The sequence below is a fragment of the Burkholderia sp. MSMB1588 genome (assembly GCF_001546925.1).
Classification (GTDB): domain Bacteria; phylum Pseudomonadota; class Gammaproteobacteria; order Burkholderiales; family Burkholderiaceae; genus Burkholderia; species Burkholderia humptydooensis.
Window position 1 is genome coordinate 1833795 of record NZ_CM003770.1, and the last position, 56313, is coordinate 1890107.

Below are 56313 nucleotides of genomic sequence, written 5' to 3' on the forward strand. Positions count from 1 at the left end.
GTCCGCGCTGCACGCGGAGTTTCCGCAGGTGCGCTTCGCCGACGAGCTGTTCGTCGTCGATCGCGACCGGCTTACCTGCACGGGCGGCACCGCACCGCTCGACCTGATGCTGAACCTCGTCGGCGCGCGGCTCGGGCAGCCGCTCGCCGCGCAAGTCTCCGAGCAGTTCATTCTCGAGCGCATCCGCAGCGCGACCGATCCGCAGCCGATTCCGGTCGACGCACGCGTCGGCTTCTCGCGCGCGGAGCTGATCGAGGTCGTGCGGCTGATGGAGGCGAACATCGAGGAGCCGCTGTCGCTCGAAGAGCTCGCGCGGCTCGTGCGGCTCTCGCAGCGGCATCTGCAGCGGATGTTCAGGATCTATCTGAACGTGTCGCCGACGCACTATTACCTGACGCTGCGCCTGAAGCGCGCGCGCGACCTGCTGCGCACGACCGACGCATCGATCGCGCGCGTGACGACGATCTGCGGCTTTCACTCGCCATGCCATTTCAGCAAGGCGTACCGCGCGCAGTTCGGTCATGCGCCGAGCCACGAGCGGCGCGTGTCGGCGCGCTGAGCGCATCGGGGCCGCATCGAAACCGTATCGAAACAAGCGCGTGGCCGCCGGGGTCGCGGCGCGCGTGAGCCACGAACCGATCCCATGTTGACGACATCTTTGTGATGAGGAGAAGCACGATGAAGCGAAATCTGATCGCGGCGGCCTGTGGGCTCGCCATCGCGGCCGCGCCGTTCGCGAGCGCCCGGGCGGGTGATCCGCCGACCTGCAAGGCGGTGCGCTTTGCGGACGTCGGCTGGACCGACATCGCCGCGACGACGGGGCTCGCGTCGACGATGCTCGCCGGGCTCGGCTACGCGCCGACGAAGACGATCGCTTCGGTGCCGATCACGTTTGCGGGGATCAAGAGCAAGCAGATCGACGTGTTTCTCGGCTACTGGTCGCCGACGATGGACCCGATGATCGCGCCGTTCACGAAGGCGGGCACGATCAAGGTGCTCGCCACGCCGAACCTGACGGGCGCGAAGTACACGCTCGCCGTGCCCGATTACGTGTATCAGGGCGGCCTGAAGTCGTTCGCCGACATCCAGAAGTACGCGGACAAGCTGAACGGCAGGATCTACGGGATCGAGCCCGGCAACGACGGCAACGCGCTCATCAAGAAGATGATCGATGGCAACCAGTTCGGCCTCGGCAAGTTCAAGCTCGTCGAATCGAGCGAGGCGGGGATGCTCGTCGAGGTGAACCGCGCGATCCGCGACAAGCAGTGGATCGTGTTCCTCGGCTGGGAGCCGCATCCGATGAACGTGCAGATGAAGATCGACTATCTGAGCGGCGGCGACGACGTGTTCGGCCCGAACTACGGCGAGGCGAAGGTGCTGACCGCGACGCCGCCCGATTACGCGGCGCGCTGCCCGAACGTCGCGAAGTTCGTGTCGAACCTGCAGTTCTCGACGTCGATCGAGAACCATGTGATGCTGCCGATCATGAACAAGGAAGATCCGAACAAGGCGGCGGCCGCGTGGCTGAAGGCGAATCCGCAGTCGCTCGACAAGTGGCTCGCCGGGGTGACGACGTTCGACGGCAAGCCGGGGCTGCCCGCCGTCAGGCACTACCTCGGGATTCAGTAACGCCGCGCGCGTTTCGCGACGAGGCGCTCGCGCATTGCCCGCGCTCGCTCGCGATCCTGTCGAAGCTGCCGCCGGTGAAGGCGGCGAGGTTCGACGAGACCTGTCTGCACTGGGCCGAGAACCGCACCGGCCGCGACCGGAGCATTCTGTTCTGCGACATCGAGCGGCCGATGAAATACCGCTGGGCGCAGGCGGTGAACGGCGCGGTCGGCGGGATGCTCGTCGCGATTCCGTGGTGGTGAGCACTCGGCCGCCGGCTTCGCGGGGCAGGCGTCGAGCGGCCGCCGCCGGATCAGAAGAAATCGAGCGCGCCGAATACCTTGTTCGCCTTCTGCTTCGCGTCGCTCGACAGATTGCTGTCCTCGACCGCCTGCTTCGCGACCGACGTGCCGACTTCCTTGACGACGCTCAGCACGGCCGACACCGGATTGAAGCGGCCCTTCGTGACGATGTCGACGACCGCCTTGCCGATGCCCTTGAACACGGCGACGATGTACTTGCCGGCCTGCTCGAAGCCCCATTGGAGATTGTCCTTGTTGGTGCCGTCGAGCCGCACGTGCGTGTCGCTCGTCTGGTCGAGCTGGTGTCCGGTTTCGCGCAGATGCTGCCAGCCGCCGCCGCTCACGACGTCCTGCAACAGGCCCGCTTCGGTGCCGTGCCGCGCGTCGCCGTCCTTCGTGAAGCCGTCGATCTTGCCGTCGCCGACGACGCCGTCCGGCCGCTCGCCGCCTTCGCGGTTCTTCGAGCTCTTCACGTACGTGAGCAGCGCCGCCGCCTTGTACGCCTGATCGGGATCGTTGGACATGTTGCCGCCGACGAACTGGTTCAGCTTGTCGCGAATCCCGCTCTGGTTGCCGAGATTCTTGAGGAGCGGATTGTCGTCGATGATCTGCTGCGCGGTGCGGTTGTCGCCGGGCGGGCGGCGCGTCGATGCGTTGGGCATCTGCGTCGCGAAGCGCGCCATCGACGCATCCGGCGACGCGACGCAGCGCGCGGGCGGCGCGTCGTCCGGTGCATCGACGAACGACAGCGGATCGCCGGCATCGTCCGGCTGTGTCGTCGCGAACTGCAGCGGCTGCTGCGGCCATTGCGGCTGCAATGGCCGCAAATCGGGCTCGCTGCCGCCGTGCGTCGCTTGGCGAAGCAGTGCGTGCAATTGTTGCCGGATGTCGGCGTCGACTGCGAAGGGCAGACGCTCGTTGTCGAACGAGGCCGAAAGGTTTGTCGCGAACGGGGTGACGACGATGTCGCTGGAGAGTTGGATCATGACAAGGCGCAGGGAAGTGGCCGGCAGCGGGCGATGCCATGATGTTACGAACGAGGCGGCGCGATGCATCCGTGCGATGCGAAGCGCGCGCGCGAAAAGCGAAGCGGGTTGCGACGAAGCGGGGCGGCGCGCGTTATCGACGCGTTCGTGCGGGTGGCCGGCGCAAGCCCGTTGCCAGCGCGAACAGCCCTAGACCGGAATCGCGCCGCCGCGCAGCCGGATCGCGACGCGCACGAGCCGGATCAGCGCGCCCGACAGCAGCGCGAGCGCGAGCGGCAGATCGCGGCGGCGGATGTCGAGCAGCAGCACGATCCGCACGTCGTCGCTCTCGTTCCAGACTTCGTGCTCGAACGTGTCGTCCCAGAGCAGGAACTGGCCGTCGTGCAGCCGGTAGTCGCGGCCGTCGATCTTCAGCACGGCGGCGGGCGTGCCGTTCGCGCGCATCGGCATCGACAGCACCAGATAGCCGCGCAGGATGCCGCGAAACGGCCCGCGATGCGGCGGGATGTGCTTGCCGGGCGCGAGGAACGAGAACGATGCGGACAGCACGTCGGGCGACGCCGCGATGATCGACGCGACCGTCGGGCAGCGCTCGATGTTTTGCGGGAAGCGCACGCCGTATGCCTGCATGATGAACATCCGCCAGTCGCGCGCGTCGTTTGCGGAGATCGCCGCCTGCTCGCGCATGATCTCGTGGAAGCGCGGAATCCGGCTCAGGTCGCGCGACACCGCGAGCGCCTCGTCGCGGATCGCGCGCCATGCGCGCGTGAAGCGCGCGGCGTCCGGGAACAGCGCGGCCGTGTCCAGCACGGCGTCGCAGCGCAGCCGTCGATCGTAGAGGGCGCGCAGCTTGCGCGCGCCGAAATCATAGAGGGCAGCCATATCCGAGCGTTCGTGGCCGACGCGTCGTGCGCGGCCGGTCGTTCGGTCGCTCGTTCGCGCGCCCGGCGGCACGCGGGCGCGAAATCGAGGACCGGATTCTTATAACGATAGTCGCAAACGCGGCAGGATGCGCGTCCGTCGGCGGCGCGTGTCGCGCGGATGCCGCAGGACGGGGCGCCGCGGGCCCGCGTGGAACCGGTTCGGCGCGCCCGTCCGCGCCGCAACGCGGGCGGGCAGCGCGGCTTACCGTCGACTGTCGTCGGGTGGCGGCTTATCGCCGGTCGTCCTCAATGTAGCCGCGGATCACGTCGGCGAAGCTCGCGTCGCCTTCAAGGCCGAGCGATTGCGCGCGCGACGTGTCCCACCGGCCAGGCCAGCTTCCGACGATCCGCGCGATCCGCTCGTCCGGCTCGCGGCGTATCCGCGCGACCGCGTCGGCGCCCGCGACTTCGCGCAGCGCGTCGATCATCTCGTCGACCGTCACGGAGATTCCCGGCAGGTTGATCACGCGCCGGTTGCCGAGCGTCGCGCCGTCGAGCTCGCAGCCGGCGACGAGCGCGTCGATCGCGCGGCGCGGCGACAGCAGCCACAGCCGCGTGTCGCCCGGCACCGGGCACACGGCTTCCTCGCCGTTCAGCGGCTCGCGGATGATGCCGCTCGCGAACGACGAAGCCGCCGCGTTCGGCCGGCCCGGCCGCACGCTGATCGTCGGCAGCCGCAGCACGCGGCCGTCGACGAAGCCGCGGCGCGCGTAGTCCGACAGCAGCCGCTCGGCGATCGCCTTCTGCGCGCCGTACGACGATTGCGGATCGAGCGCGGTGTCGTCCTGAACGACGTCGGGCAGCGCGCCGCCGTACACCGCGACGGAGCTCGTGAACACGACGCGCGGCTGGTGGCCGCGCGCGCGGCACACGTCGAGCAGCAGGCGCGACGCGTCGAGGTTGATCCGCATCCCGAGGTCGAAATCGGCTTCCGCCTGGCCGCTGACGATCGCCGCGAGATGGAAGATCGCGTGCGTGCGCGCGTCGATCGCGGCATCGAGCACGGCGTGCTCGGCGATGTCGCCGACGATCGTCGTCACGCGCGGATCGCCGAAGTCATGGGCCTTGACGACGTCGAGCAGCACGATCTCGCCGATGCGCGCCGGCGCGCCGTCCGGGCCGGCCAGCTCGCCGCGCGCGAGCAGCCGTTTCGCGAGACGCTGGCCGAGAAAGCCTGCGCCGCCAGTGATGAGAACCTTCATCGCAATGTGCCTCGTGAGAATGCGGGATTACAGATACGGCGCGAGCCAGCCGAGACCCTCGGACGTGCCGGCCTTCGGCCGGTACTCGCAGCCGATCCAGCCGTCGTAGCCGAGTGAGTCGATCAGCCCGAACAGATACGGATAGTGGATTTCGCCGATATCAGGCTCGTGCCGCTGCGGCACGCCGGCGATCTGGATGTGGCCGATGCCCGCGATGTCGCGCTCGAGCTTCGTCGCCAGATCGCCTTCGACGATCTGGCAGTGATAGCAGTCGAACTGCACCAACAGGTTCGGCGCGCCGACTTCGCGGCAGATCGCCTGCGCGTCGTCCTGGCGGGTGAGGAAGAACCCCGGCATGTCGCGCGGGTTGATCGGCTCGATGACGATCGTCACGTTCTGCGCACTCGCCGCCTGGGCCGCGTGCGCGAGGTTGCGCAGATACACGTCGCGGTGCCGCGCGCGATCCTGCGTCGGCGCGATCAGGCCCGCCATCACGTGGATCTTGTCGTTGCCGATTACGCGCGCGTAGCCGAGCGCGGTGTCGATCGCGCGCCTGAACTCGTCCTCGCGGCCCGGCAGCGACGCGATGCCGCGCTCGCCCGCCGCCCAGTCGCCGGGCGGCGCGTTGAAGAGCGCCTGCACGAGGCCGTTCGCGTCGAGGCGCGACTTCAGCTCGGCGGCGGGGAAGTCATACGGGAACAGGTACTCGACCGCCTTGAAGCCGTCGCGTGCCGCGGCGGCGAAGCGGTCGAGGAACGCGTGCTCGTTGTACATCATCGTGAGGTTGGCGGCGAAGCGTGGCATGGCGTCGGTTCCAGGTCCGGAGGTTGAGAGAGGGGCGGGGCGGCGCGCCGCCCCGCCGACAATCGATTATCGGTTGACGAGCTTCGCCGGTGTGAGCCACACGGCGATCGCACCGATCACGAGCATCGCGGCGAGCACGTACATGCCGGTCGACGTGCTGCTCGTCGCGTCCTTCAGATAGCCGATCAGGTAGGGGCTCGCGAAGCCGGCGAGGTTGCCGATCGAGTTGATGATCGCGATGCCGGCGGCCGCGCCCGTGCCCGCGAGGAATGCGGTGGGCAGCGACCAGAAGAGCGGCGCGCAGGTCAGCACGCCGCCCGCGGCGATCGACAGGAACAGGATCGACACGGCGGTGTTGTGCGAGTACGCGGCGGCCACCGAGAAGCCGACGGCGCCCATCGCCGCGGGCACGATCAGGTGCCAGCGGCGCTCGCGGCGACGGTCCGCGCTGTGGCCGAACAGGTTCATCGCAATGATCGCGAAGGCGAACGGAATCGCGCTCAGCAGGCCGATCTGCAGCGCATCGGTGATGCCCGTCGATTTGACGAGCGTCGGCATCCAGAACGTGAGCCCGTACTGGCCGGTGACGAACGTGAAATAGATCAGCGACATCCACCACATCCGCGGATCGCGCAGCACGGCGGCGAGCGAGTGCGCGTGCTTGTCGCGCTCGTGCGGCTGCGCTTCGATCTCGTCGGTCAGCAGCTTTTTCTCGCGCTCCGTGAGCCACTTCGCGCCGCGGATGTTGTTGTCGAGATAGAGGATCGTCGCGATGCCGATCGCGATTGCGGGCGCCGCCTCGATCACGAACATCCACTGCCAGCCGTGAAAGCCCGAGCCGCCGTGGAACCGCTGCATGATCCAGCCGGACAGCGGATTGCCGAAGATGCCCGACACCGGAATCGCCGACATGAACACCGCGATGATCTTCGCGCGGCGATGCGTCGGGAACCAGTACGTGAGGTACAGGATCACGCCCGGATAGAAGCCCGCTTCCGCGAGGCCGAGCAGGAAGCGCAGCACGTAGAACTGCGTCGGCGTCTTCACGAACGCGAAGACCGCGGACAGCAGCCCCCATGTGATCATGATCCGCGCGATCCAGATGCGCGCGCCGAGCCGGTGCATCAGCATGTTGCTCGGCAGCTCGAACAGGAAGTAGCCGAGAAAGAAGATCCCCGCGCCGAGGCCGAACACGGTCTCGCTGAAGGCGAGATCCTGCGACATCTGCAGCTTCGCGAAGCCGACGTTCACGCGGTCCAGGTACGCGACCACATAGCAGAGCATCAGGAACGGCACGATGCGCCAGAACACTTTCTTGTACGTGAGGTCGAGCTCGGCCTGTCCGGCCGCCTCGAGCGGCCGGGCCGCGGCTGCTTGGCTGGGAATCATTTCCGCTGTCTCCATGGTTGTCGACGCCGGCCGCCTGTGCGCGGCCGGGCGCTGTGTCGTGTGCTGGTGAATGGCCCGCGCACACGGCGGGCAGGACTGCGTTACCAGCGCGCGCCGAACGCGTCGCGCAATTCGGCCAGCGCGGGCTCGCCGAGCGGCTCGGGTTTCGGATTCGTCATCAGCCAGAGGCGCGCGGTCTCCTCGAGCTCCTCGAGCGCGTACGACGCGTGCGCGACCGACGGGCCCCAGACGACTGGGCCGAGCCGCTCGAGCAGCACGCCGCGCACGCGATCGGCGAGCGCCGCGACTTCGGCGGCCACCGCGGGGTCGCCCGGCCGGCGATAACGAATGAGCGGAATGTGGCCGACCTTCATCACGTAGTACGGCGTGATCGGCGGCAGCACGTCGGCGTCGCGCCAGACGCCCGCGAGCGTGAGCGCGACGAGGTGCGTCGAATGCGTGTGGACGACGCCGCGCGCTTGCGCGTTGTGCGCGTAGATGCCGCGATGCAGCGCGAGCGTCTTCGACGGCTTGCCGCCCGACACCGCGTTGCCCGCGCGATCGACCTTCGCGATGCCGGCCGGGTCGAGGCGGCCGAGGCACGCGTCGGTCGGCGTGATCAGCCAGCCGTCGTCGAGCCTCGCGCTGATGTTGCCCGCGCTGCCGACCGCATGGCCGCGCGCGTAAAGGCTCGCGCCGATCTCGCAGATCTCGTCGCGCAGCTTCGCTTCGGCGGGGCTCATGCGGCGCCCTCCAGCGCGCGCAGCGCCTTCTCGAAGAAGTCGGTCGCGCCGAAGTTGCCGGATTTGAGCGCGAGGCCGAGCGGTTGCGCGCCGGTCGTCACGGTGGCGGGCACGCCGGGATCGATCTGCTCGCCGATCCGCAGCGCCTTCACGTCGAGCGCCTGCACGACGGCGCCGGACGTTTCGCCGCCCGCAACGACGAACTTGCGCACGCCCATCTCGCGCAGCCCGCGCGCGATCGCGGCGAGCGTCGCCTCGACCAGGTGGCCGGCGGCTTCGGCGCCGAGCGCCTGCTGCACCTGCTTCACTTCGTCGGGCGCGGCGGTTGCGTAGATCAGCACCGGCTGCGGCAGATGCGCGCGTGCGAACGCGAGCGCCTGCTCGACGACGGGCTCGCCGCGCGCGGCCGCGAGCGGATCGATCCGGAACGCGGGGCGCTCGACGCGCCACGCGTCGACCTGCGCGTTGGTCGCCTTCGACGCGCTGCCGGCGAGCACTGCCGCAGCGCCGTCGATCTTCGGCAGCACGGCCGCGTCGCTGCGCTCGGGCAACAGCTCGCCGAGCCGGAAGTTCGACGGCAGGCCGAGCGCGACGCCCGAGCCGCCCGTGATGAGGGGCAGGTCCGCGCACGCCTCGCCAAGCACGTACAGGTCGTGATCGGTCAGCGCGTCCGCGATCGCGATCCGGACACCGTCGCGACGCAGCGTGTCGATCGTCTCGCGCACGGCGGACGTGCCGAGCGCGATCGCGTCATGGCGAATCAGCCCGACCTTCGACGCCGTCTGCCGCTGCAGCACGCGCACGAGGTTCGCGTCCTTCATCGGCGTGAGCGGATGGCGCTCCATCCCGGATTCGTTGAGCAGCGCGTCGCCGACGAACAGGTGGCCGCGATAGACGGTGCGGCCGTTCTCGGGGAACGCGGGGCACGCGATCGTGAACGCGCGCTCGCCGCCGAGCGCGTCGAGCAGCGCATCGGCGACGGGGCCGATGTTGCCCGCGTCGGTCGAATCGAACGTCGAGCAGTATTTGAAGAAGAACTGGCGGCAGCCCTGCGCGCGCAGCCAGGCGAGCGCGGCGAGCGATTGCGCGACCGCGTCGGCGGCGGGGATCGTGCGCGACTTCAGCGCGACGACGATCGCATCGGCCTCGACGGGCGCGCCGGCGGCCGGCACGCCGATCATCTGCACGGTGCGCATGCCGCTCTTGACGAGCATGTTCGCGAGATCGGTCGCGCCGGTGAAATCGTCGGCGATGCAGCCGAGCAGGGGGCGAAAGGCTTGATCGGGGCTCATGGCGGGCAACTCCGGTGAATCAGCGGCGCGCCGGCAGCGTGATGCCGGGGAAGGTCCGGATGACGGCCGAGTCGTCCTCGCCGCCGTGGCCCGCGCTCGACGCGCTCATGAACATCTGGTGCGCGGCCGCCGACAGCGGCAGCGGGAATTTGCTGCGGCGCGCGGTGTCGAGCACGAGGCCGAGATCCTTCACGAAGATGTCGACGGCCGACAGCGGCGTGTAGTCGCCGTTCAGGATGTGCGGCACGCGGTTCTCGAACATCCACGAATTGCCGGCGCTGTGCGTGATCACGTCGTACAGCGCGTCGGGATCGACGCCTTCGCGCAGGCCGAGCGCCATCGCCTCGGCGGCGGCCGCGATGTGCACGCCGGCCAGCAACTGATTGATGATCTTCACCTTCGAGCCCGCGCCGTGCGCGTCGCCGAGCCGGTAGACCTTGCCCGCGATCGCGGCGAGCACGTCGTCGCACGCCGCGTATGCGGCGGCGGGGCCCGACGTCATCATCGTCATCTCGCCCGACGCCGCGCGCGCGGCGCCGCCCGACACGGGCGCATCGAGCATCAGCAGGCCGGCCGCCGCGAGCCGCGCGCCGAGCCGGGCCGCGAACTCCGGCGCGACCGTCGCGCTCGAGATCACGACGCCGCCGCGCGGCATCGCGGCCGCGGCGCCTTGCTCGCCGAACAGCACCGCATCGGTCTGCTCCGCGTTGACGACGAGCGTGATCACGACGTCGCACTGCGCGCCGAGCCCGGCGGGCGTCGCGCAGCGCACGCCGCCTTCGGCGGCGAATGCGGCGAGCACGTTCTCGCGCACGTCGCATGCGTGCACGCGAAAGCCCGCGCGCAGCAGCGAGCGCGCGACACCCAGGCCCATCGCGCCCAGCCCGATGACTCCAACCTTTCGTGACATGGTCAAACCTTCTCGTCGATTCGTTCGGGAGGCGATCCGCGCGCGCCGTGCGGGCGCGCGCGGATCGCGGATCAGCAAATGCCGGCTTGCTCGAGACGGCGCGCCGCGTTGTACATGTGCGCGCGGGCCGCGTTGCGGGCCGCGGACGGGTCGCGCGCGCGGATCGCGTCGGCGATCGCCGCGTGCTCCTCGCGCACCTGCCGCGAGAAGTCCTCGCGGGTCGCCTCGTTGCCGCGCGTGACCTTCACGCCCGCTTCGAGGTACTGGTTCAGGAAGCTCAGCGTCTTCAGGAAATACGGATTGCCGGTGACGCTCGCGATCGTCCGGTGGAACGCGACATCCTCCGCGACGCCGTCGCGGCCTTCGGCCACCGCGCCGTCGATTTTCGCGAGCGCGGCGTCGATGTCCTCCATGTCCTCGTCGGTATGGCAGAGCGCGGCTTCGGCGGCCACTTCGGCCTCGATCGCGCGGCGCACCGCGAGCAGATGCGGCAGCGAGCTCGCCTCGACCGCCTCCGCGTAATCGATCCGCAGCGGCCGGATCGCCGCGTGCCGCGCGATGTAGACGCCGCTGCCCTGGCGCGGCTCGACGACGCCCTCGTTCTTCAGGCGCGAGATCGCCTCGCGGATCACCGTGCGGCTCACGCCGAACTCCTGCGCGAGCACCGCTTCGGTCGGCAGCTTGCCGGTGGCGGCGAAGCTGCCGATCTCGATCTGCTTCAGAAGCTGCTGGGCGACCGTGTCGCTCATCGCCCGGGTCGGGATTTTTTCGAACATGGCGGGAGTTTTGTCATGTGATGTGGTCATCATACAACTTGGATTCGAGGCGAGCATCCGGGATAACCCTTGAGGGCGGGCTTTGGCGAAACGGCTTGAGGGCAGCCAGAATAGAAGTTTTCCGCCGCCCGGAACGGGCCGCCCGCTGGCGGTCCGGCGCTTGCCGGGCGCTTCACGCGAGGCCGACTGCATGACGCCGCCGATCAAGCTGGTGCTGTTCGACATGGAGGGCGTGCTGTCGACTTACGACCGCGCCGCCCGCACCGCGCGCCTCGCCGACCTGACGGGGCGGCCGCCCGACGCGGTGCGCCACGCGATCTGGGAATCGGGCCTCGAAGCGCGCGCCGACGCGGGGCTCATCGGCGTCGACCAATACCTGAGCGAGCTGGCCGAACTGCTCGGCGCGCCGGTGAGCCGCGACGACTGGCTGATCGCGCGCAGGGCGTCGATCACGCCGAACCTGGACGTCGTCGCGCTGGCCGAGCGCGTTGCGCAGCGCAGCCGGATCGCGGTGCTGACGAACAACTGCAGGCTTGTCACCGATTACATCGATTATCTGAATCCGCCTGTTGCGCGCGTGTTCGGCGCGGACGTTTATCCGTCGGCGACGTTCGGCGCGGCGAAGCCGGATGCGCAGGCTTATCTCGGCTGCGTCGGGTGGCTCGGCGCGGCGGCGGACGAGACGCTCTTCATCGATGACGCCGATGCGAACGTCGAGGGCGCGGTGAGAGCGGGGCTGCTGGGGTGCAAGTTCGTGGGCGCGGACGCATTGGCCGACGAGTTGGCGCGGCGGCGGCTGATTTAGATGGTTTTTGGATTGTTTAAACTCAAATCATATTTATTCCCATTGGAGCGAGATCAATCATGTCGAACATCCCTCCGGAATTGCTGAAGGCGGCCGATATCGAGGCGATGGAAGAGGTGCGCTCGGTTCACGTGCTGAACGGGAATGCGGTCCGCCTGAAGAAGCCGCTCAGCGACAAGACCGGAATCACGCAGTTCGGGTTTCTGATCATCACGCTGATGCCGGGGCATGAGTCGTCCGAGTGCCATCGGCATCTTTATGAAGAGGAATGCTTGTACATCCTGTCCGGGTATGGGGAGGCGACGCTCGGGGAGCGGACTTATCCGGTCGGGCCGGGGGATTTTCTGGGGTTTGCGCGGCGCGGGCCGGCGCATGTGTTGAAGAACTCGGGGGATGTGCCGCTCGTGTTCATCGCCGCGGGGCAGCGGTTGGAGCATGATGTCTGTGAGTATCCGCGGGTCGGGAAGCGGCTTTTCGTGGCGGGGGAGATGGAAGGGTATGTGGATTTGGAGGGGGGAGCAGCGTGACCATCTCATTAAATCCGACAGGCTCAGAGGGGCACCGGAAATCCGATCGACCCGGTCTCGTAAGAGAAGTCGCCAACCCTTTTTAGCGCACCCGATCTGCTTCAAGCCCCCCGCTACCGCACGATCTTCCCCAACGCCGCAATCTCGTCGCTCGCCAGCTTCTGCATCGCTTCCACCTGCGCGAGCGCCTCCTGAAGCGTCTTCTGCCGCGCGGCCGCCGCCGCGTTCGTTTCATCGACCTGTTTCTTCAGCAGCGGATCACCGTCGAGCATCCGTTTCGCGACGTTCGTGCCGAGCGCGTCGGCGATCGCGGCCTGATCGGCCGCGAGCGTGTCGGACGCGCCGCGCACGCGCTGCGCGACGGCCCGAAACCCCGCATCGATTCCGGCCGCGAACGTCTCGAACGTGTTGCCGGAAATCGGCTGCGCATCCGCGCTCGGGCCGGCCGCGCCGCCCGCCGCGCCGGCTGCCCCCGCCGCGCCGGCCAAGCCGGGCGCATCCGGCACGAGCAGCGCGGTGCCGGGCCGAATGCTGCCGACGTCCACGTGCGGATTGAGCGCCTTCAGGCGCTCGAGCGCCGACGCGCTCGCGGTCTGCGCGCCGCCGAGCTGCGCGGCGACGGCCTTCAGGTCGGTGTCCTGCTGGATGACGATGACGCGCATGATGTCGGGCTCCCGTGGCCGTCAGCCGATGAGATTGAGCGGCCCCATCTCGGGCCGCAGCGGCGCGGCGATGTTCCGCGTCGTGATGTTGCCGATCGCGGTGACGAGCGCCTTCGGGTTCGGCACGCTGATCGACTCCTGTCCGCCGCTTACGCGGTTCGCGTTGACGATCGCCGCCGGCGCGCTCAGCCGCACCGCGCTGCCGGCGCTCGCGCGCAGCTCGCAGCGGTTCTCGCCGAACAGCACGTCGCCGCTCGCGGTCACGTCGACGGCGGGCGTGCGCCCGCGCGCGACGAACACGTTGCCGAGCACCGACGCGCTCGCGCCCGGCGCCGCCACGGCCGCGCCCGTGGCCGGGTCGACGGCCGTGCCCGCGTTCACCGCGCTCACGAACGCCTGGTCGCCCGAGAGCACCAGCGTGCGCCGCGCGTCCACGCGCAGCGCGGTGAAGCGCGCGAGGCGCGACAGCGCGTCGTTGCCGTCGAGCTGCGGCTCGTCGATGCTGAGCGCGAACCACGCGGTGTCGCTGCGCGTGTCGTTGAACTGCGCGTCGCGCTCGACGTGGTTGTGGTGCACCTCGGCCTGGCTGTACGGCGCGCGAATCGAGATGCCCGCCGCCGTGCCGCCGAAGTTCTCGAGCGGCCCGACTTCGACGATTTCGTTGCCGCCGATGCGCGGCCGCTGCACCGAGTACGTGACGATGCCGGCGATCAGCGGCGCGGCCGTCGCGTCGAGCCCGATCCTGCGCAGCGTGTTGCCGGCCACCGTCGCGGCTGCGGCGCGCGTGACGCCGATGCCGATCGTCGTCGCGGCGCCCACGGCAACCGTGGCGGCCGCGGCGCCGGCGGCGGTCGCATCGGCGCGCCCGCCGATGTCGCGCAACTGGTTGTTCTCAATCGACACCGCGGCGGCGCTGGCGGCGCCCGTCATCACGATGCCGTTGCCGCATTGCTCGACGACGTTGAGCTTGACGAGCAGGTTTCGCACCGGCGCGTCGACGGATACGCCCGCGTCCGGGAAGCCGTCGATCTGGTTGGCGAGCACGTGCGCGGCGTCGAGCCCGCTCTCGTCGGCGCCCGCCGTCAGCGCGATGCCCGCGCCCGCGAGCGCGCGGTTCGCGTCGGGCGTCGCGTGCAGCCGGTTGTCGGCGATCCACGCGCCGCCGAGCGCGCAGCGGATGCCGGGGCCGCGCGCGTCGACGTGGTTGCCGGTCATCCGCACGCTCGCGCCCGGAAGCGCGGAGCCGAGCGTGGAGAGCCCGGCGTCGCGCGTGCCGATCACGTGGTTGCCCGCGACGCAGGTGTCATACGCATGCGCGACGGCGCCGTCGAGCCGGACCGCCGCGCCGCTGCACAGGAACACGTTATCGCAGATGCGCAGCGCGGCCGCGAGCAGCATTTTCGGGGCCTGCTCGTCGGCGTCGTCGAGCGCGCGCACGCCGTCGGTCGCGAGCAGCAGGCTGTTCTCGATGCTCGCGTCGAGCACCGCGCCGCTCAGCGCGACGGCCGCGCCGTGGAAGTCGCTGTTGCCGAACACGGCCACCGCGAGCTCGCGCAGCGCGAGGCCGAACGCCGTGCGCACGCTGATCGCCGACGCGCGGCCGAGCGAGAACACCGTGAGCGCGCTGAGCGCGATCGCCGCGCTGCGCTCGATGACGAACGCGGTGCCGGGCGCGGCGATCGTCGTCGTTGGCCCCTGTCCCGCGATGCGGATCGAACGCGCGCCGCTGATCCGCACGGGCTCCTTCAGCGCGTACTGGCCCGCGTGCAGGCAGACGGTGCCGCCCGTGTCGCGCACCTTGTCGACGGCGGCCTGGATCGTCAACTGGCCGCTCGCGTGCGATTCCGGGCTCACGCACTGCGTGCAGCCGCAGCCCTGTCCGCCGCCTTGCGGCGGCCACGGATGGCGGCAGTCGGTGACGGTGCCCGCGCCGGCATCCCAGATGCCGAGCCGCGCGAAATGATGATGGACGCCGCGCGGCGTCGCGCGATCGAGGCGTTCGACCGACGCGTCGGCCGTGCGCGCGGCGAACACCCAGTAGTCGCCCGCCTTGAGGCCCGCCGCGCCGGTGGAGTCGAACGCGACGGTGACGCCGTTTTCGAGCAGCAGCGACGTGCCGGCCGCCGGCACCTTGATCGCGCCCGTCGAGCCGGCCGCGTCGAGGTCCTGCACCTGCACCGGCTTGCCGCTCGGATCGGTGCGGAACACGAGGCCTTTCTGGTCCCAGCGGCGCACGCGCAGGTTGCGTGCGGCGGGGAACGCGCTGTCCGGGAAGTTCGCGGGCAGCATCGCGGCGGGCAGCGCGGGCGCGAACGTGATCCGCTGCGACGCGTCGTCCACCGTGACGCGCCGCAATTCGCCGGCCGCTTGCGAGAACTCGCGCACGTCGTCAACGATCTCGACCCAGTCGCCGGTGTTCACGCGCAGCACGTCGTCGCGGCCGAGCGTCGCGAGCTCCAGCTCGGTGCCCGACACGACGCTCGCGACGCGGCTGCCGACGCTCGCGTTCTCGCGCGACCACTTGAACGTCGCACCCGAGCCGGGCAGGCCGGGGGCGTGGATCTCGACGCGATAGAGCTGGTTCTCGAGCCCGCGGTAGCCGCCCGTCGGCGGCAGCTCGCACGGATCGTCGCTCGGCGCGACGTCGAAGGTGTCCGTGCTCAGCACGCCCGTCGACGGCGCGATCGTCGCGGCCCAGCCGGGCACGTCGGCGTCGGCGGTGCCGCAGGTCGTGGCCGCGCCCGCGTCGTCGGCGAGCACGCGCACCTGCCACACCGTCTGCACGCGCGAGCTGCTCTCGACGCCGACCGCGGGCTCGACGAGGTCCGGCTGCTCGAGATGCGTGAGCTCGCGGTTCCATACGTCGAGATAGACGAGATGCCGGCCCGCCGCCGGCAGCGCGGGCGGGCCGGGCAGGTACGGCTGCGCGCCGTACGCGAGCGGATCGGCGAACGCCGGCTCGGCCATCAGGTCGTCGTACGCGCGCTTCGCCGGATCGGCGCTCGCCGCGCCGTGGTTCTCGGCGAGCAGCCCGTCGACGTAGAGCCGGCCCCGGCCGATCTGCAGCGCGCCGGCGAGCACGGTGATCCTGAACGCGTCCGGCGTCGTCGACGACACGCTCGCGCGGCCGAGCGTGTCGGACGCGAGCGCGCGCAGCCGGCGGTCGACGATCGCGACGAGCTCGTTCGCGTCCGCGTCGAGCAGCACGCCGCCTTGCTTCAGCTCGACGCCGGCGTAGTCGAAGAGCGGGTTCTGACGCACTCTGGAGAAGTCGGCTCCCATGGTGTTCTCCGCATCAAGTCACATAAAAGAGGCCTGCATGCAGCCCGAAACGCAGGTATTCGTCGAGCCGGAGCCGCAGATTCGTCTCGCGCTGCGGCTGGAACAGCGCATGCAGCGCGCCCATTTCGCCGCCGTCGTCCGCGCCTTCGCGGATCGCGCGATCGGTCGCGCGGCGCAACTGCATGTAGGCGGGCTCGCCGTAGCGCAGCGACGCGAAATGCGGCAGCGCGTCCGGATGCGCGTCGTCGGGCACGCAGCGGTAGCGGCGCGGCGCGATCGAGCCGCGCGGCACGTAGCTGAAGCGCACGCAGCCTTCCTGCCGGCGCTCGGCGTCGACGCGGCCCGCGAACAGGCAGTTCGACGCGAGCGACAGCAGCCGTGCGTGCAGCGTGCCGAGCACGGTGCTGTCGGTGATCCGCAGCTCGCCGCCCGGCTGGCCGGCGGCGTCGGCCGCGTACGCGGCGTGCGTCGCGGCGCCCGCGTCGACGATGCTGTCGGTGATCGTCGCCTGCGCGCCGGCCACGATCCGCAGCGCGCCGACGATGCAGCGCTCGAGCGTCACCGTCGCGAACGGATGCTCGACGACGAGGCTCGGCGCGCCCGGCGACGCGGCGCGGCCGTCGGGCGCGAGCGCGAGGCCCGGCACGAGCGTGCAGTCGCGCAGCACGAGCTCGCGCGGCTCGTCGTCGGGCGCGGCCGCGAGATGCAGCGCGCCGCCGCTGATCACGAGCCCGTCGAGCACGAGCCGCCCGCGCGCGCCGATCGCGAGCGCGATGTCGCCGCTCGCAGCCAAGAGCGGCCGCGCGCCGCTCTTCGCGGCGACGACGACCTGATGGCCCGGCGCGCCCGCGGCGAGCGCCGGATCGACCTTGAACGCGGGCGTTTGCGCGTAAGTGAGGCTGTCTTCGACGAGCAGCCTGCCGCCCGCCGAGATCGCATCGAGCCACGGCTGCAGCGCCGCGCCGCCGCTGGCCGTGCGCTGGGCCGCGAGATCGCCGCCGTCGGGCGCGCGCGCGTATTCGCCGCCGCCGATCTCGCGCGCCTGCGCGTAGCGGAACGTCGCGGCGAGCGGCCCGTCGCCCGCGCTGCCGAGCAGCACGCGGCCGCGCTCCGGATCGATGCCGATCGTGCCCGCGGCGAGCGACGCCTCGTGGTTCCAGCCGGTCACGTTGCCGCCGCTGTCGACGATGTCGCGCAGGTCGGCGATGCGGATCGCGGCGACCGGCACCGGCGTGCCGTCCGGCTTCGACAGCAGCAGGCTGCGGCCGGCGCCGTAATCGTCGAGCCGGCCCGCGCGCGCGGCGAGCGCGAGCGTGCGCACGCGCAGCGCGTCGGGCACGTCGAGCGGCCCGGCGAGACGATCGGTGTCCGCTTCCGTGCGCGCCTGACGGAACAGGCGCAGATCGGCGCCGAGCGGATTCACGCGGAACTTGCGCTTCGACGCGTCGCCCGGATGCGGCGTCAGCGGCACCGCGGTGAGCGGCAGCGGTTCCAGCCGCCACAGGAAGAGCGCGACGTTCGGAATGTTGTAGCGGCCCGCGCCGCTCTCGGGGCGGCGCATCTCGGCGAGATGCGCGACCGCGTCGAACGCGGTGTCCCGCCGCAGCATCCGGCCGGGGTCGCGCACGGGCGGCGTCGCGGGCGCGTCGAGCCGCACGTGCTTCATGTACTGCGACGTCGCGAGCCGCTCGAAGCATTCGAGCGCGTGCGCGGGCCAAGCGGTGACGTCGCGCGCGAGCGTTTCGAGCGCGAGCGCCGTGCCCTTGCGGCGGCGCATCCGGATCGTGTTCGCGACCTCGGCGCGCGGCGACGCGATGCGCGGCGCGACGCCGTGCAGCGGCCGATAGCCGACGATGTCGCCGATGTACGGCGCGACCCAGTCGGCGCAGGTCTCGATGAACTGGTCGTCGTAGAGCTGGTCGAGGTTCTCCTCCAGCGCGGCGAATTCGTGCGCGAACGCGGCGAGCAGCGCGTACAGCGGCTTGCCGCGGGTTTCGTCGCGCAGCCGGTAGACGGCGGGCAGCAGCGCATACAGGCGCTCGGCGGTGAGACTCACGGCATCACCTCCAGTTGGTCGAACGGGGCGGGGTCGAGCGTCAGCAGTTCGGCGGGCAGTGCGATGCCGTCCTGCACGCGCGCCGTCGCGGCGAGCAGCCGCGTCTGCTTCGCGGGCGCCGCGCCGCGATAGAGCCGCGTGACGTCGACCGCGACGACGCCGGGCACGCGTTGCGCGACGGCGATCAGCCCGGAGAGCTGCACCGGCTGCGCGAGCTCGCGCGCATCGAACGAGCACGCCGCGCGCAACGCCGCTTCGACGGCGGCGAGCACTTGCGGCGCGTCGTAATCCGGATCGCGCTTGATCGCGAGGCCGAGCCTGAACGTGACGAGCGCCGCGCCGAGCAGCCGCACGCTCACGTGCGGATCGCCGCTCGCCACGAGCGCCGCGAGCAGGTGGCGCCAGGCGCTGCTCGACGGCGACAGCGCCGCGCCGCCGGGGCCCGCGATCGTGATCGCGATCGTCGCGCCGTGCGGCAGCGGCAGCACGCGCGCCTGCGCCTTCGCGACGCCGCTGAACGCGCGCGCGTAATCCTCGTAGTCGACGAGCGACACCGCGCGGCCGAGCGTGCGCGTCGCGAGCGGCATGTTGCGCCGCGCGGCGTCCGCGCTCTCGGGATCGGTGCCGCCTTCGGCCGCGCGCGGATTGCCGACGCTCCTCACGCCGAGCGGGCGGCTCATCAGTTGCGTGAGCGTGTCGGCGCGGACGTTGCCCGCCGCGCCGAGGCCCTTGCGGTAGCTCGCCCGCACGTTGTTCACGCCGCTCGGCAGCCGCGCGCCGCGCAGGCCGTCGCCGAACGCGACGAACGTGCGGCCCTGCTCGTCGGTGTTCAGCGCATAGGCGCGCTCGGCCGCGCCCGCGCCGAACAGCGTCGCGCGCTCGTGCCACGCGACATCGCCGATCCGCACGGCGAGCGCGGCCGCCGCGCCGATCTCGTTGGCCGCCGCGCGATAGGTGAGCGGGGCCTGCTTCAGCTCGAACCGCTGGAACGCCTGCGACGCGTCGCCCGCGCCCAGCACCTGCGCGACCGTCTCGCCGTGCGACGCGAGCGCGACGTTGCCGTGCACGACGACGCTGTCGCGCGCGAGCGCATCGGCGAGCGGCGGCGCGATTTCCAGGATGCAGCGCGCGCCGTCGATCCGGTGCGCGGCGACGAGCGTCGCGTGCACGACGACTTTCGCGCCGTCGCGCACGCGCGTGCCGAGCACGACGAGCCGGCGGCCGGGCAGCAGGCCGTCGGCGCTCGCGGCAACCGGCACGCGCGCGCCGCCGACGTCGCCCGTCACCGGATGGTCGGCCGGATCGAGCGGCTCGGACTGCACGAACACGGCCGTGTCGCGCACGTGCCATTTGAAGCGCGCGTAGTTCGCGCCGCGCAGCGCGAGCCGCGTGACCTTGCCCGACAGCGCGAACTCGGCGCGCGACACGTCGTCGGCGGCGTCGATCGCGAACAGCTCGACGAAGCCGCGCGCCCGCGCGCCCGTGCGCGAGAAGCGCGCGCCCGTCGCGGCGGCGACGGGGTCGATCGCACCCGCGCCGGCGAGGCCGCCGCCGCCCGCGCGCAGGATGTCGCGCGCGGCGCCGGCCGTGACGCGCCACCCGCCGGAGCCGGCGGCCGCGCCCGTCGACGGCGCGGCGCGGTGGTAGTCGCCGAGCGCGAGCACCGCATAGCGGCCGGTCCTGCCCGGCACGGCCTGCGCGGCGACGGCGTCGAGATCGACGCTCCCGTCGCCCGCCGGCGACAGCACGAAGTTCGGCCAGTCGCCGCGATCCTTGCGGCCGCCCAGGTAGCCGGTGCGGAAGTCGCCGCTCATGCTGCGCCACATCGGCGCGTTGTGCCCGAACACCGCCGCGCGTTTGCGCAGCGCATACAACCGCGCGTGGGCCGGCATCTCGCCCAGGCCGTGCGTCCAGCCGATCCGCGTGCGGTCGTGGTCCGCATCGAGCGCGACGTCGTCGAGAATCCGGAAGTCCCAATGGCGGCTCGCCGGATCGCGGTCGAATTCGTCGCCGACGAACAGCACCGCGTCGCCCGGCTTCAGGTCGTTGCGCACGCCGGCCAGATACGCGATCGTGTCGCCGCGCCTCGGCCGTCTCGGCCGCGCCATCCACGGCCGCATCGCGTTCCATTCGGGGCGCGCGTCGACTGCCTCGAGCGTCTCGAACGTCTGCGGCGTCTCGTTCGGGCCGGGCACGCTCTGCACCTTCAGGCCCGCGTCGAGCGTCACGCGCGACGGCACGCCGGTCACGAAGCTGCCCGGCTCCGGCGCGAGCGTCGGCGGCGGCGCGGGCGGCGTGTCGAGCGCGAACGCGAGCCACGTCTCGGCGGCCACGCCGGGGCGCAGCCGGTAGCCGATCAGCTTGCTCATCTCCTGCAGCGATACGCGCTCGGTCGCGGTGCGCAGATACGATTCGTTCGCGATGCGCTCCTGGTAGAACGTGAGCACGTCGGCCGCGCAGGCGAACGCGTCGATCAGGCCGATCGTGAAGTCGTCGTCGTCGCGCGTGCGCAGCGCATGCAGCGCCGGCAGCGCCGCCTGCGACAGCGCCGCGTGCAGGCTGTCGCGGAACTGCGCGTGGTCGCCGATCCGGTACGCGATCGCCGACAATCCGTCGCGGTTCGCGAGCCCCTGCGGGGTGTCGGCCGCCGTGCCCGCGCAACAGCCGCAGCATTCGCTGCCGGGCGGTTGCGGGCTCGCCCGCGGCTTCGGCTCGGGTAGGGGGAGCGGGTTCATTTGCCGCCTCCGGCAGAGATCGCGAGCCGCCCGCGCTCGGGGAAGTTCGGATCGTTGGCGAGTTGCGCGATCTCCAGCGCGCCGATCGCGACGACGCCCTGGTCGAGCGTGGTCGGATCGGGGTGGATCAGGCGCTGGAAGGTGTCCGCCCGCACCGCGTCGACGCCCTCGACGGCCTGCGCGGCGGCGACGATGCGGCTCAGGTATACGTCCTGCGCGAACGTGAAGTTGTCCGGATGGAACACGCCGAGCGTGCCGTCGGCGAGCACGCCGCTCGACAGCGCGCGCTGCACCGCGTGCAGCACGTCGGCGCGGAAATAGCCGGGATTCACGCAGACGTGCAGCGCGACGTCGAGCGGCACGTAGATCGGCGCGTTCACGTCGAGGTCGTAGCCGGCCATCCGGAAGCGTTCCAGATGGCGGCGCAACTGCGTCCTGAACGCCGCGTCGACGTCGCTGCCGCCCGAGCGGTCCGCGGTGACGAACACCGTGTGCCAGCTTCCGGTCCAGCGCAGCGTCGCGGCGGCGCGCGGCACGTCGGCGCGCAGCTCGGCGGCGGCCGCGTAGTCGGCCGGCGTGACCGCGCGCTGCTGCGTGCGGAACGCCTGCGGCGCGTCGCGGCGCGCGGCCTCGATGCTCTCCGGCTCGACGCCGCCCGCCGCCGGCAGCGGATTGCGCAGCGCGGCGAACACGCCGCTCGCGTGCGTGACGACGTGCGCGATCGCTTCCGCGCCGACGTTGCCCGCCGTGCCGTTGCCGACGCGGTACGTCGCGCGCAACGACGTGCCCGGATCGGGCCGCTTGCCGTTCGTGCCGTCGCCGAAGCGCACGCGCGCGCGCGCGTCGTCCTCGATCTCGACGACGAAATCGGCCGCCGTGGCCGCGCTGTCGAGCAGGTCGCGCTGGGCGGTCCACGGCTGCGACGCGCCGTCGACGAGCGCGATGCGCGGCGTCGCGTCGCGCGGCCGCGCGGACAGCAGCGCGCTTGCCGGCCACCATGCGGCGTTTGGCGCGATCGTCACGTCGAGCATCGCGGCGAGATCGAAGCCGTGCGTGAGCGGCGCTTGCGCGAGCGCCGGGCGAAAGCGCGGCGGCACGGGCTGCGGCGCCGCGCGATCGCAGCAGCCGGCGGGCGCGGCGGGCGCGAGCGTGAGCGCGGTGTCGGCCGGCACCGCGCCGATCGCCTCGCCGGCGATCGTGCGGCCGTGATCGGCGAGCACGACGTTGCCGCGCGCGACGCTCACGTCGAGCCCCGGCCGCTCATGCACCGAGACGCACAGCGGGAACGGCAGCGCATCGGCCGCGTCCCACGCGAGTTCGGTGATGTCGAGCGGCGCGTCGACGGGCGGCTCGTCGAACAGGCGCCCGGACGGATCGGTCGTTTGCGTCGCCTGCGTGAGCCGCACGATCCAGCGGTGCGTGCGGTCCGCATCGTCGGCGGCGAACGTGGTCGGGCTCACGACTTCCTCGAACATCAGGAAATCGCCCGCCTTCAGCGGCGGATGGCCGCGCAGCGTCGCGCGCGTCGCGCCGCGCGTCATGCAGCACGCGGCGTCGCCCCAGGTGTAGAGCGGCAGCGTGTTCAGCCTGTCGTCGAGCGTCGCGTCGCGCGCGGTCTCGAACACGAGCGCGCCGGCGTCGAGCGCGTCGGCGAGCGCGCGGCTGTCGGGCGCGACTTCGGTCGCGAGCGCGGGCGCGCGCGTGAGCAATGGCGTGCCGGCCGGCAGCGGCACGCCGCGGCCGACGACGCCGACGTGCACGAACGCGCGCGCATTGCAGCCCTCGTGCAGCAGATAGTCGACGAGCCGCGCGTGGCGGCGCACCGACACGCGCCGCCGCGCCGTGGCGAGATACGCTTCGTTCGCGATCGCGTCCTGCCGGTACGACAGGTTGTCGGCCGCGTATGCGAGCAGCTCGACGAGCATCACGCCGAGATCCGCGGCCGAGCGCTCGGTCCAGCCGGGCGCGAGCAGGCTCAGCCGGTCGAGCATCAGCCGGCGCAAGCCGTCGTAGTCCTTCGCGAGATAGTCGATGTCGGGCTGCGCGCGCGGCGTGGGCGGGCACGCGCGCGGCGCCGCGCAGTCGAAATCCGACCGGCATTCGACCTTGAACGAGAACGCGATGCGTGCGAGCCGCGGATCGAAGCCGGCGGGCGGATCGCTCGCGCCCGTGTTCGCGACGATCGACAGCGTGTAGCGCGAATGGTCGCCGCTGCCGTCGGTGCGCACGACGAGCGTGCGCGGCAGGTCGTCGACGGTGTCGACGAGGCCCGCCTCGGCCTGCGGCGGCAGCGCGTTCGCCGGCGCGCACCATTCGATGCCGACGGTGCGGATGCGCTCGCCGCCGTCGATGCGCAGGTTCTGCGGCTTGAGCGTGAAGCCCGCGCGCAGCAGCCGCACGAACAGCGTGCGCTGGCGTTTCACGCCGGGCGGCGCCGCGCGGTCGAGCACCTCGACGAACTCGATCGCGTTCGCCGAGCCGCTCGTGCGCAGCACGTCCAGGCGCCGGGCGTCGCAGCAGTGGAACATCATGATGCCGCTCCCGGCGCGGTGAAGCGCGCGCTGTGCGTGCTGCGATCGAGCAGCACCGTGTAGCGGAGCTCGACGCGCAGCGCGCCGTCGTCGTTGAGCACGTCGACCGACTGCACGGCGACGAGCCCCGCGAGATACTGCTGCAGCGCGGCCTGCACGAGCATCTGCGTGGTCGCCGCGAGCGTCGTGCTGTTCGGCTCGAACACGAGCGCGAGCAGCCCGCTGCCGAAGTCCGGCCGCATCACGCGCTCGCCGGGCGCGGTGAAGAGCACCTGCTCGATCAGGTCGCGGATGTGATCGTCGCGCGCGGCGGCCGCGGTGCGGCCGAGCGCGTCGAAACGGTACGGGAAGGCGAGATCGGTCATGGGAGCCTCCTCACGTCGCGAGCACGCGCGTCTGCGCGGCGACGGGCATCATCGGCGTGCCGGTGGGGATGCAGCTCGACGCGCCCGCCATCGTCGCGACGGGCACGCCGCCCGCCAGCACGCGCGCGGCGCCGGCGAGCCACTGGCCGGTCGCGCACGGCGGGTTCGGCGAGCCGGTGAGCGCGCACGCGGCGATCGCATACGGGCACGCGATCGTCACGGCGGGCTGCCCGGACAGCAGCACGCGCGGAAACGGCGACAGCGGGCTCGCCTGGCCGGCGTGCGCGCACAGCACGCTGGCGCCGAGGTGGAGGATGGGCGCGGGCATCGCTACACCACCGTCAGCGCGCCGAGATTGACGTCGACGCTCGGGCCCGTCATGTTGATCACCGCGCCCTTGCCGTTCGAGATGATGATCCCCACGTCGCTCACGGAGATCATCGCGCCGGTGGTCGTCTGGATCAGGATGCCGCCCGTCGGGCCGGGCACGTCGCTGATCACGAGGCCGTTCTTCAGCGGCGTCTGGATCGTGAAGCCCGTCACGCCGGGCGGCACCGCGTGCGCGAGGAGCGGCACTTCGGCCGCGGTGCCCCAGTAGCCGCCGACCCAGATCGGATAGTCGGGGTCGCCGCGCTCGAACTCGATCCACACGCCCGCGCCGATCATCGGCACCGTGAAGAAGCCCGTGTTGATCCCGGCGGCCGGCACGCACGGCATCGCCCACGTGCCGGGCACGAAGCCGGCGAGGTCGGGCACCATCACCTGGACGCGGCCGATCTGCATCGGATCGACGTTGTTCGCGACCGTGCCGCGGTACTTGCCGAAAAGAGGCGCGCTGCTCATGTTGGCACCGACGGAAAAGTGGAGACGAGCCCGTTGCGCGCGAGCGAGAAGCTCTGCTTGTACGAGCCGCGCTCGATCTCGTGCGTGACGCGCTTCACGTAGTAGAGGCCGTCGAACGGCACGCCCGCGCCGCGCACGCCGACGAGCGAGCGCGATTTGAGGAGCCGCCCGTATTTCGCGACGTCGAGCTTGCCGGTGCCGAACACCGAATCGCTGTTGCGGCTCGCGTACGCGAGCCCGGCCATCAGCGCTTCCGGCGCCGACAGGTGCGCGGTGGCGTCGAGCTTCTCGATCTTCGGCGGCAGCGGCGGCACGAGGCCGAGCGGCGGAGCGAGCGGCGTGACGTCGGGGATCGGCACGGGAATCGGCACCTTCGTCGTGCTCTCCTGGAAGAACACGATCGGCATCGACTTGCGCTCCTTGTCGAACGTGAAGGAGAGGCTCTCGACATTGGTCTGCGCGTCCATGCCGGTCGTGAGCGCGGGCTGCGGATCGCCGACGCGGATCTCGGGCCCCCAGTACGCCTTCGACGTGCCGGGCCCGGGCCCCGGCTCCAGATAGAACACGTAGCCGGCTTCGCCCGCGAGGCGCTTCACGTATGCGTAGTCGCTGCCGCGCTGCTGCGGGATCTTCTGGATCGGCAGCGGGGGAATGTCGAGGATGCTCGGGATCACGATCGGAATCACGCCGAGCGCCGCGTATTTCGCGAGGCACAGCAGCACGCGCGCCGACGGCGGCATCGCGGGAAACGGGATGCCGGGCAGCTCGATGATGTCCATCAGCGCGGACAGGTCCTTGCCCTTCACGACGAGCTTGCCGACGCCGCCTTCGCCCGGCTGCGTCTCGACGTTCGTCGTCACGCCGTCGATGATCGACTGCGCGCGCCCGTTGATCGTCACGGCGAGCACGACGCGCATCAGCGGCAGGCTGCCGCCGCCCGTCAGCAGGAACAGCGTGCGCAGCGGCGAGCGGGCGGGCAGCTCGAAGGTCAGCTCGAAGCCGCTTTGCGCATCGCCCGAGCCGTCCTCGACGCGCGCCTGCACGAGCGCCTGCAGCACGTCTTGCGGCGCGGGCGCCGGCACGGGGCCGATCAGCAGCGACAGATTGACGGCATTGCGCATGATGGCGTGCGTCCTACAGGCCCGGCGGCAGCGGCAGCGCGATGCGCGCGCCGAGCGTGTCGGTGAGCTCGAACGGATCGGTGAGCGCGTTCGCGTCGGCGATGCGCCAGTAGAGCGCGGCGTCGCCATACGCCTGCGCGGCGAGCGTGTCCGGCCGCTCGCCCGCGCGCACGATGTGCTCGGCGGCGATCGCGATGTCGCGCCGCTGCGCGATGAAGCGGCGGCGCAGGTACGGCACGCCGGGCTCGCCCGGCTCGCGTGCGTAGCGGGCGATCGCGACGCCCGCGTAGCGGCTCGTCGGCGCGAACGGGCTCGACGGGATCGCGCCCGCGTCGATCAGCAACTGGACGGGATCGGTCGTCATGGCCGTGCTCGCCGGGTTGCGCCGCGCATGCCGCCGGTCCGCTCGCGAAGGGGCGAGCGAAGGGGGGCGCGCAAGGGCGAACGCAAGGGTGCACGAACGGGCGCGCGAAGGGCGCGCGGTGGGCGTATAGCGCGTGAGGATCGTTTCATGGCAGGTTCCCGATGCCTAGCGACGTGAGGGTCGCGCTGCCCGCCTTGTCGGCGAGCGCCTCCCGCGTGCGCAGGTGACTGAGGAAGATCGTGCCGCCCTTGTGCGTGAAGCCGAGATCGTCGGTGCTCATCACGCGCAGGCCGAGCGAGACTTTCGCGCGCAGCGGATTGAGCGCCGGGTCGAACGCTTCCTCGGCGATCGACAGCTCGGTCACGCGCACCGGCACGACGCGGCTCTTGCTCCAGACGAACAGCGCGAGCGGCGCTTCGGGCGGAATGATCTCGAGCGTGCCGTTCGCGGTTTGCGACGCGACGTTCAGCAGTTCGTCGACGCTCGGATTCACGAGCGCCTCCAGCGCGGCGAGCTGCGGCGCGATGCCGAACGCGACCGCGTTCGCGTGGCTGTCGGGGAATTCGAGCTGATCGGTCGCGTCGATTTCGGCTTCGACGCGCAGGCTCTCGATCGCCGGCCCCTTGAGCCGGAACGGTTGCGCGCGCTCGCCGCCGCCGTCGCCGCCGACGCCCTGCACCTGATAGCTGCGCGTGAGCGTGTCGGGGTTGTACTGCAGCGCGATCGTGCGCCGCACCGCGCCGCCGCCGGGAGCGAGGATCACGAGGCCGCCCTTGACGAGCCTGGGGGAGAACGGGGTGGTCATGTGGCCTCCCCGGCGGCGAGCCGATCGGCGTCGCGCCAGATGTCGTTCCAGTCGTTCACGATCTGGACGACGGTGACGATCGCCATGCCGAGCGAGATCAGCTCGCCGAACGGCAGCGGACCGTCGGCGGCCGACAGCGCCGCCGCGAGTGCGCCGCGCAGCGCGAAGCGCGTCGCCACGACGCGCCAGAAGTGCGGCCACAACGCGCGTCCGGCGACTGCCGCGACGCCGACCGCGACGGCGCCCGCGCCGACCGCCACGGGGGACGGCACCGAGACGCGCAGCCGCTCGCGCTCCGTATCGCGGCGAACCTGCGGAACCGGCACGGGCACCGGCTGGCCGGACGTGCGCAGCGAGTAGGCGAGGAGCCCCGCCGTGCACCATGCGGTGCGCAGTTCGACCGTGACGCCTGGCACGCTGAGCGTCATCTGCGGCGGCGAGTACGCGCTCTCCGGCATCGGCGTGACGACGCGGATGCCCTGCGCCGCGCGCCAGGCCGTCTGCTGCGGATCGCGCGCGTTGCCCTGGTCGATGTAGCGCAGTTCCTGTTCCTCGCCGTCGACGAGGCAATTCACGTGGGCCGGCTTGATCTCGGCGACCTGCAGCACACCGGCCGGCGTCTGGCGCGCCAGGTCGGGGAAGCCGGTGCCCGATGCGCCGCCGGTGATTTGCGGGTCGATGATTTTGTCGTCGCCGCCGCACAGAGCCTGCGAGCGAAGCGGCGCGGCCGACGCGCCGGGAATCGCGACGCCGCGTGCGCCGGCGACCGTCGTGCTGAAATGCGCGGCGATCGCGCGATGGACCGCCGATCCGGGCACGGCGCTCACGCTCGGCGCGCGAAGCAGATCGGCGCAGCCGTCCAGTGATCGCCTGACGACGGAGCTGCCGCTGTTGCGTTGCTGAAGGACGTGCGCGAGCTCGTGAGCGATGAGATGCCGTCCTGCGCGCGTGCCGGGCGCGTATCGTCCGGCCGCAAAAACGACGTGACGGCCCGACGTGTAAGCTTGCGCGCCCACGTCGCGCGCCGATCGATGCGCGTGGGCGTCGTCGTGCACGCGCACGTCGAGGAAGCCGTGGCCGAAGCCGCGCTCCATGTCGCGGCGCACCGCCGGCTCGAGCGGCCGCCCGCCGCTCGCGAGCGCTCGCCCGACGCTCGGCGGCGCCGACCGGATCGCGCCCGTGCCGTTGCCGCTCGCGCGTTGCACGCTTACCGGCGCATCGCTCACCGGCGCATCGCCCGCGGCATCGCTTGCGGCATCGGGCGCGGACGACGCGATCACGCGATCGGCGATGCGATCGGCCTCGCGCTCGAGCGGATCGTCGACCGAGCCCACCGCGAGCTTGGCCTGCACCGCCGGCGCGCTGCCGTCTTCGTTCGCCGGCTGGTCGGCGTCGGGGGCGGCGTCGGCGTCGGCGAGCTCGGGCGTGTCGGCGGCTTCCTCGGAGGCGGGCTCGTTGTTTGGCCCGGGGCCGTCGCCGTCCAGCGCGGACGCGGGCTCGGGCGCATCGTCGTCCAGCTCCGGGCCGCCCGCGAGCAGATCGGGCGCGGCGCCGTCGCCGGGTTCGAGCGCGGCCTTCCGGGCCGGCGCGCCTGCCTTTTTCTTCTTCTTGGGCTTTTGCTCTTTCTTCACGCTCGTTCCGTCGCAGACGTCCTTGCGGTTCGACAGCGTGTCCGTACTCTCGGTCATGTAGCACCGCGTGCCGGCCCATGTTCCGCTGACCGCGATGTCGGTCTTTTTGACGACGACGTTGTCGTGGATCAGCTCCGAGATCCCCACCGAGGTTCTCGAACAGCCGTGCGACTGGGGCGGGCTCGACGTGTTGCCGCTGTGGATCGCGATCCCCGAGCGCTGGAAGTAGCTCGGGTTCTTGGCCGACGGATGGCCGGCGAGCGCGCAGCCGGTGTCGAAGACTTTCCACGTGTCGCCTTTCGGCGTGCACAGGCTGCCCGACGTCTGGCTCGTCTTCTCGTCGTTGCAGTCGACGCAGCATTTGCCCGCGCCCGGCGAAATGTCGTGCTTGCCGCCGTTGCTCTTGCTGAGCGCGGGCTCCTTCGCCGGATCGTTCCATTCGATCGACAACTGGTTGCTGCCGACATCGACGTTGACCTTGGTGATCCAGTTGTCCTTCACCTTGCGCGAATCCCGGCCGCAGACCTGCGGCACCGCGGCTTTCGGGGGCTTGCCGCCGCCCTTGCCCTTCGGCGCCGCGCGCACGACGGGCGTCGCCGCGCGCTGCTGAACCACGTGCGCGAGCTCGTGCGCGAGCAGGCGCCGGCCTTCGTGCGTGCCCGGCGCGTAGCGATGCGCCGCGAAGACGATGTGCCGGCCCGCCGTGTAGGCGAGTGCGTTCACGTCGTGCGCCGAGCGATGCGCGTCGGCGTCGGCGTGCACCCGCACGTCGAAGAAGTCGTGGCCGAAGCGCTGCTCCATGTCGCGGCGCACGGCCGGCTCGAGCGGCTGCCCGGCGCCCGCGAGCGCGCGCTCGACGCTCGCCGGGGACGATTGCCCGCCGGCGTGCGCGCTCGCGTCGTTCGCCGCGCGCTGCACGCCCGGCGGCGCCGCGCCGGGCGCGCCCGGCCCGGATGCGTCCGTCACCTGCTCGGCGATGCGGTCGGCCTCGCGTTCGAGCGGATCGTCGGTCGCGCCGACCGCGAGCTTCGTCTGCACGCGCTTCGCCTTGCATGCCTCGCACGTCTCGCCGTTCGTGGCGGTCGCGCCGCACGCGCATTTGCGCTGCAGCTTGTGCGGCCGTGCATGCGGCGCGCTCGCCGGATGCGCGGCCGCGCGGCTGAGCCGGGCGTTCATCGCGCGACTCCGTGCACGGCGGCCTTTCGGTGTGCAGTCATGGTTTTCGCCTCCATCGTCCGGTAGCCGAGCGCGGCGCGTGCGCGCGGCCGCTCTTCGCGACGGTTCGTTGCCTTCAGCGGCTTGCCCGCGTCGGGGCGGCGCTTCACGAGGCCGTTCGCGGCGTTCATGGCGACGCTCCCGCGCCCGCCTGCGGCGCTTCGCGGCGGCGCCGGGCCGACCCCGGCGCGCCGATCCGCTCGCGCACCAGCGCGATGAACGGCTCGGCGAGCGTCACGGTTTCGTAGTCCGCGAGCGTCGCGCTGCCCGCGTTGATGCGCCGCAGCGCCTCGTTGTAGTCGGAGATGCATTCGGCTTGCTGCTCGGCGTTCCAGTCGGACCAGTCGATGTGGTTGCGCACCGCGCTGCGCCAGTCGTACGCGGCGTTGCGCGATCGGCCCGACAGCCCGGCCACGATCTGCGGAATCAGGCTCGACGGGATGTAAGCGAGCCCGCCGTTCTGGTACTGCCACACGTGTCCCATCTCGTGCGCGAGCGTGAGCTGGCCGTTGTCGGACAACTCCATCGTGTCGCCCCTGAAATGCTCGTCCTGCAGGTTGATCGTGTTGCCGACCGTGCGCGCCGCGCCGGCCGACAGCGCGCTGCCTCGCGTGATCGTGACCTTGTCGTAGTCGACGGCGTCGTGGAAGATTTCGCGCAGGTCAGTCTTCTCCGCCGCCGTGAGGCCGCGCGAGCGCCGCGACGCCAGATCGCCGACGACCGCGCCCGCGACGAGCCCGCCGATGCCGCCGATCACCGCGCCCGCGATCGCGCCCGCCGGCCCCAGCAGGCCGCCGAGCAGGCCGAGGCCGACGCCGCCCGCGAGTGCGCCGAGCGCCCCGCCGATTCCGGCGCCGGCGAGCGACCGGTGCAGCGTCGGCGGGCCGTGCCGCGGACCGGCTTGCGACACGCGCGGCGACGCCGCGCCGCGCGTGTCGCGATGCGCGGCGCGAACGGGCGTTGCGGCGACCGCCCGCGCCGCGTGCTCGGCTTCGCGTTCCTGCGGGCTGTCGGGCGCGTCGATTCGCGCGGGCGCGTCGCGCGTCGCGTCGCGCGCGCCGTCCTGCGCGACGTGGGCGAGCTCGTGCGCGAGCAGCGCGCGTCCGTCGGCCGTGTATGGCGCGAAACGCCCCGGCGCGAACACGATGTCGCGGCCGAGGCTGTACGCGCGCGCGCCCAGCGCGACGGCCGACGCGCCGGCCCGGTCGTCGGTGTGCAGGCGCACCGACGAGAAATCGACGCCGAACTGCGGCTCGAACGTATCGCGCAGCGGCGCGGGCAGCGGTTCGCCGCGCGCGGCGGGGCGCATATCGGGGCGTATCTGGCGATCGGGCGCGCGGGCGGTCGTTGTATCGCTCGCCGGCGGCTGGCGGCGGCGCAGGTCGAAGTTCATCGCCGTTCTCCGCCGTCGTTGCGTGGCGCGCCAGTCGACGCGGAACCGGCGCCAACGTCGTCGCGCGCCGTCGCGATCGGCGGAGACGGCGGCGACGGCGGCGACGGCGGCCGCGGGAGGCCGTCCCCGGCTTGCGCAGATGACGGCGGATCGGCGCCGATCCGCGCGGCGCCCGCGGACGATGCCGGGAAGCGGTCGCCGCGCTGCGCGGGCGCGGCCGCGGCCGTCGTCCACGCAAGCTCGCCGAGCTGCGCGACCACCGCATCGACGATCCGCCGCGCGACGGCCGGCACCGGCGCCGCCGCCGCGCGATCCCGCCCGGACAGCCGTTGCGCGAGCGCCGCCTGCACGTGCGCGGCGAGCCGCTCGCGCGTGAGGCCGCCGAGCGCGCCGGCGTCGATCACGAGTCGGCCGATGCGCACGCTGCGAACGTCGTGATTCATGCGCGGCCTCCTGCTGGTCCGTTGAAGCTGCGTTCGAGCTTCGCATACTCGGCGCGCGCCGCGTCCATCAGCGCGGCCTGGTCGATCGCGCCGCTGCCGCCCGCCGCCTTGAACGCGGCGTTGAGCGCGACGCTGCGAATATGGCCGCCCGCGAGGTTGAGCCGCGCGAGCGCCCCGAAATCGATCGCGCCGAGCGGCGCGGCCGCGGGGAACTGCCGACGCCAGATCGATTCCCGCGCGGCCGCGTCCGGAAACGGGAAGTTCACGACGAAGCGGATGCGCCGCAGGAATGCGCGATCGAGCGCGCTCTTCATGTTGGTCGTGAGGATCGCGAGCCCGCGGTAGGTCTCGATGCGCTGCAGCAGGTACGCGACCTCGATGTTCGCGTAGCGGTCGTGACTGTCCTTCACGTCGCTGCGCCGGCCGAACAGCGCGTCGGCTTCGTCGAACAGCAGGATCGCGCCGCTCGTCTCCGCGGCGTCGAACAGCCGCGCGAGGTTCTTTTCGGTCTCGCCGATGTATTTGTTGACGACGCTCGACAGATCAATCCGGTAGAGATCGACGCGCGCCGCGTTGGCGATCGCCTCGGCCGCCATCGTCTTGCCCGTGCCGGATTCGCCGGCGAACAGCGCCGCGATGCCGAGGCCGCGCGTCTGCCCGCGGCCGAAGCCCCAGTCGTCGTAGACGGTCTGCCGGTCGCGCAACTGGGCGGCGATCTCGCGCAACTGGGCGGCGACGAATGGCGGCAGCACGAGGTCGTCGAATGCGGTGCGGCTGTCGATGCGCTGCGCGAGCGTGTCGAGCCCGCCGCGCGCGGCCTCGCGCAGCGCGTGCCATAGCGTCGGCTCCGCCGTGGCGTCGTCGAAGTCCGTCACCGCGCCGAGCGCCTGTTCCAGCACCGACGGATCGACGCGGAACTGCCGGATCGCGCGGCGCGCGATCGCGTGCACGTGCGCGGGCACGTCCGGGCGCAACGCCGCTGGCGCGCGCGGCACGCCAAAGCGCAGCACCGGCCGCTCGAGCGCGGCCAACGCGAGCGGCCCCGGCGCGCCGAGCACGAGCGTCGGGCCGTTCAGCCGGCCCGCGAAACCGAGCGCGGCGGCGCGATGCGACGCCTCGTCATCGTCGAGCGACACGACGACGCCGGCTTGCGACAGCACGGCCTCGCGATCGAGCCGGCGCGCGATCTCGGCCGTCTCGCGCGGATCGCCATTCACCGACGACGCGTCGACCCACAGCGTGCCGAGGCCCGCGCGGCTCAGCGCGGCGCTCGCGAGCCGCCGCCCGCCGCGCACGTGCTCGGCGTCGAGCCGGGCGTCGGCGAGCACGATCAACGCGTGCGGTTGCGCGGCGAGCGCGCGCGCGATCGAGCGGGCGAGATCCGGGTACGCGGCGTCGTCCGCGCGCTCGCCGCGGCGCGCGATGCCGGCAAGCCGCGGATCGAACGCGGCGACGCCTGTCAGCGCGTGCAGGATGCGCTCGTCGATGCGCATCGTCGCGTGCGTGAAGCCGCCGGATGCGTCGAAATCGACGAGAGACCACGCGCGCAGCGGCGCGAGCGGCGATACCGCGTCCCAGTGCGGTTGCGGCAGCAGCCGCAGCGCGAGCGCGAAGCCGACGCGCACCGGATGCCCGGCGGGCGTGCGCTGCGCGCGCGCGAGCGCGTCGCGGATCGCCGCGTCGATCTCGACGCCCGCCGCGAGCACGAGCAATTCCATCTCGAACGCCGATAGCCCGAACGACGCGGCCAGCCGCCGCGCGGCTGGCTCGAAGCCGTCGTCGGCATCGTCCGGCACGCCGTGCGCGTGCGCGGACGCATCCGCATCCTCGGCCAGCGCGTCGATGCGCGCGCGCCAGTACGCGAGCCGCGCGGACAGCCAGCGCTGGTTGCGTGCGGCCCAGTCGGCGATGTCGTGCAGGTTCATGGCACGTCGATCCGTTGCGTCGCATCGAACGCCGGCGCCGGCCCGCTGCGATCGAGCAGCACGCTGCCGGCGCCGTCCACCTCCAGGCGCAGCCAGTGCTTGCCAGTTGCCACGCTCGCGCCGGGGAACTCGAACACCAGCGGATCGTCCGCGTGCGCGCGCGGCTTCGCGACGGCCTCGACGGCGTCGAGCGCGAGCGTCGCGTCCTGTTCGAGCCGCACCTGCGGCCGCGTGTGGAGCGTCGCCGTCACGACGGCCGGCGCGCCCGCGCGCACGACGCTCGCGGCCGGCAGCGCGAGGCCCGCGTCGGCCGCGATCACGGCGGCGGGCGCGAGTACGAGCGGCACCGCGTTGGTCTCGCGCGGGTCCGTTTCGCCCGCCGGCGTGAAGCGCACGGTCAGCGACCACAGGCCGGCCGCGAACGCGCTTTGCGCGGCCGCGTCGTTCGGCAGCGCGAACGTGAGCGTCGTGCCGGCGGCGTCGAGCGTCGACGGCGCGATCTCGATCGGCGCGGCGACCATCCGGTGCACGAGCCGCACGCGATGGCCGCTGCCCGCGAGCCGCACGCCGGTGATCGTGACCGGCTCGCCGAGCCGCGCGCCGCTCTGGCCGAGCCGCGGCGCTGCGCCGAACAGCGCCGGCAGCGGCGGCAACAGGTCGGCGTGGACGATCACGCCACGGTCGCGCTGCGTGAGCGGATCGACGCGGCCGCGCGAGAGCACGGGCAGCGGCGCGCGGCCGGGCCGGGTTCCCTCGATCAGCACGACCGACACCTGATACGCGGCCGACGGCCGGTAGTGCGTCTGGATCGCGGACCACAGCTTCGACATCTCGTCGACGCCCATCGTCGCCGGCGTCACCTTGATCAACTCGACCTGGTCGGCCAGATCGGACGCGGCGAGCGCCTGGAACGCGGGCGGCAGCATGCTCACGTCGAGCGGGCTCGGATTGAGCGCGCGCCGGATCGCCGCGCGATCGAGCACCGGGCGCTCGTGCAGCAGGTGCATCGCGTAGCCGAGCAGGATCTCCGCCTGAAAATCGGCGCGGCCGTACGCGGTCAGCAGGTAGTGCAAGTCGAGCGCGAGCGGCGCGTTGGTCAGCCGCTCGCCGCTCGCGCCGCTGCGCGACGGCAGGCCCGCGTTGCGCCAGCCGGCGTTCGGCGTGACCTGATGCAGGAACAGGTTCAGGCGCGGCGGGTCCTCGGCCTTGTCGAGGTCGATCGTGTCGGGCGCGACGGCGCTCACGTGCACCGTGCTGCCGAGCGCGGCGCCGGCCTCGATCATGCCGTCGTCGAGCAGGTTGCGCAGCACCGCGCTGATCGCGCCGAGGGACAGCGGCGAGCTCATGACGATGCGCCTCCGCCTTCGCCGCCGCGCGCGCGTTCGCGTTGGCGCTGGCGCAGATAGTCGCCAAGCGGCATCGCCGGCGTCGCGCGCGGCTTCGGCGCGGGCTGCGGCGCGGCGGGCGGCGCGGCCGGCATGCGCACGTCGATGCGCTCGATGCTGACGTGGACGACGCTCGGCGCGTCGGCGCGCGTGCTCGCCGCGCGCCCGGCGACAGCCGCCGCCTGCAGCGGCGCACGCACGGGCGCGGCCGGCCACGCGGGCTCGGGCGCGACGGTGCGCGATGTGGGCTCGCGAAGCGCCGAGAGACGCGGGGTGAGAAGCGGGCCGGGAAGCGGGGCGGGAAGCGGACCGGAAAGCGGGGCGAAAAGCGGGGCGGACGCGGCGTCGCGTGTCGCGGCCGAGCTTCGCGCCGATGTGGCGAGCGTATCCGTCGCGCCGGAATGCGCGATGTCCGGCGCGGCCGCGCTCGCCGCCGGATCGTGCGGCGTGCGTTCGCGCGCGAAGGCTGTTGCAAACGAGGTTTCGCGTTGCGGCGTTTGCGCGACCGCGTCGACGACGGGCGAAACATGCGCGACCGATCGCGCGCCGGCGGCGTGCGCGCCGCGCGTCGCGAACGGCGTCGGCGTCGGACGCCCGCGCGTCTCGTCGCCGCGCGTCGCGGGTATCGTTCGCGCATCGTCGGCGAAGGTTCCCGCGGCCCCGGCCTCGGCGGCCGCGAACCGCGACGGCAGCGCCGCGCGCACGCTGCCGGGCGCGTGCCGCGCACCCGGCGCGAGACGCGCGAAGAAGCGCAGCGGCGCGGACGAGGGCGTGCCGGCCATCATGCCGCTCCCGCCAGTTGCAGATACGCGGCGCGGCGCGTCGGGCTCAGCGCGAGCACCTGCGCCTCGCTCCATCCGTACGCGCGCGCGAGCGCGTCGACGTCGAGCAGCAGCCGTTCGGCGCGCACCTGCAACTCGCGCCACAGCACGTCGCCGCAGTCCATGCCCGCCGACCACGACGCGCCGCACGCGGGGCAGTCGAGCTCGAAGCTCACGCTCGCGCCCGGCTCGAGCGCTTCCATCCGGCGCGACAGCGCGTCGGCGACCGTCACGGGCAGGCTCGCCGGCGCGCAGGCGCCGCCGTCGTCGCGCTCGCAGCGCGTCACGCAGCGCGCGAGCAGCGCGCGCGCGAACGCGTCGCCGTCGTCGTCACCGTCACCGTCGTCGCGCGCCGCGCGCGCGGCTGCGCGCAGGTCGCGCACGTCGGGGACGCGAAACTCGATCCGGTGCCCGTCGGCTTCGACGCGCTGCGGCAGCGCCGCGTCGGCGGCCGGCAGCAACTGCTGCGACAGCGCCGCGCAGTCGATCGCGAATTCGACGTCGACGCCGCACGCGGGGCACGCGCAGCGCAGCCGCTGCGCGCCGCCGAACAGCCGCGCGCGCAAGCCGAGCAGCGCCGCGTTGCGCGCGCCGAGCGACGCCGGCGGCGCAGGATCGAACGCGGCGAGCAGCGCGTCGTCGCGCGCGTCGGGCTCGCAGACGGCCGCGCGTTCCCACAGCGCGAGCAAGTCACGGGTGTTCACCGCTCACTCCTCCGGTGTCGGGGCTTTCGGCTGCGGCGGCGCGTCACGCCGGCTCCGTGAAGTTCGGCTCGCTCGGCTCGGCGATGCTGTCGTCGCGCTCCCAGCCTTCGTTCTCGAGCTTGATGTGCTGGATGGCGACCGCGTTCGCGTTTGCGTCGAGGTCGGGCAGCGCCTGGAACTCCGATACCCAGCAACGGAAGATCCGGTACGCGAGCGCGAGCTGTCCGGCCTCGTTGTAGACCTCGAGGATCAGGTCCTTGCGGAAGGTCTTCAGCGACACCTCGGCGCCGAGGCCCGAGCCGAAATGCCAGACCTTGTTCGCCCATTTCTCGAACTCGGTGTCGTGCGTGACGCCGCGCTCGAGCGTGACGGCGTCGTACTTGGTGCGCCCGGGCGATTTGCGCGACGTCGACGGATCGCCGCCTTCGCGATGCTCGACGACCTCGGTGGTGCGCTTGAGCGCCGACACCTTGCTGATGCCGGCGACGTAGCGGCCGTCCCACTTGATCCGGAATTTGAAGTTCTTGTACGGATCGAAGCGCTGCGGATTCACGGAAAACTGCGCCATGGAGCTTCTCCTCGATCAGGTGGATCGGATCGGTCAGGTGGGGATGTCGCCCGCGATCTGCTGCAACTGGAGGACCACGAACTCGGCGGGCTTCAGCGGCGCGAAGCCGACGAGTATGTTGACGACGCCGAGATTGATGTCGGCCTGCGTGGTCGTCTCGCCGTCGCACTTGACGAAGTACGCGTCGCGCGGCGTGCGGCCCTGGAACGCGCCCTGGCGGAACAGGTCCTGCAGGAACGCGCCGACGTTCAGCCGGATCTGCGCCCACAGCGGCTCGTCGTTCGGCTCGAACACGACCCACTGCGTGCCACGGTACAGGCTCTCCTCGAGGAACAGCGCCATGCGCCGCACCGGCACGTACTTCCATTCGGAGCCGCGGTCGTTTTGCCCGTGCAGCGTGCGCGCGCCCCAGACGACGTTGCCGTACACGGGCAGCGTGCGCAGGCAGTTGATGCCGAGCGGGTTGAGCTGCCCGTTCTCGGCGTCGCTCATCGCGATCGCGAGGCCCGATGCGCCGTTCAGCGACGCGTCGCTGCCGGCGGGCGCCTTCCAGACGCCGCGCGCGCCGTCGGTGCGCGCGAACACGCCCGCGACGAAGCCGCACGGCGGGAAGCTCGCGATCGCGCCTTGCTGCAGCGGGTCGGCCGCGCGCACCCACGGGAAGAAGAGCGCGGAGTTCAGCGCGTCCGAGCCGGTGAGCGTGGCGGACACGCCCGCGCCGAGCAACGCGACCGTCGCCGTCGAATCGGCGTCGGCGATCAGGAACGCGCGGCGCTTGCGGCAGGCCGTCTGCAGCGCGGCGAGCGCGCCCGCGTCGGTCTCGCCGGGCACGCATACGAGGTTGAAGAGATCGATGCGGTCGGTGATCGAGCCGACGCCGAACACCGCGGCGAGCGCCGCATGGAATCCCGCGGTGCCCGGCTGGAGCAGCGTGCCGTCGTCGCCGCCGCCGAGCGGCGCGGTGGCGTCGGCGGGCGTCGTGCCGCTCGCGGCGCTGACGGCGATGTAGCCCGAGCGGTCGTTGATCACGCCTTCGACGAAACGGGTGTCGCCCTTGTCCATCGATACGTTCTGGAAGCTCTCGACGATCGCATTGCCGTTCTGCTTGTCGAGCACGTCGACCGTGAAGTGCGCGTCGTCGGGCGGCTGCCGGCGCGTCGTGCGCACCGCGTAGCCGTCGCCCCACTTGCCCGGCGAGCTCGCGTGGAACGTGAGGTCGCCGATCGCGGCCGTCGACGCGAGCGCGCCCGCGCCGGCGAGCCGGACGATGTACGCGTCGCTGCCGCCGTTGTCGAAGAACTGCATGACCGCATGGCCGAGCAGCGTGCGCCGGTCGAGCCCGCCGAACGTGCGCTGGTAGTCGGCGAAGCTCGAGATGCGCACCGCGCGATCGTTGCGGCCGCGCGCCGCCCAGCCGATGAAGAGCGCGATCGACGTCGCGACGCCCGTGATCGAGCGCACGCCGCTCGGCACTTCCTCGATGTAGACGCCGGGGTAGGTGAGGGGAGAGGGCATGAGGGGCCTCCGGTGAGTCGATCTAGACCTTCGCGTCGCGCGCGACGAAGATCGTCACGTGCGCCGCCGCGGCGCCGGCATTCGAGAGCTTCAACTGCTTCGGGTCGATGCCGAACAGCGCGGTCGCGCCGCCCGCGTAGAGCTGCGGCGCGTCGAGCACGACCTTGGCCGAATCGGTCGCGCCGTCGCTCGCCTTGAAGCTGAGCTTGCTGTTGTAGAGATCGGACTTCACCGCGAGCACGTGAACGTGGCCCGCGGCGCCGGGCTGGATCTGCACGACCTTGTCGGCGTCGCCGGCGTCGATCGTCACGTCGATCGTGTCGACGCCCTCGACGCTCAGGCCGTCCTGTCCCGCGTTGATCGTCGGCCCGCCCGTCACCTGCAGCGAGAGCGACCAGTTCAGATTCGCCATGTCATTTCCTTGTCAACGATGGATCGGATCTCGCGGCGAGCGGCCGCGTGCGTGACGCATGCGACGCGATATCGGCGGCGAGGTTCGGCAAGCGCCGCAGGCCGGCGCGGCGCGGCGGCGGCATTCACGCTCGGACGCCGCATGCGCATGTGTACGCGCACGCGCGCCGCGCCGGGGCGCGTGCGTGCGACGGCCGCGCGTCGTCGCGCTGCGTTCATGCGCGCTCCTGCGGCACGGGCGGCTTCCTGTAGAGGACGTGGCCGCCGGGCAGCATGCAGGTCGTGAGCACGCCCTGACGCACGAGCTGGTCGAGCGCGCGTTGAATGTGGTCGATCCGGAACATGGCTGCGCTCTCTTCGATCTCCGTTAGCCAGTACGCCGCGATTCCGTCCACGGTGTCGGCCGCGTTCGGATGGTTCGCCAGGTATCGCGTGATCGTCTGGGCGATTCCGCGGCGGGCATCGTCGTCCTGCGTCGTGTTCATCCCGGCGGATACCCGACAGTGGCTGATGCCGCTTGCCACGCAAGCGGCGTACCAGGCGGCGGCTCGCCCGCCGGCCGCCGCGCCGCGGGGCAAATCGCGCGGCGGCGCTCGAGCGGGCTGGGGAAATGCACCGCACCCGCGGACACGCCGCGCCCCCGCCGCTCGTTGCGCGGCAACGCGCGGCGCGTCGGGCGCGCGGTCCGCATCCCCTGGGGGGAAATTTCCCTCGGCGCCGCGGTGGGTTCGGTCGCGTCGATCGGCGAAGGGGCGCGAGCGACGAAAGCGATCGCGCCGGATCGATCGGGATTCAACCGCGATTCAATCGCGACTCAATCCCGATTCGGCTGACCGGCGGCCGTGAAGCGCTGACGCTCGATGCCGTGCTTCCTGAGCAGCTTGCCGATGTCGCTGCGGTCCTTGCCCGACAATCGGGACGCGAGGCTCAGGTTGCCGCCGGAGCGCGACAGCAGTGCGACGATGTAGCTGCGCTCGAATTCCGCGACGGCCCGCGCCTTCGCGGCCTTGTACGATTCGTCCGCGGGCGTTGCGCACGCGATCGACGCGGCCGCGGCCGGGGCGTGCCCGTCGCCCGCCGTCGTCAGGTCGATGCAGCAGGCGTCGCCGGCGAGCACGTATTCGCGCTGGATCAGGTTTTCGAGCTCGCGCACGTTGCCGGGCCACGTATGCCGGTTCAGCGCGGCGCGCGACCCCGGCAGCAGCGCCTTCGCAGGCCCCTTGCCGAGCCCGTTCAGGCGCTCGACGAAGGTGTCGGCGAGCAGCGCGACGTCGCCCGAACGCTCGCGCAGCGGCGGCAGATGCAAGGGCAGCACGTCGAGCCGATACAGCAGATCGGATCGGAACAGGCCCTTGCGGGCGAGAACGGCGAGATCGAGATTGGTCGCGGCGATCACGCGCGCATCGGAGCTGCGCAGCAGCGTGCCGCCGACGGGACGATATTCGCGGTCCTGCAGGAAGCGCAGCAGCGCAACCTGCGCGCGCGCGCTGAGCGCTTCGACTTCGTCGAGGAACAGCGTGCCGCCCCGCGCTTCGGTGATCAGCCCGTGCCGCGTTTCGCGCGCGTCGGTGAAGGCGCCGCGCACGTGGCCGAACAACTCGCTTTCGATCAGATGCTCGGGAATCGCGCCGCTGTTGACAGGGACGAACGGCAGGTCGCGCCTGTCGCTGAGGTAGTGCAGCGCGCGCGCCGCGAGTTCCTTGCCGGTGCCGGTTTCGCCCTGGATCAGCACGGCCGCGGCGCTGCGCGCGTACTTGCGTATCAGGTCGAGCGCCGCCAGAAAGCGCGGTGATTGGCCGATCAGGTTCAACCGCACGAAATCGTTCATGACGCTGCTCCCCCGTCGCGACACCGTGACATGCCCATTCGAGATTCGAGCTGATGCCTGTTTCACTTCTTAAAAGACAGACGTGTTAATTAATTGCTGTATTCGATCCATCCTGTTTTGTTGTCGTGGCAATAGACGAGGCGACGTCGATATCGTGCGGCCGGCTCGAATCATTTGTAGCATATTCTCGGTCGAACCACGAGCGGGCGTAACGCGCGCACGCCCGCTTGCCGTTTGGCCGGAGATTCTTGCGTCGCGGATACCGATGCCGACGAGGCCTGTGCGGAATTTGCCGAATGCTGCGACTGCGCTGTTTGGGCGTGCAGGCCCGAAACGGCCGCATCGGCATCGTGCATTTTTCTTGTGGGCGATCTCGTGACGTTTTTTTATGAATTTCGTGAAATTTCATTTGAAAGGAAATAAACGAAATCAATCCGGCGCGAGTGATTTTCCTGGTCGCCGCCTTGGTCGCGAATAGGCCGCCGAATTCGTATAACAAATAGGGAAAGGCATATTCACTCGCGTTTCGGAATCGTTAATCATCTGACGAAATGGCGATGCGCCGCGCGCCGGACGACGCGTTCGGCGCTTTGCGCCTAGACTGTCGCTTCGCGTCGGCGGCGATCGGCAAGGCCCGATTCGGAAACACCAGGCCGAGTGCCGGTTCCGACGAATTTCACGCAACGAACACGGAGGGCGGCATGCGCTACGAGCTTTACTACTGGCCGGACATTCAGGGGCGCGGCGAATTCGTGAGGCTCGCGCTCGAGGCGGCCGAAGCCGAATACGTCGACATCGCGCGCGAGTCGTCGCGCAAGGGAATGGGCGTGCCGGCGATGATGCGGCTGCTGGAAAGCGACTCTGCCGAATGCCTGCCGTTCGCGCCGCCGTTCCTGAAGGCCGGCGACCAGATCATCGGGCAGACGGCGAACATCCTGCTGTTTCTCGGCGCGCGGCACGACCTCGCGCCGCGCGACGACGCGGGCCGGCTCTGGGCGCATCAGTTGCAGTTGACGGTGTCCGACTTCGTCGTCGAGATTCACGACACGCATCACCCGATCGCGAGCGGCCTGTATTACGAGGATCAGAAAGCGCAGGCCGCGATGCGGGCGGAGGATTTCATCGAGCATCGGCTGCCCAGGTTCCTCGACTATTTCGGCAGGGTGCTCGCGCACAATCCGCACAATCCGCACAGGCACGGCTACATGGTCGGCGCCCACCTGACCTATGTCGACCTGTCGATGTTTCAGTTGATCGAGGGGTTGCGCTATGCGTTTCCCAAAGCGTTCTCGCACGTCGAAAAGCGGCATGCGGCGCTGATCGAGCTGCACGACCGGGTCGCGCGGCATCCGCCCGTCGCGCGCTATCTGGCGTCCGAGCGGCGCATTCCGTTCAACGAGCAGGGGATATTCCGGCATTACGCCGAGCTGGATCGATGAGCGGCGCGTGCGGGCCGCCGGCGACGGCCGTCCCGTCGATCCGCCGCGTCTTGTCCCGTCGCAACGAAGCAAGCGGGTATTACCCGAAGCGTCGAGCCCGGCTATCATTGGATGCGCTCGCGGGCCTGCGCCCGGCGCGCGCGATCCGACTCCAACACACGAGCACCCCGCAGCGACATCGCCCATGAATTCCACTCCCGACGCTTTCCAACGCCCGCCCCTTCGCGCGCTGACGCCGCTCGAGGCGCGCGTGCTCGGCGTATTGATCGAGAAGCAGCACACGGTTCCGGATACCTATCCGCTGTCGCTCAACGCGCTGACGGCCGGCTGCAACCAGAAGACCGCTCGCTCGCCAGTGATGAACGTGTCGGAGGCCGAGGTGCTGACGGCGATCGACGGCCTGAAGCGCCTGAGCCTCGCGTCGGAAGGCAGCAGCAGCCGCGTGCCGCGCTTCGAGCACAACATGAATCGCGTGCTCGGCATCCCGAGCCAGGCGGCCGCGCTGCTGACGATGCTGCTGCTGCGCGGTTCGCAGACGGCGGCGGAGCTGCGGCTGAACAGCGCGCGCCTGCACGGCTTCGCCGACATCTCGTCGGTCGAGGCGTTTCTCGACGAGCTCGCCGCGCGCACGCCGCCGCTCGTCGTCAAGCTCTCGCGCGCGCCGGGCGAGCGCGAGAGCCGGTGGCTGCATCTGCTGTGCGGCGACGTCGCGCCTGAAGCGCCCGCGCGCGGCGCGCACGACGACGCGGTGCCGCCGTCGGAGTTCGAGGCGCTGAAGGCCGAGCAGAAGGCGTTGACGGCGGAGCTCGCGCAACTGCGCACGTTCGTCGAATACATGGCGAACGAGCTCGGCATCGACGTCGGCAAGTTCACGCGCGAGTCTTGATGCCGGGCGCGATCAACGCCGACATCGCCCGTCACTGGCATTCAGGACGCGCCGCTCGCCGCGGCCGCCGCCGCATACTTGCCGGACGGTCTCGCGCCCGCGAGCGGCGAGCGTGCCGGCCGCTGCGCGCTGTATTTCTGCGACTGGCAGTTCGCGACCGCCGACGGCCTCGAATATCTCGACCCCGTCGGCAGCCAGTACAAGGAAACCCTCCTGCTCGCCGCGCCGGCGTCACGCCGAAGCCGCGCCGGAACATCGCGATGAGCGCGACACGCTCAGCCGGCGTCGATGCCGCTGCCGGATGCGCCCGCATCGGCATCCTCTTCCGAATCCGCCCCTGAATCCGCTCCCCAATCCATCTGCGCGTCGTCGGCCGTGCGCGCGATCGCTGCGTCCGCGCCGCCCGCCGCGCCGCCTTTCTCGCGGTAAGCCGCGGGCGGCGCGCCGAACTGCTTGCGGAACTCGCGCCCGAGGTGCGACGCGTCGGCGAACCCGCAGCTCGACGCGATGTCGGCGACGGTGCGGTCCGAGCTCGTCAAGAGCCACGCGGCCGTGCGCAGCCGCACCTGCTTGGCGAACGCCTGCGGGCTCTTGCCCGTCTGGGCCTTGAACAGCCGCTCGAGCTGCCGCGTCGACAGGTCGAGCTTGCACGCGAGTTCGTCGAGCGGCAGCGCGCGCCCGACGTGCTGTTCCATCAGCAGGATCGCGCGCTTGACCTTCGGATGCGTCGCGGGCTCGAGCCCCGGCGGGTGCGGCTGCGGCGCGTTGCCTTTCTGCATCTCGCCGACGAGCAGGATTCGCAGCGCCTTTTGCACCGTCGCATGATCGAAGTGGCGCAGCAGGATCGCCGCGGCGACGTCGATCGACGCCCGCCCGCCCGAGCACGTGATCCGCCGCCGGTCGATCACGAACAGCCGATCGGCGATCAGCAGATCCGGATCGGCGTTCGGAAAACGCTCGATGAAATCCCAGTAGTGGAACCAGCTCACGCATACGCGGTGCCCGTCGAGCACGCCCGCGCGCATCAGCGCGAATGCGCCCGTGCAGATCCCGACGAGGTTCGCGCCCGCCGCGGCCGCGCGGCGGATGAATTCGAGCGTCTGCGGCCCGGCCTGTGGCCCCGAATGCAGCAGGCCGCCCACGACGACCACGTAGTCGAACGCGTCGGCTGCGTCGAACGTCTGCCACGGCGTCAACTGGATTCCGCAGCTCGCGCGCACGGGCGCGAGCGTGTCGCCGATCACGGTCCACGAGCAGCGCACGGGCTTGCTGTGGTCGCCGTCGTCGGCGGACAGCCGCAGCATGTCGACGAACCCCGAGAACGCGGTCAGCGTGAAGTTCGGCAGCAGCACGATCCCGAAGCGCAGGCGCGGCTGCGCGGAATCGGCGGCGAGGGGCGAGGCGGGTACGTCGGCGGTCATGTCTGCTAAATCGTCGGTTGGCCGGGGCGCGGCCCGGCGTGTCTCCGGCCCGCGGGCGTCCGACGGGCGGGCCGCCGCGCAGTCCGTACTGCGAGCGTCGCCGATCGGGCTGCGCGGAACTTGTGTTTTTTCGCCGCGAACCATCGCCGAAACGCACGGCATGGCCGTCTGTCGCGGCGGTTGGCGGCGGCGTCCCACGCCGATGCCGCTTTTGTTCTATCGGCGGATTTTACGCTTTGATGTACTGACGTCCAACGTCAACCCAGCATCGCTACGCAAGGGCAGCCAGATGAACGTCAGCGTTTTCGATCTGTTCAAGATCGGCATCGGTCCGTCGAGCTCGCACACGGTCGGCCCGATGATCGCCGCGCGCCGGTTCGCGTCGCACGTCGAGGATGCGAACCTGCTCGGCTTCGTGCGCCGCGTGCGGGCCGAGCTGTACGGCTCGCTCGGCGCGACGGGCAAGGGCCACGGCACCGACAAGGCGGTGCTGCTCGGCCTCGAAGGGCATTTGCCCGACCTGATCGATCCCGATCTGATCGAGCCCCGCCTGAAGGCGATTCGCGCGGAGAAGTCGCTCGCGCTGCTCGGCAAGCGCAGCATCCGCTTCGACGAAAAGGACGACATCGGCTTCTATCGCAAGCTGATGAGCGGCACGGGCGTCGTCCATCCGAACGGCATGCGCTTCCAGGCGTTCGACGAGCACGGCCAGTTGCTCGTCGAGAAAGAGTATTACTCGGTCGGCGGCGGCTTCGTCGTGAACCGCGACGGCGATCGCGTGAACGGCGCGCGCGCGGCAACTGACGTGCCGTATCCGTTTCGCACCGGCGACGACCTGATGCGCGCGTGCCGCGCGAGCGGCCTGTCGATCGCCGAGCTCACGCTGCGCAACGAATGCGCGCTGCGCCCCGCCGACGAAGTGCGCGCTGGCCTCGTCGCGATCTGGAAGACGATGGCCGCGTGCGTCGAGCGCGGCTGCAAGGTCGACGGCGAGCTGCCCGGCCCGATGCGCGTGAAGCGCCGCGCGGCCGAGCTCCACACGCGGCTGCGCAGCCGGTCGGAGGAATCGCTGCGCGATCCGCTGTCGATGCTCGACTGGGTGAACCTCTACGCGATGGCGGTCAACGAGGAGAACGCGGCGGGCGGGCGTGTCGTCACCGCGCCGACGAACGGCGCGGCGGGCGTGATTCCGGCCGTTCTCCACTACTACGTGAAGTTCGTGCCGGGCTCGAACGAGGCGGGGATCGCCGACTTCCTGCTGACCGCCGCCGCGATCGGCATCATCTACAAGGAAACCGCGTCGATCTCCGGCGCGGAGGTGGGCTGCCAGGGCGAGGTCGGCGTCGCGTGCTCGATGGCCGCCGCCGCGCTCGCCGCGGTGATGGGCGGCACGCCCGGCCAGGTCGAGAACGCGGCCGAGATCGGCATGGAGCACAACCTCGGGATGACGTGCGACCCCGTCGGCGGCCTCGTGCAGATTCCGTGCATCGAGCGCAACGCGATGGGCGCGATCAAGGCGCTCAACGCGTCGCGCATCGCGCTCAAGGGCGACGGCCAGCACTACGTGTCGCTCGATTCCGTCATCAAGACGATGCGCGAGACGGGCGCCGACATGAAGACGAAATACAAGGAAACGTCGCGCGGCGGCCTCGCCGTGAACGTCATCGAATGTTAACGAAAGGTCCATCAACATGAGCCGCTACTCGATATTCAGCCTGTTCCGCAACGGCCTGTCGTATCACGAGAACTGGGAAAAGCAGTGGAAGAGCCCGGAGCCGAAGCGCGAATACGACGTCGTGATCGTCGGCGGCGGCGGGCACGGCCTCGCGACCGCGTACTACCTCGCGAAGGAGCACGGAATCACGAACGTCGCGGTGCTCGAGAAAGGCTGGATCGGCGGCGGCAACACCGCGCGCAACACGACGATCGTGCGCTCGAACTACCTGTGGGACGAATCCGCCGCGCTCTACGAAAAGGCGATGAAGCTGTGGGAAGGCCTCGCGCAGGACCTGAACTACAACGTGATGTTCAGCCAGCGCGGCGTGATGAACCTCGCGCATACGCTGCAGGACGTGCGCGACACCGAGCGCCGCGTGAACGCGAACCGGCTGAACGGCGTCGACGCCGAGTTCCTCACGCCCGCGCAGATCAAGGAGCTCGAGCCGACGATCAACCTGAACAGCCGCTACCCGGTGCTCGGCGCGTCGATCCAGCGGCGCGGCGGCGTGGCTCGCCACGACGCGGTGGCCTGGGGCTTCGCGCGCGGCGCGGACCGCGCGGGCGTCGACATCATCCAGAACTGCCAGGTGACGGGCATCCGGCGCGAAGGCGGCGCGGTGGTCGGCGTCGATACGGTCAAGGGCTTCATCAAGGCGAAGAAGGTCGCGGTGGTGGCGGCCGGCAACACGACGACGCTCGCCGACATGGCGGGCGTGCGGCTGCCGCTCGAAAGCCATCCGCTGCAGGCGCTCGTGTCCGAGCCGATCAAGCCGGTCGTCAACACGGTCGTGATGTCGAACGCGGTGCACGCGTACATCAGCCAGTCCGACAAGGGCGACCTCGTGATCGGCGCGGGCATCGATCAATACACGGGCTTCGGCCAGCGCGGCAGCTTCCAGATCATCGAGGGCACGCTGCAGGCGATCATCGAGATGTTCCCGGTGTTCTCGCGCGTGCGGATGAACCGCCAGTGGGGCGGGATCGTCGACGTGTCGCCGGACGCGTGCCCGATCATCAGCAAGACCGACGTGAAGGGCCTGTATTTCAACTGCGGCTGGGGCACGGGCGGCTTCAAGGCGACGCCGGGCTCGGGCTGGGTGTTCGCGCACACGATCGCGCGCGACGCGCCGCACGAGCTGAACGCGCCGTTCGCGCTCGAGCGCTTCTACACCGGCCACCTGATCGACGAGCACGGCGCGGCCGCCGTCGCGCACTGACCGACAACCACCGCGCACTGGCGTGCATGGGGCTGGAGTAAAGCGCTGAAGCGCTAACTCTGGTCGACCGCAAAGCATGGGACCAGAGTAAGCGCTAAAGCGCTAACTCTGGTCGACCGCAAAGCATGGGACCAGAGTAAGCGCTAAAGCGCTAACTCTGGTCGACAAAGGAGAACGAACATGTTGCTGATCGAATGTCCGTGGTGCGGCCCGCGCGCCGAATCCGAATTCAGTTGCGGCGGCGAAGCCGACATCGCGCGACCGCTCGATACCGACACGCTGTCCGACCGCGAATGGGGCGACTACGTGTTCATGCGCAGGAACCCGCGAGGCGCGCATCGAGAGCAATGGCTGCACACGCAGGGCTGCCGCCGCTGGTTCGTCGCGCAGCGCGATACCGTCACCTACGAATTCCAGGGCTACGAAACGTTCGGCGCCGCCGCCGACGCAGCAAAGGACACGAGCAAATGAGCCAGAAAGACCGACTCGGCGCAGGCGGGCGCATCAACCGCGCACAGCCGCTCACCTTCACGTTCAACGGCCGCACGTATCAGGGCTTCCAGGGCGACACGCTCGCGTCGGCGCTGCTCGCGAACGGCGTGCACTTCGTCGCGCGCAGCTTCAAGTATCACCGCCCGCGCGGAATCGTGACGGCGGGCGTCGACGAGCCGAACGCCGTCGTGCAGCTCGAAACCGGTGCGCATACGGTGCCGAACGCGCGCGCGACCGAGATCGAGCTGTATCAGGGGCTCGTCGCGACGAGCGTGAACGCGAAGCCGTCGCTCGAGCACGACCGGATGGCGGTGATGCAGAAGTTCGCGCGCTTTTTGCCGGCGGGCTTCTACTACAAGACGTTCATGTGGCCGCGCAACCTGTGGCCGAAGTACGAAGAGAAGATCCGCGAGGCGGCGGGCCTCGGCAAGGCGCCCGACACGCTCGACGCCGACCGCTACGACAAGTGCTACGCGCACTGCGACGTGCTCGTCGTCGGCGGCGGCCCGACGGGGCTCGCGGCCGCGCATGCGGCGGCCGCGAACGGCGCGCGCGTGATCCTCGTCGACGATCAGCGCGAACTGGGCGGCAGCCTGCTCGCAGCCCGCGCGGAGATCGACGGCAAGCCGGCGCTGCAATGGGTCGAGAAGATCGAGGCGGCGCTCGCGAAGCTGCCCGACGTGAAGATCCTCACGCGCAGCACCGCGTTCGGCTATCAGGATCACAACCTCGTGACCGTCGTGCAGCGGCTCACCGATCATCTGCCGGTGTCGATGCGCAAGGGCACGCGCGAGATGATCTGGAAGGTGCGCGCGAAGCGCGTGATCCTCGCCGCGGGCGCGCACGAGCGGCCGCTCGTGTTCGGCAACAACGATCTGCCGGGCGTGATGACCGCGTCGGCCGTGTCGACGTACATCCATCGCTACGGTGTGCTGCCGGGGCGCGTCGCGGTCGTCGCGACGAACAACGATCGCGGCTATCAGTGCGCGCTCGACCTGAAGGCGTGCGGCGCGAAGGTGACGGTCGTCGACGCGCGCGCGTCGACGCGCGGCGCACTCCCCGCGGTCGCGAAGCGCAACGGCATCACGGTGATGAGCGGCGCGGTCGTGTCGAGCGCGGCGGGCGGGCTGCGGGTCGCGTCGGTCGACGTCGCGTCATACGCGAGCGGCAAGTCGGGCGGCAGGATCGCGACGCTGCCGTGCGATCTCGTCGCGATGTCGGGCGGCTTCAGCCCGGTGCTGCACCTGTTCGCGCAGTCGGGCGGCAAGGCGCACTGGAACGACGACAAGGCGTGCTTCGTGCCCGGCAAGCCGGTGCAGGCGGAAGCGAGCGTCGGCGCGGCGGCGGGCGAGTTCGAGCTGTCGCGCGCGCTGCGGCTCGCGGTCGACGCGGGCGTCGCCGCGGCGAAGTCGACGGGCTTCGCCGCCGAGCGGCCGCCCGTGCCGAAGGTCGCCGAGGCGGTCGAGGACGCGCTGCTGCCGTTGTGGCTCGCGAGCGGTGCCGCAGCGGCGGTTCGCGGTCCGAAGCAGTTCGTCGACTTCCAGAACGACGTCGGCGCGGCCGATATCCTGCTCGCCGCGCGAGAAGGCTTCGAGTCGGTCGAGCACGTGAAGCGCTACACGGCGATGGGCTTCGGCACCGATCAGGGTAAGCTCGGCAACATCAACGGGATGGCGATTCTCGCGCAGGCGCTCGGCAAGACGATTCCGGAGACGGGCACGACGACGTTCCGCCCGAACTACACGCCGGTGTCGTTCGGCGCGTTCGCGGGCCGCGAGCTCGGCGATTTCCTCGACCCGGTGCGCAAGACCTGCGTCCACGAATGGCACGTCGAGCACGGCGCGATGTTCGAGGACGTCGGCAACTGGAAGCGGCCGTGGTATTTCCCGAAGCGCGGCGAGGATCTGCACGCGGCGGTGAAGCGCGAATGCCTCGCGGTGCGCAACGGCGTCGGCATCCTCGATGCGTCGACGCTCGGCAAGATCGACATCCAGGGCCCGGATGCGGTGAAGCTGCTGAACTGGGTCTACACGAATCCGTGGAACAAGCTCGAAGTCGGCAAGTGCCGCTACGGGCTGATGCTCGACGAGAACGGGATGGTGTTCGACGACGGCGTGACGGTGCGCCTCGGCGAGCAGCACTTCATGATGACGACGACGACGGGCGGCGCCGCGCGCGTGCTCACGTGGCTCGAGCGCTGGCTGCAGACGGAATGGCCGGACATGTCGGTGCGCCTCGCGTCCGTCACCGATCACTGGGCGACGTTCGCGGTGGTCGGGCCGAAGAGCCGCAAGGTCGTGCAGAAGGTGTGCAAGGACATCGACTTCGCGAACGACGCGTTCCCGTTCATGAGCTATCGCGACGGCACGGTCGCCGGCGTGAAGTCGCGCGTGATGCGCATCAGCTTCTCGGGCGAGCTCGCATACGAAGTGAACGTGCCGGCGAACGCGGGCCGCGCGGTGTGGGAAGCGCTGATGGAAGCGGGCGCGGAGTTCGACATCACGCCATACGGCACCGAGACGATGCACGTGCTGCGCGCGGAGAAGGGCTACATCATCGTCGGTCAGGATACCGACGGATCGATCACGCCGTTCGATCTCGGCATGGGCGGGCTCGTCGCGAAATCGAAGGACTTCCTCGGCCGCCGGTCGCTCGCGCGCGCCGATACCGCGAAGAGCGGCCGCAAGCAGTTCGTCGGCCTGCTGACCGACGACGCGCAATACGTGCTGCCGGAAGGCGGCCAGATCGTCGAGGTCGATGCGGCCGCGCGCGCGGACGGCACGACGCCGATGCTCGGCCACGTGACGTCGAGCTATTACAGCCCGATCCTGAAGCGCTCGATCGCGCTCGCGGTCGTGAAGGGCGGGTTGAGCAGGATGGGCGAGCGCGTCGCGGTCTCGCTCGCGAACGGGCGGCGCGTCGCCGCGACGATTTCGAGCCCGGTTTTCTACGACACCGAAGGGGTACGTCAACATGTGGAATGAAACGAGAAACGAAGCTTCGGTGGCGGTGCACGCGCAAGGCGGCGCGCGGCTCGAATCGCCGCTCGTCGGCGCGGGCGACGCGCTGAAGGCGTATGACGCGCGCGGCTCGAAGGCATTCCGGTTCCGCGAGCGGCCGTTCCTCGATCTCGTGAACGTGCGCGGCGAGCCGAACGATTCCGCGTTCGTGCGCGCGTTCGAGCAGGTGGTCGGCTGCCGGCCGCCCGTGAAGCCGAACACCGTCGCGCGCGGCGCGGACCACGACGTGCTGTGGCTCGGCCCCGACGAGTGGCTCGTGCGCTCGAACGGCGCGGTCGCGGCGGGCGCGCTCGAAGCAAAGCTTGCGCAAGCGGTGCAGGGGCTCCATGCGGCGGCGGTCGACGTCGGCAGCGGCTACACGGTCGTCGAGGCGAGCGGCGCGCGCGCGCGCGACGTGCTCGCGCGCGGCTGTCCGCTCGATCTGCACCCGCGCGTGTTCGGCGTCGGGCAGTGCGCGCAGAGCCATTACTTCAAGGCGTCGATCACACTCGTGCCGATGGGCGACGAGGCGTTCGACATCGTCGTGCGCCGCAGCTTCGCCGATTACTTCTGCCGCATCATGCTCGACGCGGCGATGCCGCTCGCCTGATGAAGCCCGCCGAAGGGCCGTTCGCGGCGCTCGATCCGGCGCGCGGACGCGGCTGGAGCGTGTTCGTCGACGCGCTGAAGGTGCCGGCGCGCATCGGCATTCACCCGCACGAGCACGCGGCGCCGCAGCCCGTCGTGATCGACGCGCGGCTCGCCTATCGGCGCGAGCCGTCGGAGGCGGGCGGCGACGGCTGGATCGACTACGACGCGTATTGCGCGCGGCTCGCGTCGTTCCTTGCGCACAAGCCGCATACGCGCCTGCTCGAGACGCTCGCGCTCGAGATCGCCGTGCTGTCGTTCGACGAGTGGCCGGCGCTCGACGCGCTGACGCTCGCGCTGCACAAGCCGAAGATCCGGCCGGGGACGAAGCGGGTCGGTGTCGAGCTCGACTGGACGCGCGCCGATCATGCGGCGTGGCGCGCGGCCGCGCGGGAGGCGGCCGCGCGCGGCTGAACGGGCGTGCGCGATCGCCGCCGCGCGCCGGCCTCGCCGGGCCGCGCGTCACGAGCACGCCTTGCCGTGCGACGCGCGGAAGCCCTGCGCCCTTGCGGCCGCTTCCGGCATGTACTCGCCGTGCTGGGTCTTGCCGTAGCGCTTGTCGGCCGCGCAGTGGTACACCTTCGTGTCGGTGTTTACCCACACCTGGCCGGTCGTGCCGGCGGGCGCGCTCGCCGGCGCTTGCGCGAAGCTGCTGATCGAGAAGCACAGACCGGCGGCGAGTGCCGAGAGAATCGCGGTCGTTTTCATTTCCGCTCCTGACTATCCTTGGGGTTGGCGCACGTGGCGACGCGCGCGCGGCCCATCGAAAATGCAACGATGCGTGACAGCGTGCAACAGCCGGTCGCGTGCGCGCGCGGCAGGGCGGGCGGCGCGATCGTGAGATACTCGCCACCCTGCCGCGCCGCGGCGTACATCGACGGGAGCCGCCGTGTTTGCGAGTTTTGAACCGACCCACACCGGATTTGTCGCGGAAATCGACGGTTGCCGATGCAGCATCGAGGGCGCGCCGTCGCCGATCGCCGACCGGATCGACTGGCGCTGGACGATCGCGCAGCCGGAGCCGGACAACCTCGACGGCTCCGATCCCTACCGGTACGAAGTGCTCGCGACGGGCGAAACCGTGACGCCGCTGCAGGCCGAGCAGCAGATCGTCGCGTGGCTCGAAGCGCATCCGCCCGAGGACGCGTGAGCGCGCGTCCCGCCGCTCGCCGCGATCTCGGGCCGTCACGGCGCAGGTCCCGCGCCCAGTCGAGCCCAATCGAGCCCGGCCGAGCCCGCTCGCCGAACAGGGCTTTCCGGCGGGGCGACGCGTTCGGCGCGTTCCGTTGTTACACTGGCGTCAACGTTCCTTCCGCCGACGCCCGCCATGAAGCCCCAACTGCTCGTGCTGATCCCGCTGCGCGACCACGCGCACGCGCAAGTTGCCGACGCATTCGACGTCCTCCACGCCCCCACGCCCGACCAGCGCCGCGCAGCGATCGCCGAGCGCGGCGCCGCCGTGCGGGCGGTGCTGACGAACGGCACGGTCGGCCTCTTCGCCGACGAGATCGCGCGCCTGCCGAAGCTGGAATTCATCGCCGCGCTCGGCGTCGGCTACGAGAACATCGCGCTCGACGATGCGCGCTCGCGCGGCGTCGTCGTCGTCAACGGCGCGGGCACGAACGACGATTGCGTTGCCGATCACGCGTTCGCGCTGCTGCTCGCCGCGGTGCGCGGCGTGCCGAAGCTCGACGCGGCGTGCCGCGCGGGCGTGTGGCGCGATGCGCTGCCGATGCCGCCGAACGTGTCCGGCAAGCGGCTCGGGATCGTCGGGCTCGGCAACATCGGCGAGAAGATCGCGCGCCGCGCGGCGGGCTTCGATCTCGACATCGGCTATCACAACCGCCGGCCGCGCGAAGGCGCGGCGTACCGCTATTTCGCCGAACTCCACGCGCTCGCGCGCTGGGCGGACTTTCTCGTCGTCGCGACGCCGGGCGGCGCGGCGACGCGGCATCTGATCGACGCGCGCGTCCTCGACGCGCTCGGCGAGCGCGGCTTTCTCGTCAACGTGTCGCGCGGCAGCGTCGTCGACACGGCGGCGCTCGCCGACGCGTTGCGCGCGGGCCGCGTCGCGGGCGCGGGGCTCGACGTCTACGAAGGGGAGCCTCAGCCGCCGCGCGCGCTCGTGGCGCTCGACAACGTCGTGCTGACGCCGCACTTGGGCGGCTGGTCGCCTGAGGCGCTCGAGCGCTCGGTGCGCCAGTTCCTCGAGAACGCGGCGCGCCACTTCGCGGGGCAGCCGGTGCTGACGCCGATCTGACGAACGACCATTGCGACGCGAACACACCAGGGAGAAGCGATGTCGACCTACACGGCCGAAGTGGCGTGGCAGAAGCAGGAAGGCGAGACGTTTGCGGACAACCGCTACAGCAGGAAGCACGAGTGGCGCTTCGACGGCGGCGTTCGCGTGCCGGCGTCGAGTTCGCCGCACGTGGTGCGCGTGCCGTTTTCCGATCCGGCGGCAGTCGATCCGGAAGAGGCGTTCGTCGCGGCGCTGTCGAGCTGCCACATGCTATGGTTCCTGTCGCTCGCCGCGCAGAAGAAGCTCGTCGTGACCGGCTATCGCGACGTTGCCGAAGGCACGATGGCGAAGAACGTGCAGGGCCAGGAAGTGATGACGCGCGTCGTGCTGAAGCCGCACGTGACGTTCGGCGGCGAGCGCGCGCCGACGCGCGACGAAGTCGATGCGCTGCACCACGCGGCGCACGACGCTTGCTATCTCGCGAACTCGGTCAAGAGCGACATCGACATCGAAGGAAGCTGGGCGCACGAGCCCGCGCATTGAGCGGGCGATCCCGAGGGCGGCGTCGCCGCTGGCGGCTCGGCTCGGCTCGATCCGATCGATCGCCGTCCATCCATTCGTCGCGTTTCGCGCGGCCAGCCGCGCATCGCCGCGGCCGGCCGCGCGCCGCGCCGATGCAAGCCGGACGTTTCGCCTGCGTCGCCCGTCCGGGCGGCGCCATGTGGCCATCGAAGGTTGCGGCGGTGGTGTCCGTCGCCTAATCTCCAGACATCATTCGCCCATTGCGCCGGCGCGCCGAGCGTGTCGCTCGCGCGGCCGGCGCTTTCACCTGGGCGCGCAACGGCCGCCGGCGCGCGCCCGAACCGGAAGACGCCGCATCCGCCGGCCGGACGGCGCGCGCCGCGCGCGGCGCGGGAACGGTCCGGAACCCGCATCGGCGCGCCGCGAGCGCGGCGGGCGTCCGCATCCCGCGATCGAGCTTGCGAATGGCTTTCTGGCAAAGACACCTCGGGGGAGTCGAGATGACCTCGGGCATCAGGCGATTGGGGAAAAAAGCGTCGCGCTGGATCGACTTCGGCTTGTGGACCGCCGCCGTGCTGCTGCTGCTGACGGCGGGCATCGGCGCGCTCGGCACGGCCCGCCTGTTCGACAGCGAGGCGGACGTCCATCGCGCGAGCGAAGTGATATCGGGTCTCGAACGGCTGCTGTCGTTGGCCCGCGACATGGAGACGGGGCAGCGCGGCTACATCCTCACCGGCAAGCCGGATTATCTTCAGCCTTACGAAGCGGCCTTGCCCGAAGTCCGCAAACAGTTCGATGCGCTCGTGCCGCTCGTTCAGGACGACGCCGTCCAGCAGCGGCGGCTCGCGACGCTGCGCACGCTGCTCGAGAAAAAGCAGAAAGAGCTCGCGGTGACGATCGAGCTTCGCAAGACCGAGGGATTCGACGCGGCGGAAGCGATCGTCTCGAGCGATGCGGGCAAGATCTTCATGGACCTCGCGCGGGCGATGGTCAACGAAATGGAGACGACCGTCCAGCAGCAATTGAGCGTGCTGCGCGATCGCGCGAGGGCGACGCGCGACATCGCCATCGGCGTGGGGCTCGCGTCCGGGCTGCTCACGCTCGTCGTGTGCGTATCGTTCGGCTACGTGATGCGCCGCCTGCTGCTCGTCGAGGCGGCCGCGGCCCACGATCTTTTCGAGCAGCGCGAACTGCTGCACGTGACGCTCGCGAGCATCGGCGACGGCGTGATCGCGACGGACGTCGGCGGCCGCATCACGTTCTTCAACCGGGTGGCCGAGCAGATGACCTCGCTCGCCGCCGCTGCCGCCGTGGGCCAGCCGATCGAGCAGGTGCTGACTTTCCGGCACGCGGCGACGCAACGCGTGATCGACAATCCGGCGCGCGTCGCGGTCGAGCGCAAACGCACCGCGACCTTGCCCGCCCACTCGCGCTTCGTCGATCGCAGCGGCCGGGAGCTGCCGGTGGACGGCAATGCCGCGCCGACCTTCGACGCGAAGGGCAAGCTCGTCGGCGCGGTGCTCGTCGTGCGCGACGTGTCGGAGCGCGAGCGGGCCGAGGAGCGGTTCCGGCTCGCCGTCGAGGCCGCCCCGAACGCGATGATCATGGTGGGGCGCGACGGCAGGATCGTGCTCGTCAATTCGCAGGCCGAAAAATTGTTCGGCTACGCGCGCGGCGACATGATCGGGCACGGCATCGACATGCTGGTGCCCGAGCGTTTTCGTGCCGGGCATTCGGCGTACCGCGGCGCGTTCTTCGGCAAGCCGGACGCGCGGCCGATGGGCGAGGGGCGCGACCTTTTCGGCTTGCGCCGCGACGGCGGCGAATTTCCGGTCGAAATCGGCCTGAATCCGATCAC

General features: G+C 71.0%; 52 protein-coding genes and 1 pseudogene (2 of these 53 running past the window's edge). 18 read left to right on the plus strand and 35 right to left on the minus strand.

All coding sequences use genetic code 11. The annotated features are described in order from the left end of the window. The 3 genes and pseudogenes from WS92_RS07355 to WS92_RS07365 all read left to right on the plus strand — a co-directional run. A protein-coding gene (locus tag WS92_RS07355; protein WP_015603856.1) for a GlxA family transcriptional regulator crosses the window boundary here: on the plus strand, positions 1–559 show its 3' portion. Its footprint begins 440 nt before the window's first position; only the last 559 of its 999 coding nucleotides appear in the window; the start codon falls outside the window, past its left edge; its stop codon occupies positions 557–559. 119 nt (positions 560–678) lie between these two features. Beyond that, positions 679–1629 carry a choline ABC transporter substrate-binding protein gene (locus WS92_RS07360; protein WP_009915293.1) on the plus strand — a complete coding sequence of 317 codons (951 nt, stop codon included), beginning with the start codon at positions 679–681 and terminating at the stop codon, positions 1627–1629. Positions 1630–1652: 23 nt separating this feature from the next. Beyond that, positions 1653–1850, plus strand: a pseudogene (locus tag WS92_RS07365) (aspartyl/asparaginyl beta-hydroxylase domain-containing protein); the annotation flags it as partial. A 71-nt stretch (positions 1851–1921) separates the two neighbouring features. On the opposite strand, the gene WS92_RS07370 reads toward WS92_RS07365, so the two are convergent. From WS92_RS07370 to WS92_RS07410, 9 genes are all read right to left on the minus strand, one after another. Then, positions 1922–2896: a hypothetical protein gene (locus tag WS92_RS07370; RefSeq protein ID WP_059931803.1), complete on the minus strand. Its 975-nt coding sequence runs from the start codon at positions 2894–2896 to the stop codon at positions 1922–1924. Positions 2897–3085: 189 nt separating this feature from the next. Then, positions 3086–3778, minus strand: coding sequence for an aspartyl/asparaginyl beta-hydroxylase domain-containing protein (locus WS92_RS07375; RefSeq protein WP_015603926.1), 693 nt, complete (start codon positions 3776–3778; stop codon positions 3086–3088). A 271-nt stretch (positions 3779–4049) separates the two neighbouring features. Continuing rightward, complete coding sequence (denD, locus tag WS92_RS07380) at positions 4050–5021, minus strand: D-erythronate dehydrogenase (protein ID WP_059931805.1); 972 nt, start codon at positions 5019–5021, stop codon at positions 4050–4052. 27 nt (positions 5022–5048) lie between these two features. Beyond that, a complete protein-coding gene (gene otnI / locus WS92_RS07385; RefSeq protein ID WP_015603788.1) occupies positions 5049–5825 on the minus strand; it encodes a 2-oxo-tetronate isomerase in 777 nt (258 codons plus the stop codon). A gap of 66 nt (positions 5826–5891) precedes the next feature. After that, positions 5892–7214, minus strand: a complete 1323-nt coding sequence (locus WS92_RS07390; RefSeq protein WP_009915291.1) for an MFS transporter — start codon at positions 7212–7214, stop codon at positions 5892–5894. Between the two features lie 101 nt (positions 7215–7315). Then, a complete protein-coding gene (locus tag WS92_RS07395; protein WP_059931807.1) occupies positions 7316–7957 on the minus strand; it encodes a 3-oxo-tetronate 4-phosphate decarboxylase in 642 nt (213 codons plus the stop codon). After that, on the minus strand, positions 7954–9249 hold the full coding sequence (gene otnK, locus WS92_RS07400; protein ID WP_059931809.1) for a 3-oxo-tetronate kinase: 1296 nt from the start codon (positions 9247–9249) through the stop codon (positions 7954–7956). Before otnK ends, WS92_RS07395 begins: the two co-directional genes overlap by 4 nt. A 19-nt stretch (positions 9250–9268) precedes the next feature. Then, on the minus strand, positions 9269–10159 hold the full coding sequence (gene ltnD / locus WS92_RS07405; RefSeq protein WP_015603177.1) for an L-threonate dehydrogenase: 891 nt from the start codon (positions 10157–10159) through the stop codon (positions 9269–9271). Positions 10160–10230: 71 nt separating this feature from the next. Then, positions 10231–10935, minus strand: coding sequence for a FadR/GntR family transcriptional regulator (locus tag WS92_RS07410; RefSeq protein ID WP_009915287.1), 705 nt, complete (start codon positions 10933–10935; stop codon positions 10231–10233). A 190-nt stretch (positions 10936–11125) separates the two neighbouring features. Between WS92_RS07410 and WS92_RS07415 the strand changes: the two genes are divergently transcribed. Both WS92_RS07415 and WS92_RS07420 read left to right on the plus strand, forming a co-directional pair. Further along, positions 11126–11740: an HAD family hydrolase gene (locus WS92_RS07415; protein ID WP_006028794.1), complete on the plus strand. Its 615-nt coding sequence runs from the start codon at positions 11126–11128 to the stop codon at positions 11738–11740. Between the two features lie 59 nt (positions 11741–11799). Continuing rightward, entirely contained in the window at positions 11800–12267 is a 468-nt protein-coding gene (locus WS92_RS07420; RefSeq protein ID WP_059931811.1) for a cupin domain-containing protein, read from the plus strand. Between the two features lie 113 nt (positions 12268–12380). On the opposite strand, the gene WS92_RS07425 is transcribed toward WS92_RS07420, so the two are convergent. The 24 genes from WS92_RS07425 to WS92_RS07540 form a co-directional block, all read right to left on the minus strand. Next, positions 12381–12929, minus strand: a complete 549-nt coding sequence (locus WS92_RS07425) for a hypothetical protein (protein ID WP_059931813.1) — start codon at positions 12927–12929, stop codon at positions 12381–12383. 21 nt (positions 12930–12950) lie between these two features. Then, positions 12951–16211: a DUF6519 domain-containing protein gene (locus WS92_RS07430; RefSeq protein ID WP_015603061.1), complete on the minus strand. Its 3261-nt coding sequence runs from the start codon at positions 16209–16211 to the stop codon at positions 12951–12953. A 13-nt stretch (positions 16212–16224) separates the two neighbouring features. Next, positions 16225–18267 (minus strand): hypothetical protein, encoded by a 2043-nt coding sequence (locus WS92_RS07435; RefSeq protein WP_059931815.1) that lies wholly within the window; start codon positions 18265–18267, stop codon positions 16225–16227. Then, positions 18264–21002, minus strand: a complete 2739-nt coding sequence (locus WS92_RS07440; protein ID WP_059931817.1) for a putative baseplate assembly protein — start codon at positions 21000–21002, stop codon at positions 18264–18266. Before WS92_RS07440 ends, WS92_RS07435 begins: the two co-directional genes overlap by 4 nt. Further along, positions 20999–23533 carry a putative baseplate assembly protein gene (locus WS92_RS07445; protein ID WP_059931819.1) on the minus strand — a complete coding sequence of 845 codons (2535 nt, stop codon included), beginning with the start codon at positions 23531–23533 and terminating at the stop codon, positions 20999–21001. Before WS92_RS07445 ends, WS92_RS07440 begins: the two co-directional genes overlap by 4 nt. Continuing rightward, positions 23530–23898 carry a GPW/gp25 family protein gene (locus WS92_RS07450; protein ID WP_006028787.1) on the minus strand — a complete coding sequence of 123 codons (369 nt, stop codon included), beginning with the start codon at positions 23896–23898 and terminating at the stop codon, positions 23530–23532. Before WS92_RS07450 ends, WS92_RS07445 begins: the two co-directional genes overlap by 4 nt. A 10-nt stretch (positions 23899–23908) precedes the next feature. Beyond that, on the minus strand, positions 23909–24226 hold the full coding sequence (locus tag WS92_RS07455) for a hypothetical protein (protein ID WP_015602894.1): 318 nt from the start codon (positions 24224–24226) through the stop codon (positions 23909–23911). Positions 24227–24228: 2 nt separating this feature from the next. After that, the gene (locus WS92_RS07460) at positions 24229–24741 is read right to left on the minus strand and encodes a phage baseplate assembly protein V (protein WP_006028785.1); all 513 of its coding nucleotides are present in this window, start codon (positions 24739–24741) and stop codon (positions 24229–24231) included. Then, positions 24738–25862 carry a hypothetical protein gene (locus tag WS92_RS07465; protein WP_015603911.1) on the minus strand — a complete coding sequence of 375 codons (1125 nt, stop codon included), beginning with the start codon at positions 25860–25862 and terminating at the stop codon, positions 24738–24740. Before WS92_RS07465 ends, WS92_RS07460 begins: the two co-directional genes overlap by 4 nt. Before the next feature lie 13 nt (positions 25863–25875). Further along, on the minus strand, positions 25876–26226 hold the full coding sequence (locus tag WS92_RS07470; RefSeq protein WP_006028783.1) for a baseplate wedge protein 53: 351 nt from the start codon (positions 26224–26226) through the stop codon (positions 25876–25878). Positions 26227–26371: 145 nt separating this feature from the next. Continuing rightward, positions 26372–27031: a CIS tube protein gene (locus tag WS92_RS07475; protein ID WP_006028782.1), complete on the minus strand. Its 660-nt coding sequence runs from the start codon at positions 27029–27031 to the stop codon at positions 26372–26374. Next, positions 27028–29838 carry an eCIS core domain-containing protein gene (locus WS92_RS07480; RefSeq protein ID WP_059931820.1) on the minus strand — a complete coding sequence of 937 codons (2811 nt, stop codon included), beginning with the start codon at positions 29836–29838 and terminating at the stop codon, positions 27028–27030. The genes WS92_RS07475 and WS92_RS07480 overlap by 4 nt, the downstream gene beginning before the upstream one ends. After that, the gene (locus tag WS92_RS35635) at positions 29835–30008 is read right to left on the minus strand and encodes a hypothetical protein (protein ID WP_156442998.1); all 174 of its coding nucleotides are present in this window, start codon (positions 30006–30008) and stop codon (positions 29835–29837) included. The genes WS92_RS07480 and WS92_RS35635 overlap by 4 nt, the downstream gene beginning before the upstream one ends. Further along, the gene (locus WS92_RS36095) at positions 30005–31270 is read right to left on the minus strand and encodes an eCIS core domain-containing protein (RefSeq protein WP_059931822.1); all 1266 of its coding nucleotides are present in this window, start codon (positions 31268–31270) and stop codon (positions 30005–30007) included. Before WS92_RS36095 ends, WS92_RS35635 begins: the two co-directional genes overlap by 4 nt. Continuing rightward, positions 31267–31713 (minus strand): hypothetical protein, encoded by a 447-nt coding sequence (locus WS92_RS07490; RefSeq protein WP_059931824.1) that lies wholly within the window; start codon positions 31711–31713, stop codon positions 31267–31269. Before WS92_RS07490 ends, WS92_RS36095 begins: the two co-directional genes overlap by 4 nt. Next, on the minus strand, positions 31710–33638 hold the full coding sequence (locus WS92_RS07495; RefSeq protein WP_059931827.1) for an AAA family ATPase: 1929 nt from the start codon (positions 33636–33638) through the stop codon (positions 31710–31712). Before WS92_RS07495 ends, WS92_RS07490 begins: the two co-directional genes overlap by 4 nt. Then, positions 33635–34984 (minus strand): Pvc16 family protein, encoded by a 1350-nt coding sequence (locus WS92_RS07500; protein ID WP_059931829.1) that lies wholly within the window; start codon positions 34982–34984, stop codon positions 33635–33637. The genes WS92_RS07495 and WS92_RS07500 overlap by 4 nt, the downstream gene beginning before the upstream one ends. Beyond that, positions 34981–35805, minus strand: coding sequence for a hypothetical protein (locus WS92_RS07505; protein ID WP_231755934.1), 825 nt, complete (start codon positions 35803–35805; stop codon positions 34981–34983). Before WS92_RS07505 ends, WS92_RS07500 begins: the two co-directional genes overlap by 4 nt. Beyond that, the gene (locus tag WS92_RS07510) at positions 35805–36548 is read right to left on the minus strand and encodes a hypothetical protein (RefSeq protein WP_059931833.1); all 744 of its coding nucleotides are present in this window, start codon (positions 36546–36548) and stop codon (positions 35805–35807) included. Before WS92_RS07510 ends, WS92_RS07505 begins: the two co-directional genes overlap by 1 nt. A gap of 43 nt (positions 36549–36591) precedes the next feature. After that, on the minus strand, positions 36592–37116 hold the full coding sequence (locus WS92_RS07515) for a phage tail protein (RefSeq protein ID WP_006028772.1): 525 nt from the start codon (positions 37114–37116) through the stop codon (positions 36592–36594). A gap of 33 nt (positions 37117–37149) precedes the next feature. Then, positions 37150–38631 (minus strand): phage tail sheath family protein, encoded by a 1482-nt coding sequence (locus WS92_RS07520; RefSeq protein WP_059931836.1) that lies wholly within the window; start codon positions 38629–38631, stop codon positions 37150–37152. 22 nt (positions 38632–38653) lie between these two features. Further along, positions 38654–39043 (minus strand): hypothetical protein, encoded by a 390-nt coding sequence (locus tag WS92_RS07525; protein ID WP_006028770.1) that lies wholly within the window; start codon positions 39041–39043, stop codon positions 38654–38656. Between the two features lie 214 nt (positions 39044–39257). Next, positions 39258–39527 carry a hypothetical protein gene (locus tag WS92_RS07535; RefSeq protein ID WP_006028769.1) on the minus strand — a complete coding sequence of 90 codons (270 nt, stop codon included), beginning with the start codon at positions 39525–39527 and terminating at the stop codon, positions 39258–39260. A 329-nt stretch (positions 39528–39856) separates the two neighbouring features. Continuing rightward, on the minus strand, positions 39857–40870 hold the full coding sequence (locus WS92_RS07540; protein WP_059931840.1) for a sigma 54-interacting transcriptional regulator: 1014 nt from the start codon (positions 40868–40870) through the stop codon (positions 39857–39859). A gap of 701 nt (positions 40871–41571) precedes the next feature. Here WS92_RS07540 and WS92_RS07545 point away from each other — a divergent pair. The 3 genes from WS92_RS07545 (at position 41572) to WS92_RS07555 (ending at position 43459) form a co-directional block, all read left to right on the plus strand. Next, entirely contained in the window at positions 41572–42309 is a 738-nt protein-coding gene (locus WS92_RS07545) for a glutathione S-transferase (protein WP_059931872.1), read from the plus strand. Between the two features lie 184 nt (positions 42310–42493). Continuing rightward, complete coding sequence (locus WS92_RS07550) at positions 42494–43195, plus strand: YceH family protein (RefSeq protein WP_059931842.1); 702 nt, start codon at positions 42494–42496, stop codon at positions 43193–43195. A 78-nt stretch (positions 43196–43273) separates the two neighbouring features. After that, complete coding sequence (locus WS92_RS07555) at positions 43274–43459, plus strand: hypothetical protein (RefSeq protein WP_059931844.1); 186 nt, start codon at positions 43274–43276, stop codon at positions 43457–43459. A gap of 11 nt (positions 43460–43470) precedes the next feature. On the opposite strand, the gene WS92_RS07560 is transcribed toward WS92_RS07555, so the two are convergent. After that, positions 43471–44616, minus strand: a complete 1146-nt coding sequence (locus tag WS92_RS07560) for a GlxA family transcriptional regulator (RefSeq protein WP_059931846.1) — start codon at positions 44614–44616, stop codon at positions 43471–43473. Positions 44617–44905: 289 nt separating this feature from the next. Here WS92_RS07560 and WS92_RS07565 point away from each other — a divergent pair, with 289 nt between their 5' ends. The 6 genes from WS92_RS07565 to WS92_RS07590 all read left to right on the plus strand — a co-directional run bounded on the left by WS92_RS07565 (position 44906) and on the right by WS92_RS07590 (position 52105). Next, positions 44906–46291: an L-serine ammonia-lyase gene (locus tag WS92_RS07565; protein WP_015603843.1), complete on the plus strand. Its 1386-nt coding sequence runs from the start codon at positions 44906–44908 to the stop codon at positions 46289–46291. 16 nt (positions 46292–46307) lie between these two features. Continuing rightward, entirely contained in the window at positions 46308–47552 is a 1245-nt protein-coding gene (locus WS92_RS07570) for a sarcosine oxidase subunit beta family protein (RefSeq protein WP_009915279.1), read from the plus strand. Between the two features lie 180 nt (positions 47553–47732). Then, a complete protein-coding gene (locus WS92_RS07575) occupies positions 47733–48023 on the plus strand; it encodes a sarcosine oxidase subunit delta (RefSeq protein ID WP_015604087.1) in 291 nt (96 codons plus the stop codon). Further along, complete coding sequence (locus WS92_RS07580; protein ID WP_061083822.1) at positions 48020–51028, plus strand: sarcosine oxidase subunit alpha family protein; 3009 nt, start codon at positions 48020–48022, stop codon at positions 51026–51028. Before WS92_RS07575 ends, WS92_RS07580 begins: the two co-directional genes overlap by 4 nt. Further along, positions 51018–51653, plus strand: a complete 636-nt coding sequence (locus WS92_RS07585) for a sarcosine oxidase subunit gamma (RefSeq protein ID WP_059931850.1) — start codon at positions 51018–51020, stop codon at positions 51651–51653. Before WS92_RS07580 ends, WS92_RS07585 begins: the two co-directional genes overlap by 11 nt. Next, positions 51653–52105 (plus strand): dihydroneopterin aldolase, encoded by a 453-nt coding sequence (locus tag WS92_RS07590; protein ID WP_006028758.1) that lies wholly within the window; start codon positions 51653–51655, stop codon positions 52103–52105. The genes WS92_RS07585 and WS92_RS07590 overlap by 1 nt, the downstream gene beginning before the upstream one ends. A 48-nt stretch (positions 52106–52153) precedes the next feature. Here the strand turns inward: WS92_RS07590 and WS92_RS34405 are convergent, their stop codons facing one another. Beyond that, on the minus strand, positions 52154–52399 hold the full coding sequence (locus WS92_RS34405) for a hypothetical protein (protein WP_059931852.1): 246 nt from the start codon (positions 52397–52399) through the stop codon (positions 52154–52156). A gap of 181 nt (positions 52400–52580) precedes the next feature. On the opposite strand from WS92_RS34405, the gene WS92_RS07600 reads away from it, so the two are divergent. The 4 genes from WS92_RS07600 to WS92_RS07615 form a co-directional block, all read left to right on the plus strand. After that, positions 52581–52841, plus strand: a complete 261-nt coding sequence (locus WS92_RS07600; RefSeq protein ID WP_006028757.1) for a hypothetical protein — start codon at positions 52581–52583, stop codon at positions 52839–52841. Between the two features lie 177 nt (positions 52842–53018). Next, positions 53019–53951, plus strand: a complete 933-nt coding sequence (locus WS92_RS07605) for a 2-hydroxyacid dehydrogenase (protein WP_059931854.1) — start codon at positions 53019–53021, stop codon at positions 53949–53951. A gap of 39 nt (positions 53952–53990) precedes the next feature. Beyond that, positions 53991–54476, plus strand: coding sequence for an OsmC family protein (locus WS92_RS07610; protein WP_059931856.1), 486 nt, complete (start codon positions 53991–53993; stop codon positions 54474–54476). Positions 54477–54955: 479 nt separating this feature from the next. Then, on the plus strand, positions 54956–56313 hold the 5' portion of the coding sequence (locus WS92_RS07615; protein WP_059931876.1) for a sensor histidine kinase. Its footprint extends 793 nt past the window's final position; only the first 1358 of its 2151 coding nucleotides appear in the window; the start codon lies at positions 54956–54958; its stop codon lies off the right edge, out of view.

Bases quoted from the DNA above. Each gene is read 5' to 3' on its own strand.
- WS92_RS07360 (WP_009915293.1), top strand. From the start codon at position 679: ATGAAGCGAAATCTGATCGCGGCGGCCTGTGGGCTCGCCATCGCGGCC.
- WS92_RS07370 (WP_059931803.1), bottom strand. From the start codon at position 2,896: ATGATCCAACTCTCCAGCGACATCGTCGTCACCCCGTTCGCGACAAAC.
- WS92_RS07375 (WP_015603926.1), bottom strand. From the start codon at position 3,778: ATGGCTGCCCTCTATGATTTCGGCGCGCGCAAGCTGCGCGCCCTCTAC.
- denD (WP_059931805.1), bottom strand. From the start codon at position 5,021: ATGAAGGTTCTCATCACTGGCGGCGCAGGCTTTCTCGGCCAGCGTCTC.
- otnI (WP_015603788.1), bottom strand. From the start codon at position 5,825: ATGCCACGCTTCGCCGCCAACCTCACGATGATGTACAACGAGCACGCG.
- WS92_RS07390 (WP_009915291.1), bottom strand. From the start codon at position 7,214: ATGATTCCCAGCCAAGCAGCCGCGGCCCGGCCGCTCGAGGCGGCCGGA.
- WS92_RS07395 (WP_059931807.1), bottom strand. From the start codon at position 7,957: ATGAGCCCCGCCGAAGCGAAGCTGCGCGACGAGATCTGCGAGATCGGC.
- otnK (WP_059931809.1), bottom strand. From the start codon at position 9,249: ATGAGCCCCGATCAAGCCTTTCGCCCCCTGCTCGGCTGCATCGCCGAC.
- ltnD (WP_015603177.1), bottom strand. From the start codon at position 10,159: ATGTCACGAAAGGTTGGAGTCATCGGGCTGGGCGCGATGGGCCTGGGT.
- WS92_RS07410 (WP_009915287.1), bottom strand. From the start codon at position 10,935: ATGTTCGAAAAAATCCCGACCCGGGCGATGAGCGACACGGTCGCCCAG.
- WS92_RS07415 (WP_006028794.1), top strand. From the start codon at position 11,126: ATGACGCCGCCGATCAAGCTGGTGCTGTTCGACATGGAGGGCGTGCTG.
- WS92_RS07420 (WP_059931811.1), top strand. From the start codon at position 11,800: ATGTCGAACATCCCTCCGGAATTGCTGAAGGCGGCCGATATCGAGGCG.
- WS92_RS07425 (WP_059931813.1), bottom strand. From the start codon at position 12,929: ATGCGCGTCATCGTCATCCAGCAGGACACCGACCTGAAGGCCGTCGCC.
- WS92_RS07430 (WP_015603061.1), bottom strand. From the start codon at position 16,211: ATGGGAGCCGACTTCTCCAGAGTGCGTCAGAACCCGCTCTTCGACTAC.
- WS92_RS07440 (WP_059931817.1), bottom strand. From the start codon at position 21,002: ATGAACCCGCTCCCCCTACCCGAGCCGAAGCCGCGGGCGAGCCCGCAA.
- WS92_RS07445 (WP_059931819.1), bottom strand. From the start codon at position 23,533: ATGATGTTCCACTGCTGCGACGCCCGGCGCCTGGACGTGCTGCGCACG.
- WS92_RS07450 (WP_006028787.1), bottom strand. From the start codon at position 23,898: ATGACCGATCTCGCCTTCCCGTACCGTTTCGACGCGCTCGGCCGCACC.
- WS92_RS07455 (WP_015602894.1), bottom strand. From the start codon at position 24,226: ATGCCCGCGCCCATCCTCCACCTCGGCGCCAGCGTGCTGTGCGCGCAC.
- WS92_RS07460 (WP_006028785.1), bottom strand. From the start codon at position 24,741: ATGAGCAGCGCGCCTCTTTTCGGCAAGTACCGCGGCACGGTCGCGAAC.
- WS92_RS07465 (WP_015603911.1), bottom strand. From the start codon at position 25,862: ATGCGCAATGCCGTCAATCTGTCGCTGCTGATCGGCCCCGTGCCGGCG.
- WS92_RS07470 (WP_006028783.1), bottom strand. From the start codon at position 26,226: ATGACGACCGATCCCGTCCAGTTGCTGATCGACGCGGGCGCGATCCCG.
- WS92_RS07475 (WP_006028782.1), bottom strand. From the start codon at position 27,031: ATGACCACCCCGTTCTCCCCCAGGCTCGTCAAGGGCGGCCTCGTGATC.
- WS92_RS07480 (WP_059931820.1), bottom strand. From the start codon at position 29,838: ATGAACGCCCGGCTCAGCCGCGCGGCCGCGCATCCGGCGAGCGCGCCG.
- WS92_RS35635 (WP_156442998.1), bottom strand. From the start codon at position 30,008: ATGAACGCCGCGAACGGCCTCGTGAAGCGCCGCCCCGACGCGGGCAAG.
- WS92_RS36095 (WP_059931822.1), bottom strand. From the start codon at position 31,270: ATGAACTTCGACCTGCGCCGCCGCCAGCCGCCGGCGAGCGATACAACG.
- WS92_RS07490 (WP_059931824.1), bottom strand. From the start codon at position 31,713: ATGAATCACGACGTTCGCAGCGTGCGCATCGGCCGACTCGTGATCGAC.
- WS92_RS07495 (WP_059931827.1), bottom strand. From the start codon at position 33,638: ATGAACCTGCACGACATCGCCGACTGGGCCGCACGCAACCAGCGCTGG.
- WS92_RS07500 (WP_059931829.1), bottom strand. From the start codon at position 34,984: ATGAGCTCGCCGCTGTCCCTCGGCGCGATCAGCGCGGTGCTGCGCAAC.
- WS92_RS07505 (WP_231755934.1), bottom strand. From the start codon at position 35,805: ATGGCCGGCACGCCCTCGTCCGCGCCGCTGCGCTTCTTCGCGCGTCTC.
- WS92_RS07515 (WP_006028772.1), bottom strand. From the start codon at position 37,116: ATGGCGCAGTTTTCCGTGAATCCGCAGCGCTTCGATCCGTACAAGAAC.
- WS92_RS07520 (WP_059931836.1), bottom strand. From the start codon at position 38,631: ATGCCCTCTCCCCTCACCTACCCCGGCGTCTACATCGAGGAAGTGCCG.
- WS92_RS07525 (WP_006028770.1), bottom strand. From the start codon at position 39,043: ATGGCGAATCTGAACTGGTCGCTCTCGCTGCAGGTGACGGGCGGGCCG.
- WS92_RS07535 (WP_006028769.1), bottom strand. From the start codon at position 39,527: ATGAACACGACGCAGGACGACGATGCCCGCCGCGGAATCGCCCAGACG.
- WS92_RS07540 (WP_059931840.1), bottom strand. From the start codon at position 40,870: ATGAACGATTTCGTGCGGTTGAACCTGATCGGCCAATCACCGCGCTTT.
- WS92_RS07545 (WP_059931872.1), top strand. From the start codon at position 41,572: ATGCGCTACGAGCTTTACTACTGGCCGGACATTCAGGGGCGCGGCGAA.
- WS92_RS07550 (WP_059931842.1), top strand. From the start codon at position 42,494: ATGAATTCCACTCCCGACGCTTTCCAACGCCCGCCCCTTCGCGCGCTG.
- WS92_RS07560 (WP_059931846.1), bottom strand. From the start codon at position 44,616: ATGACCGCCGACGTACCCGCCTCGCCCCTCGCCGCCGATTCCGCGCAG.
- WS92_RS07565 (WP_015603843.1), top strand. From the start codon at position 44,906: ATGAACGTCAGCGTTTTCGATCTGTTCAAGATCGGCATCGGTCCGTCG.
- WS92_RS07570 (WP_009915279.1), top strand. From the start codon at position 46,308: ATGAGCCGCTACTCGATATTCAGCCTGTTCCGCAACGGCCTGTCGTAT.
- WS92_RS07575 (WP_015604087.1), top strand. From the start codon at position 47,733: ATGTTGCTGATCGAATGTCCGTGGTGCGGCCCGCGCGCCGAATCCGAA.
- WS92_RS07580 (WP_061083822.1), top strand. From the start codon at position 48,020: ATGAGCCAGAAAGACCGACTCGGCGCAGGCGGGCGCATCAACCGCGCA.
- WS92_RS07585 (WP_059931850.1), top strand. From the start codon at position 51,018: ATGTGGAATGAAACGAGAAACGAAGCTTCGGTGGCGGTGCACGCGCAA.
- WS92_RS07590 (WP_006028758.1), top strand. From the start codon at position 51,653: ATGAAGCCCGCCGAAGGGCCGTTCGCGGCGCTCGATCCGGCGCGCGGA.
- WS92_RS34405 (WP_059931852.1), bottom strand. From the start codon at position 52,399: ATGAAAACGACCGCGATTCTCTCGGCACTCGCCGCCGGTCTGTGCTTC.
- WS92_RS07605 (WP_059931854.1), top strand. From the start codon at position 53,019: ATGAAGCCCCAACTGCTCGTGCTGATCCCGCTGCGCGACCACGCGCAC.
- WS92_RS07610 (WP_059931856.1), top strand. From the start codon at position 53,991: ATGTCGACCTACACGGCCGAAGTGGCGTGGCAGAAGCAGGAAGGCGAG.